The 56,643-nt window shown below is 64.0% G+C and carries 51 protein-coding genes and 1 tRNA gene (2 of these 52 running past the window's edge); 25 read left to right on the top strand and 27 right to left on the bottom strand.

All coding sequences use genetic code 11. From position 1 onward, the window contains the following. From lnt to ACTJK6_RS06545, 18 genes are all read right to left on the bottom strand, one after another. A protein-coding gene (gene lnt, locus ACTJK6_RS06630; RefSeq protein WP_440838796.1) for an apolipoprotein N-acyltransferase crosses the window boundary here: on the bottom strand, positions 1-376 show its start. The gene continues 1,136 nt to the left of window position 1, outside the view; the window shows 376 of its 1,512 coding nt (coding positions 1-376); its start codon is at positions 374-376; the stop codon falls past the left edge of the window. A gap of 64 nt (positions 377-440) precedes the next feature. Next, positions 441-1,334, bottom strand: coding sequence for an HlyC/CorC family transporter (locus tag ACTJK6_RS06625; protein WP_232041983.1), 894 nt, complete (start codon positions 1,332-1,334; stop codon positions 441-443). Between the two features lie 163 nt (positions 1,335-1,497). Then, a complete protein-coding gene (locus ACTJK6_RS06620) occupies positions 1,498-2,754 on the bottom strand; it encodes a hypothetical protein (RefSeq protein ID WP_440838581.1) in 1,257 nt (418 codons plus the stop codon). 371 nt (positions 2,755-3,125) lie between these two features. Beyond that, complete coding sequence (ybeY, locus tag ACTJK6_RS06615; protein ID WP_322017724.1) at positions 3,126-3,911, bottom strand: rRNA maturation RNase YbeY; 786 nt, start codon at positions 3,909-3,911, stop codon at positions 3,126-3,128. Between the two features lie 2 nt (positions 3,912-3,913). After that, entirely contained in the window at positions 3,914-4,906 is a 993-nt protein-coding gene (locus tag ACTJK6_RS06610; protein WP_232041986.1) for a PhoH family protein, read from the bottom strand. Between the two features lie 21 nt (positions 4,907-4,927). Further along, positions 4,928-6,298: a tRNA (N6-isopentenyl adenosine(37)-C2)-methylthiotransferase MiaB gene (gene miaB, locus ACTJK6_RS06605; protein WP_322017722.1), complete on the bottom strand. Its 1,371-nt coding sequence runs from the start codon at positions 6,296-6,298 to the stop codon at positions 4,928-4,930. Between the two features lie 52 nt (positions 6,299-6,350). Further along, positions 6,351-6,764 carry a hypothetical protein gene (locus ACTJK6_RS06600; RefSeq protein ID WP_440838580.1) on the bottom strand — a complete coding sequence of 138 codons (414 nt, stop codon included), beginning with the start codon at positions 6,762-6,764 and terminating at the stop codon, positions 6,351-6,353. 90 nt (positions 6,765-6,854) lie between these two features. Then, on the bottom strand, positions 6,855-7,853 hold the full coding sequence (locus ACTJK6_RS06595; protein ID WP_440838579.1) for an NAD(P)/FAD-dependent oxidoreductase: 999 nt from the start codon (positions 7,851-7,853) through the stop codon (positions 6,855-6,857). Between the two features lie 139 nt (positions 7,854-7,992). Continuing rightward, positions 7,993-8,922 carry an OmpW/AlkL family protein gene (locus ACTJK6_RS06590; protein WP_440838578.1) on the bottom strand — a complete coding sequence of 310 codons (930 nt, stop codon included), beginning with the start codon at positions 8,920-8,922 and terminating at the stop codon, positions 7,993-7,995. 211 nt (positions 8,923-9,133) lie between these two features. Further along, positions 9,134-10,039 (bottom strand): DUF1571 domain-containing protein, encoded by a 906-nt coding sequence (locus ACTJK6_RS06585; protein WP_440838577.1) that lies wholly within the window; start codon positions 10,037-10,039, stop codon positions 9,134-9,136. A gap of 20 nt (positions 10,040-10,059) precedes the next feature. After that, positions 10,060-11,799: an AMP-binding protein gene (locus ACTJK6_RS06580; protein WP_440838576.1), complete on the bottom strand. Its 1,740-nt coding sequence runs from the start codon at positions 11,797-11,799 to the stop codon at positions 10,060-10,062. 103 nt (positions 11,800-11,902) lie between these two features. Continuing rightward, positions 11,903-13,222, bottom strand: coding sequence for an acetyl-CoA C-acetyltransferase (locus ACTJK6_RS06575; RefSeq protein ID WP_440838575.1), 1,320 nt, complete (start codon positions 13,220-13,222; stop codon positions 11,903-11,905). A 4-nt stretch (positions 13,223-13,226) separates the two neighbouring features. Beyond that, the gene (locus tag ACTJK6_RS06570) at positions 13,227-14,147 is read right to left on the bottom strand and encodes a MaoC/PaaZ C-terminal domain-containing protein (RefSeq protein ID WP_260780196.1); all 921 of its coding nucleotides are present in this window, start codon (positions 14,145-14,147) and stop codon (positions 13,227-13,229) included. Positions 14,148-14,154: 7 nt separating this feature from the next. Then, positions 14,155-15,567, bottom strand: coding sequence for a 3-oxoacyl-ACP reductase (locus ACTJK6_RS06565; protein ID WP_440838574.1), 1,413 nt, complete (start codon positions 15,565-15,567; stop codon positions 14,155-14,157). A gap of 32 nt (positions 15,568-15,599) precedes the next feature. Continuing rightward, positions 15,600-18,110 carry an acyl-CoA dehydrogenase gene (locus ACTJK6_RS06560; RefSeq protein WP_440838573.1) on the bottom strand — a complete coding sequence of 837 codons (2,511 nt, stop codon included), beginning with the start codon at positions 18,108-18,110 and terminating at the stop codon, positions 15,600-15,602. A gap of 116 nt (positions 18,111-18,226) precedes the next feature. After that, positions 18,227-19,291, bottom strand: a complete 1,065-nt coding sequence (locus ACTJK6_RS06555; RefSeq protein WP_343620799.1) for a TetR/AcrR family transcriptional regulator — start codon at positions 19,289-19,291, stop codon at positions 18,227-18,229. Between the two features lie 268 nt (positions 19,292-19,559). Next, a complete protein-coding gene (locus tag ACTJK6_RS06550; RefSeq protein WP_440838572.1) occupies positions 19,560-20,594 on the bottom strand; it encodes a histone deacetylase family protein in 1,035 nt (344 codons plus the stop codon). A 25-nt stretch (positions 20,595-20,619) separates the two neighbouring features. Beyond that, positions 20,620-21,927, bottom strand: a complete 1,308-nt coding sequence (locus ACTJK6_RS06545) for an MFS transporter (protein WP_260803039.1) — start codon at positions 21,925-21,927, stop codon at positions 20,620-20,622. A 129-nt stretch (positions 21,928-22,056) separates the two neighbouring features. Here ACTJK6_RS06545 and ACTJK6_RS06540 point away from each other — a divergent pair, with 129 nt between their 5' ends. The 3 genes from ACTJK6_RS06540 (at position 22,057) to ACTJK6_RS06530 (ending at position 25,897) form a co-directional block, all read left to right on the top strand. Beyond that, the gene (locus ACTJK6_RS06540) at positions 22,057-23,061 is read left to right on the top strand and encodes a LysR family transcriptional regulator (protein WP_440838571.1); all 1,005 of its coding nucleotides are present in this window, start codon (positions 22,057-22,059) and stop codon (positions 23,059-23,061) included. 131 nt (positions 23,062-23,192) lie between these two features. Then, positions 23,193-24,857 (top strand): DEAD/DEAH box helicase, encoded by a 1,665-nt coding sequence (locus ACTJK6_RS06535; protein WP_440838570.1) that lies wholly within the window; start codon positions 23,193-23,195, stop codon positions 24,855-24,857. Positions 24,858-24,862: 5 nt separating this feature from the next. Then, a complete protein-coding gene (locus ACTJK6_RS06530; protein ID WP_232042002.1) occupies positions 24,863-25,897 on the top strand; it encodes a serine/threonine protein kinase in 1,035 nt (344 codons plus the stop codon). A 33-nt stretch (positions 25,898-25,930) separates the two neighbouring features. Here the strand turns inward: ACTJK6_RS06530 and ACTJK6_RS06525 are convergent, their stop codons facing one another. Next, positions 25,931-26,827: a pirin family protein gene (locus ACTJK6_RS06525; protein WP_440838569.1), complete on the bottom strand. Its 897-nt coding sequence runs from the start codon at positions 26,825-26,827 to the stop codon at positions 25,931-25,933. A gap of 150 nt (positions 26,828-26,977) precedes the next feature. Between ACTJK6_RS06525 and ACTJK6_RS06520 the strand changes: the two genes are divergently transcribed. The 3 genes from ACTJK6_RS06520 to ACTJK6_RS06510 all read left to right on the top strand — a co-directional run bounded on the left by ACTJK6_RS06520 (position 26,978) and on the right by ACTJK6_RS06510 (position 29,508). Continuing rightward, complete coding sequence (locus tag ACTJK6_RS06520; protein ID WP_260803034.1) at positions 26,978-27,895, top strand: LysR family transcriptional regulator; 918 nt, start codon at positions 26,978-26,980, stop codon at positions 27,893-27,895. A gap of 460 nt (positions 27,896-28,355) precedes the next feature. After that, entirely contained in the window at positions 28,356-29,096 is a 741-nt protein-coding gene (locus ACTJK6_RS06515; protein WP_232042005.1) for a response regulator transcription factor, read from the top strand. Positions 29,097-29,175: 79 nt separating this feature from the next. Then, a complete protein-coding gene (locus ACTJK6_RS06510; protein WP_316878386.1) occupies positions 29,176-29,508 on the top strand; it encodes a cupin domain-containing protein in 333 nt (110 codons plus the stop codon). Here the strand turns inward: ACTJK6_RS06510 and ACTJK6_RS06505 are convergent. Both ACTJK6_RS06505 and ACTJK6_RS06500 read right to left on the bottom strand, forming a co-directional pair. After that, the gene (locus tag ACTJK6_RS06505) at positions 29,492-30,067 is read right to left on the bottom strand and encodes a hypothetical protein (protein ID WP_414560199.1); all 576 of its coding nucleotides are present in this window, start codon (positions 30,065-30,067) and stop codon (positions 29,492-29,494) included. The genes ACTJK6_RS06510 and ACTJK6_RS06505 overlap by 17 nt on opposite strands. A 19-nt stretch (positions 30,068-30,086) precedes the next feature. Continuing rightward, positions 30,087-31,295, bottom strand: coding sequence for an FAD-dependent oxidoreductase (locus tag ACTJK6_RS06500; RefSeq protein ID WP_440838568.1), 1,209 nt, complete (start codon positions 31,293-31,295; stop codon positions 30,087-30,089). Between the two features lie 119 nt (positions 31,296-31,414). Here ACTJK6_RS06500 and ACTJK6_RS06495 point away from each other — a divergent pair, with 119 nt between their 5' ends. The 3 genes from ACTJK6_RS06495 (at position 31,415) to ACTJK6_RS06485 (ending at position 34,830) form a co-directional block, all read left to right on the top strand. Then, positions 31,415-32,338 carry a LysR family transcriptional regulator gene (locus tag ACTJK6_RS06495; protein WP_440838567.1) on the top strand — a complete coding sequence of 308 codons (924 nt, stop codon included), beginning with the start codon at positions 31,415-31,417 and terminating at the stop codon, positions 32,336-32,338. Positions 32,339-32,477: 139 nt separating this feature from the next. Continuing rightward, positions 32,478-33,812, top strand: a complete 1,335-nt coding sequence (locus ACTJK6_RS06490; RefSeq protein ID WP_440838566.1) for an MFS transporter — start codon at positions 32,478-32,480, stop codon at positions 33,810-33,812. 31 nt (positions 33,813-33,843) lie between these two features. Then, positions 33,844-34,830, top strand: a complete 987-nt coding sequence (locus ACTJK6_RS06485; RefSeq protein WP_440838565.1) for a M14 family metallopeptidase — start codon at positions 33,844-33,846, stop codon at positions 34,828-34,830. Here the strand turns inward: ACTJK6_RS06485 and ACTJK6_RS06480 are convergent. Further along, complete coding sequence (locus tag ACTJK6_RS06480; protein WP_440838564.1) at positions 34,827-35,495, bottom strand: TetR/AcrR family transcriptional regulator; 669 nt, start codon at positions 35,493-35,495, stop codon at positions 34,827-34,829. The genes ACTJK6_RS06485 and ACTJK6_RS06480 overlap by 4 nt on opposite strands. Positions 35,496-35,614: 119 nt before the next feature. On the opposite strand from ACTJK6_RS06480, the gene ACTJK6_RS06475 reads away from it, so the two are divergent. Then, complete coding sequence (locus ACTJK6_RS06475; RefSeq protein WP_440838795.1) at positions 35,615-37,153, top strand: flavin-containing monooxygenase; 1,539 nt, start codon at positions 35,615-35,617, stop codon at positions 37,151-37,153. 23 nt (positions 37,154-37,176) lie between these two features. Next, positions 37,177-38,133: an alpha/beta fold hydrolase gene (locus ACTJK6_RS06470; protein ID WP_440838563.1), complete on the top strand. Its 957-nt coding sequence runs from the start codon at positions 37,177-37,179 to the stop codon at positions 38,131-38,133. A gap of 81 nt (positions 38,134-38,214) precedes the next feature. Here the strand turns inward: ACTJK6_RS06470 and ACTJK6_RS06465 are convergent. Both ACTJK6_RS06465 and ACTJK6_RS06460 read right to left on the bottom strand, forming a co-directional pair. Continuing rightward, positions 38,215-38,291 (bottom strand) — tRNA-Met (locus ACTJK6_RS06465). Positions 38,292-38,339: 48 nt separating this feature from the next. Next, positions 38,340-40,043: an MFS transporter gene (locus tag ACTJK6_RS06460; protein ID WP_322017706.1), complete on the bottom strand. Its 1,704-nt coding sequence runs from the start codon at positions 40,041-40,043 to the stop codon at positions 38,340-38,342. A 502-nt stretch (positions 40,044-40,545) separates the two neighbouring features. On the opposite strand from ACTJK6_RS06460, the gene ACTJK6_RS06455 reads away from it, so the two are divergent. The 4 genes from ACTJK6_RS06455 to ACTJK6_RS06440 all read left to right on the top strand — a co-directional run bounded on the left by ACTJK6_RS06455 (position 40,546) and on the right by ACTJK6_RS06440 (position 45,140). Next, on the top strand, positions 40,546-40,854 hold the full coding sequence (locus ACTJK6_RS06455) for a DUF485 domain-containing protein (RefSeq protein WP_232042039.1): 309 nt from the start codon (positions 40,546-40,548) through the stop codon (positions 40,852-40,854). Beyond that, positions 40,851-42,581, top strand: a complete 1,731-nt coding sequence (locus ACTJK6_RS06450; protein ID WP_316868369.1) for a cation acetate symporter — start codon at positions 40,851-40,853, stop codon at positions 42,579-42,581. Before ACTJK6_RS06455 ends, ACTJK6_RS06450 begins: the two co-directional genes overlap by 4 nt. A 65-nt stretch (positions 42,582-42,646) precedes the next feature. Then, positions 42,647-44,473: a DUF294 nucleotidyltransferase-like domain-containing protein gene (locus tag ACTJK6_RS06445; RefSeq protein WP_440838562.1), complete on the top strand. Its 1,827-nt coding sequence runs from the start codon at positions 42,647-42,649 to the stop codon at positions 44,471-44,473. 16 nt (positions 44,474-44,489) lie between these two features. Then, a complete protein-coding gene (locus ACTJK6_RS06440; protein WP_260803024.1) occupies positions 44,490-45,140 on the top strand; it encodes a 3'-5' exonuclease in 651 nt (216 codons plus the stop codon). 8 nt (positions 45,141-45,148) lie between these two features. Here ACTJK6_RS06440 and ACTJK6_RS06435 read toward each other — a convergent pair whose 3' ends face one another. Genes ACTJK6_RS06435 through ACTJK6_RS06425 form a run of 3 tightly spaced genes read right to left on the bottom strand, consistent with a single transcriptional unit; the run spans position 45,149 to position 47,731 of the window. Beyond that, entirely contained in the window at positions 45,149-45,460 is a 312-nt protein-coding gene (locus ACTJK6_RS06435; RefSeq protein ID WP_232042043.1) for a sodium/substrate symporter small subunit, read from the bottom strand. Next, positions 45,457-47,025 carry a sensor histidine kinase gene (locus ACTJK6_RS06430; RefSeq protein WP_232042044.1) on the bottom strand — a complete coding sequence of 523 codons (1,569 nt, stop codon included), beginning with the start codon at positions 47,023-47,025 and terminating at the stop codon, positions 45,457-45,459. The genes ACTJK6_RS06435 and ACTJK6_RS06430 overlap by 4 nt, the downstream gene beginning before the upstream one ends. Beyond that, positions 47,018-47,731: a response regulator gene (locus tag ACTJK6_RS06425; protein WP_232042045.1), complete on the bottom strand. Its 714-nt coding sequence runs from the start codon at positions 47,729-47,731 to the stop codon at positions 47,018-47,020. The genes ACTJK6_RS06430 and ACTJK6_RS06425 overlap by 8 nt, the downstream gene beginning before the upstream one ends. 265 nt (positions 47,732-47,996) lie before the next feature. On the opposite strand from ACTJK6_RS06425, the gene recA reads away from it, so the two are divergent. The 10 genes from recA to ACTJK6_RS06375 all read left to right on the top strand — a co-directional run. After that, complete coding sequence (gene recA, locus ACTJK6_RS06420) at positions 47,997-49,055, top strand: recombinase RecA (protein WP_232042046.1); 1,059 nt, start codon at positions 47,997-47,999, stop codon at positions 49,053-49,055. A gap of 96 nt (positions 49,056-49,151) precedes the next feature. Further along, on the top strand, positions 49,152-49,631 hold the full coding sequence (recX, locus tag ACTJK6_RS06415) for a recombination regulator RecX (protein ID WP_260803021.1): 480 nt from the start codon (positions 49,152-49,154) through the stop codon (positions 49,629-49,631). Positions 49,632-49,917: 286 nt separating this feature from the next. Further along, positions 49,918-50,544, top strand: coding sequence for a DUF2889 domain-containing protein (locus tag ACTJK6_RS06410; protein WP_232042048.1), 627 nt, complete (start codon positions 49,918-49,920; stop codon positions 50,542-50,544). Positions 50,545-50,610: 66 nt separating this feature from the next. Further along, positions 50,611-51,777 carry an ADP-forming succinate--CoA ligase subunit beta gene (gene sucC, locus ACTJK6_RS06405; protein WP_092973140.1) on the top strand — a complete coding sequence of 389 codons (1,167 nt, stop codon included), beginning with the start codon at positions 50,611-50,613 and terminating at the stop codon, positions 51,775-51,777. An 88-nt stretch (positions 51,778-51,865) separates the two neighbouring features. Then, a complete protein-coding gene (gene sucD / locus ACTJK6_RS06400; protein ID WP_116575903.1) occupies positions 51,866-52,747 on the top strand; it encodes a succinate--CoA ligase subunit alpha in 882 nt (293 codons plus the stop codon). A gap of 160 nt (positions 52,748-52,907) precedes the next feature. Then, on the top strand, positions 52,908-53,603 hold the full coding sequence (locus ACTJK6_RS06395; RefSeq protein ID WP_440838794.1) for a TerC family protein: 696 nt from the start codon (positions 52,908-52,910) through the stop codon (positions 53,601-53,603). Between the two features lie 184 nt (positions 53,604-53,787). After that, the gene (locus ACTJK6_RS06390) at positions 53,788-54,306 is read left to right on the top strand and encodes a pilin (RefSeq protein ID WP_440838561.1); all 519 of its coding nucleotides are present in this window, start codon (positions 53,788-53,790) and stop codon (positions 54,304-54,306) included. Positions 54,307-54,569: 263 nt separating this feature from the next. Beyond that, a complete protein-coding gene (locus tag ACTJK6_RS06385; RefSeq protein WP_440838793.1) occupies positions 54,570-55,145 on the top strand; it encodes a pilin in 576 nt (191 codons plus the stop codon). Between the two features lie 115 nt (positions 55,146-55,260). Then, the gene (gene tfpZ / locus ACTJK6_RS06380) at positions 55,261-56,037 is read left to right on the top strand and encodes a TfpX/TfpZ family type IV pilin accessory protein (protein WP_440838560.1); all 777 of its coding nucleotides are present in this window, start codon (positions 55,261-55,263) and stop codon (positions 56,035-56,037) included. Positions 56,038-56,156: 119 nt separating this feature from the next. After that, positions 56,157-56,643: the start of a Wzy polymerase domain-containing protein gene (locus ACTJK6_RS06375; protein WP_440838559.1), read on the top strand. It continues 1,250 nt past the right edge of the window; the window shows 487 of its 1,737 coding nt (coding positions 1-487); the start codon lies at positions 56,157-56,159; its stop codon lies off the right edge, out of view.

Raw genomic sequence — 56,643 nt, 5'->3', positions numbered from 1 at the left:
CCAGCGCGGATGCGGCGCCGGACCACCGCCCGCGTCGCGTCATCCACTGCCATGCCCACACCGCCAGCGCCGGATGCAGCGCCAGATAGCCAGCAAACAGCAGCACGGCCAGCGCGGCCATCCATGCCGGCATGTCGCCGTAGACATGCATGCTGATATAGAGCCACCACACGCCCGACAGGAACCAGCCGAGCCCGAATGCGTAGCCAACGTACGCCGCATCACGCAGGCGCGGCGCGCGCTGCACCAGCGCGGCAAGCCCCGTCAGCGAGAGGATCTGCAGCCACCACCAGTGGTTCGGCGCGAACGACAGCGTATGCATGACGCCAAGCAGCGCTGCCATTGGCATCGCAAAACGTAGCCGCGCGAGCGGCACAGCTGGGGCGTCCTGCCGACGGGACGGTGCGGCAGGGGAAGAGAACTGAGCGGGCACGGAGGGATCAGGCGGGGTGGGAACCAGAGGTGTCGGCCGTGGCATTGCCGCCGGCCGGCGCGGTGAGGCGGCGCACGAGCAGCACCTGCACTTGGCGCGCATCGGCGCGCAGCACGTCGAACTGCAGCGTGCCCATGACGATCTTCTCGCCGCGGTGTGGCACGCGGCCCAGGTGATTGGACAGCAGCCCGCCCACGGTATCGACGTCTTCGTCGGAGAAATGCGTGCCGAAGGCTTCGTTGAACTGGCTGATTTCGGTCAGCCCGCGCACCCGCATGTGGCCATCGGCGGTCGGCAGGATGTTGTCTTCTTCCTGGTCGAAGTCGTATTCGTCTTCGATGTCGCCGACGATCTGCTCGAGCACATCTTCGATGGTGATGAGGCCGGCCACGCCGCCGTATTCATCGACGACGATGGCGATGTGGTTACGGTTGACGCGGAAGTCGCGCAACAGCACGTTCAATCGCTTGGATTCAGGGATGAACACGGCCGGGCGCAGCATGTCGCGCACATCGAAGCCTTCGTCCGTATAGAAGCGCAGCAGGTCTTTGGCGAGCAGGATGCCGATGATGTTGTCGCGGCTGCCCTCGTATACGGGGAAGCGCGAATGCGCGGCTTCCTGCACGAACGGGATGAATTCGGACGGCGCGTCGGCAATGTTCAGCGCGTCCATCTGTGCGCGCGGAATCATGATGTCGCGCGCGCACAGGTCTGAGACCTGGAAGACGCCTTCGATCATCGACAGGGAGTCGGCGTCGATCAGGCTGCGCGCATGGGCGTCTTGGAGGATTTCGAGCAGCTCGGCCCGCGATTCGGGCTCGGGCGAGATGAGGTCGGTCAGGCGTTCCAGCAGCGTACGGGGTTTGTCGGCTGGCTTCGGACTGGGATACGGATCATTCATGGCGCGGTCGCGCGTCGTTAAACATCGGCCCAGCATACACCAAAAGCCCTGCCGTCCCGATGACGCGGGGTGGCCGCCCGACCTCCGGAAGTGCCTTTTATTTCACATCCGGAGGCCGGGTTCGGGCGCGTTAAGGACGGACCTTCTGCCGAAGGGGGAGCGGTCAGTCGCGTCCGCCGTCGCCGCCGCGTTGCTGGCCGTTGCCGTTCGTGTTGCTGCCATCGTTGCCTTGATGATTGTCGTTCTGGCCCGGGCCGCCGTCGCCCTGACCATGATGCTGGCTGTGCCCGCCGGAGTCGTCGCGTTCGCCGCCGCGATCGTGGTCACCGCTGCGGTTGCCGTCGCCGCCATGATCGTGGTCACCGCCGTGGTTGCCGTCGCCGCCATGGTCGTGATCGCCACCACGGTTGCCGTTGCCGCCATGGTCGTGATCGCCACCGTGGTTGCCGTTGCCGCCATGGTCGTGATCGCCACCGTGGTGTCCGTCGCCGCCATGGTCGTGGCTGCCACCGTGATTGCCATCGCCGCCATGGTCGTGATCGCCGCCGTGATGACCGCCGTGGTCATGATCGTGGTCGTGATCATGGTGGTGCCCGGGATGGTGATCGCCTCCGTGGCAGCTTCCGCACGGCGATGGGACTGGCGATGGGCTCGGCGTTGGCGTTGGGACTGGCGTCGGCGTCGGCGTCGGCGTTGGTGCAGGTGTGGGCGTCGGTGTCGGTGTCGGTGTCGGTGTGGGACTCGGTGTCGGCGACGGTGTCGGTGTGGGACTCGGTGTCGGCGACGGACTCGGCCCGGGGCTGGGTGTTGGGGCCGGAGTGGGGCTGGGGCTGGGCGATGCGCCAGGTGCCGGTGCCGGTGCCGGTGTGGGACTGGGCTTGGACGGCGGCGTGTTGTTGCCGTTGGGTGGTGGCGCGTCGTTGTTGCTCGTCGGCGCGGTTGCGGCAGGTGCCGGGTCCGCAGGATGCGAATTGCTGTGATACCGGCCCAGGGTGCTCGCGCCGCCGTAGGCCGTCCAGCGTCCGGCGATTTCCATGTCGACGCCCGCGAGCCAATGGTCGCCTGTGGCACCGACGCCCACCAGTGCCTTGCTGCTCGCAAAGTCGTAGCCGCCGCCAATGAGCGCCTGCACGCTCGTGCTGCCCACCACCGCCTGCACGCGCGGCCGGATGGTGCCTTGCGCGACCATCAGGTTCACCTCTGCGCCGACCACGTTGTTGCTGTCCGAAATGTTGACCGTACGGCAGCCGACCACCGCGCCCGGATGCCACGCGCCGTCAAAGACGACGACGATGCCCGCATAGCACGATTGCTTGTGATCAGCGTGTGCGATGCGCGGCGTGACCGCGAGCGCCGTGCCGACACCCACGCCAACCAGCAGCGTGGCCCACGGAATGCTGTCCATGAAGCGTTGACGCATGATGACCTCCCCGCGTGGCCTTGCCCGTCTGTGCGCGGGCTGGCCGATGGCGCTCGTTTGCGCCGAATTCGTGAAGCGCGCTCGAGCGGCGGCTTATGCGTGGAGGATAGAAATCGCTACGGCAAAACCCATGCGCCATACGGAGAGCGGCGAGGGTCCCGGATGGCCGACGGCCTGTGCGATGTGTATGCGCGATTCGAACGGCGCAAGCCTGCGCCGAATGGCGGAGGAAAACCCGTAAACCGTTGTCAGGACTGGTTTTTTCTTAATGCGGGTTGATTCAGTGTTGAAACGGCATGCTGCAAGAAAGGAACATCCAAAAGCAAAACGCCGGCGCGAGGCCGGCGTCTGAACATCAAGCGTGTGGCGCTTTAACGATCTGCGTACGGATCGGCAAAACCCAGGTCGCGGAGGATCTGCGTTTCGATGCCTTCCATTTCCTTTGCATCGGCGGCGTCTTCGTGGTCGTAGCCCTGGGCGTGCAGCGCACCGTGCACGATCAGATGCGCGTAATGCGCGAGCAGCGGCTTCTTCTGTTCCTTCGCTTCCTTTTCCACCACCGTGCAGCACAGCACGATGTCGGCGGAGACCGGGTCTTCGGCGCTCTCTGCGTAAGAGAAGGTCAGTACGTTGGTGGCGTAGTCCTTGCCACGGTAGGTGCGGTTGAGCGTGCGGCCTTCTTCTTCGCCGACAAAGCGCACGTTGAGCTGCGCATCGGCAAACAGGGCGGGGGCGATCCACGCCTCGATGTCCTGCTCTTTGGGCAGCGCCTTGCGTGCGGCGGCCTTGAGTTCGTCGCCGTACTGCACGGTCAGGTCGAGCGTGAGCATTTGAGCACCGTCGAACGTGTCGTCGAGGTCTTCGGTTCGCTCGGTTTGTACCGGTTCTGCTTCAACGCGAAGCGTGATGCTGTCATGGTGCTCGGGACGCAGCGACAGCATGGCATTCGTGTTGGTGTCCGAATGCTCCGCGACGAGCGTGATGGCGCCATCGGCAGTGTCGGGCACGCTGATGATCAGGCTGCGGCCGTCGGCGAAGGCGATGCGCAGGGCGCTGGCATCCAACGTCTTTGGTTTGCCCTTGGCGTCGAACACGTCGACACGCGGGCCGGTGGCTTCGGGTTGGGTCTTCTTGGTTTTGGTTTTAGCTTTGGCCACGGTCAGGCGTCCTTGTGCTGTGCATGGAATTCGTCATAGGCCTCGACGATGCGGGCCACCAGCGGGTGCCGCACTACGTCGACGCTGGTAAAGCGCGTCATCGCCACGCCGCGCACGTCACGTAGCACGTGCTGCGCTTCGATCAGGCCGCTCTTCTGGCCGCGCGGCAGATCGATCTGCGTGGTGTCGCCGGTGATCACCGCCTTGGAGCCGAAGCCGATCCGCGTGAGGAACATCTTCATCTGTTCCGGCGTGGTGTTCTGGGCTTCGTCCAGGATGATGAAGGCATGATTGAGCGTGCGCCCGCGCATGTAGGCCAGCGGTGCGATCTCGATCATCTGGCGCTCGAACATCTTCTGCGTCTTGTCGAAGCCGAGCAGGTCATACAGCGCGTCGTATAGCGGGCGCAGGTACGGGTCCACCTTTTGCGCGAGATCGCCCGGCAGGAAGCCCAGGCGTTCGCCGGCTTCCACCGCCGGGCGCGTCAGCACGATGCGCTTGATGGCGTCGCGCTCCAGCGCATCCACCGCGCAGGCCACGGCCAGATACGTCTTGCCCGTACCTGCCGGGCCGATGCCGAACGACAGGTCGTGCGAGAGGATGCTGCGCAGGTACGCACGCTGCATCGGGGTACGGCCATGCAGATCGGTGCGCCGCGTGTGCAGCACCGGCGACAGATCATTGCCGTCCGGCTCGTCGGCGCTCGATTCCGGCAGGTAAGCACCATGTGCGGCGACCTGGCGGGTTTCCACCAGGCCCAGCTGGATGTCGTCCACCGACAGCGGTTCGCGCGCGGCGTTGTAGAACGTCTCCAGCGCGTTGGCCGCGCCTTGTGCGTTGGCGCCGCGCACCGTGAACTTGCTGCCGCGCCTGTTGATGGTCACATCCAGCGCCTGCTCGATCTGACGCAGGTTTTCGTCCAGCGGCCCGCACAGGTTCTGCAGGCGCGTGTTGTCGTTCTTGGGCGCTGTGAATTCTGCGATGGTGGGTTTCATCAAGTCGGGTCGTGTTGATGATCAGTGGGTTGCGCTGGCCATACGCTGTTCCGCCACTTCGCCACGCAGCGAATGCGGGAAGGCGTGCACGATGCGTACGTCGAGCATCTGGCCGATCAGCTGCTCGCGGCGCGCCTGCGGCAGGTCGGGCAGCGCAAAGTTGACGACGCGGTTGTTCTCGGTGCGGCCGTGCAGTTCGGTCGGATCCTTGCGCGACGGGCCTTCCACCAGAATGCGCTGCACGCTGCCGACCATGCCCTGGCTGATGCGCGCTACGTTTGCTTCGATGGTCGCCTGCAGATGTTTCAGGCGTTCGAGCTTGACGGCCTGCGGCGTATCGTCGGGCAGGTTGGCGGCCGGCGTGCCGGGGCGCGGGCTGTAGATAAAGCTGAACGACGTGTCGTAGCCGATCTCGTGAATCAGGTCCATCGTCTTGGCGAAATCCGCATCCGTCTCGCCCGGAAAGCCGACGATGAAGTCGGTGGCGATCGAGATGTTCGGCCGGATCGCGCGCAGCTTGCGGATGCTGCTCTTGTATTCGAGCACCGTGTAGCCGCGCTTCATCGCCATCAGGATGCGGTCGGAACCGTGCTGCACGGGCAGGTGCAGGTGGTCGACAAGCTTCGGGTTGGTGGCATAGGCCTCGATCAGGCGGGAGCTGAATTCCTTCGGGTGGCTGGTCGTGTAGCGGATGCGCTCGATGCCCGGAATCTCGGCCACGTATTCGAGCAGCAGCGCAAAATCCGCCCGCTCGCTCGTGTCGCCCATCTTGCCGATGTACGCGTTCACGTTCTGGCCGAGCAGCGTGACTTCGCGCACGCCCTGTTCGGCCAGGCCGGCCACTTCGGCCAGCACATCATCGAACGGGCGCGAGACTTCTTCGCCGCGCGTGTACGGCACCACGCAGTAGCTGCAGTATTTCGAGCAGCCTTCCATGATCGACACGAAGGCGCTGGCGCCATCCACGCGCGCGGGCGGTAGGTGGTCGAACTTTTCGATTTCGGGGAACGACACATCGACCTGCGACCGGCCCGTGCGGCGGCGCGCTGCGATCAGGTCGGGCAGGCGGTGCAGCGTCTGCGGACCGAACACCACGTCTACGTAAGGAGCGCGCGCCACGATGGACGCGCCTTCCTGGCTGGCCACGCAGCCGCCCACGCCGACCACGAGGTCCGGCTTGAGCGCCTTGAGCGCCTTGACGCGGCCGAGTTCGGAGAACACCTTCTCCTGCGCCTTTTCGCGCACGGAGCAGGTGTTGAAGAGGATCACGTCCGCATCTTCGGGCGTGTCGGTGGGGACGAGACCTTCAGCCGCGTTGAGCACGTCGGACATCTTGTCCGAGTCGTACTCGTTCATCTGGCAGCCGTAGGTTTTGATGAAGACTTTTTTCATGTGCCGTTCACAGTGGTTGACCTGGGGGCACGTGCTTCGTGGGGTGTTCTGACTACTGGGACTGCGTTTGCGCCTGACTTTGCGCAGCCACCGCAGCCTTGTAATCGTCATCGCTGACAACCCAGGCGGTCAGCAACTGCTGATACAGGTCGAGCTGATAGCGCACCTTGAACGTCTGGCCGACCACCGAACCCGGCGGCAGCAGGCGCCCATCCAACGACAGAATCCGCACGCCCGGGGCGAAGCGGACGTCGGCGCTGCTACTCCCAAAGCCCAACAGCAGGATGCGGACGATGCCGGTGCTGCCGGTACTCAGCGTGCCGGCGTTGGCCGAATTGACGGTCAACTGGGCCGCCGGAGCCGTCGCCGGAACGTTGCGCAGCACCTGCGCATGAGACAGCAACGGCGCCGATGCCGCAGCAACGGCAGCAAAGGCGAGGGCGAGGACTTGGCGTCGGGTGCGCATGGCGTCATCAGGAGAAAGCCACCGCCGGGTGAGCGACCCGGCACACGAAACACGAGACAACCCGATATTGTAGCGTTCCGGGCAGAACTCTTATAGCGCTTCGGCAATCTTGGCGGCCAGCGCGACACCGCTCAGGAACGCGGCCTCCACGCGTGGGCCTTCGCACCAGTCACCGCAGGCACCGAGGCGCGCGGCCGCGTCCCAGTGGCAGGGCATGCCGGCAGACTCCTCGACCAGCGCGTGCGGCCACATGTGCGCGGCCATCAGATCGGGCTCCGGCGTACCCGGGAAGGCTTCGGCAAAGCGGGCGTGCATGGCGTGCAGCACCTGCTCCGGTGTGTCCATAGCATGCGCAGCCGACCAGCCCGGCGACGCATGCACCACCCAGGATTCATCGACCATGACGCGCCCCGGCTTGGTGTTGTCGCGGGCGGCCCAGGCCAGCATGTCGTCGTCGATGCGGATGCCGTCATATGGCAAATCCAGCGGTTGCGCAAAGCCCATCATCAGCGCCCAGCATGGGGCGTAGTGCACCGGGGCGATGGCTTCCTGCAGCGACGCCGGCGTGGCGCCATGAAACAGCGCCGGTAGTTCGGGCGCGGGCAGGGCCAGCGCGATGATGTCGGCGTGGGTGGCGTCCGTGCCATTGCGCTCAATCGTCCAGCGCCGGCCATCGTGCGTCACACGCGTGACGGCGTGGCCGAAGCGCACATCCAGCGGCGCGGCCAGGCTGCGCACCAGCGCGCCCATGCCGGGCAAGCCGACGTAGCGGGCTTCGTCGCGTGAATCGGCTTGCAGGGCGTCGGCCGTGCGATGGCCCCAGCGCGCGGGCCAAGGCAGCACCGAGCCCTGACGGCCAGCGGCATCCACCGCGCGGCGGAAGGCCTCGCTGCGCACGTTGAACGACTGCGCTCCGTGATCGAACGCATACGCGGGGGCGGACTCGGGCAGCACCGTGGTGGCCAGCCGGCCCCCGACCCCGCCCGAGCGCTCATAAACCGTGGTGGCAATGCCTTCCGCGGCAAGCGCGTTGGCACAGGCAACACCGGCAATGCCGGCTCCGACGATGGCGATGGAAGGCTGGCTCATGGATGTGACGTAGGTGCGGAGCGGAGAATCCGGGAATCGGCGCGCAAATCGGCGCGTAACAGTCCGCCATGATATCGGGTGTCGCCCCAATGAAAAACGCCACCCGGAGGTGGCGCTTGCGATGTAGCAATTCTGCGGCTTAGAACTTGTAACCCACCGCCAGCCCGAACACGATCGGGTCGACCTTGATGTCGGTCTTGTTGACCGCCAGCACCTGGCCTTGCTGGCTGCGGATCGTGATGGTGGAGGTCGTCTTCAGCGGCAGGTACGACACCGTGCCGATGGCGGTCCAGTTCTTGGCGAACTCATACGACACGCCCACGTTGGCGACCGGCGTCCAGGAGCTGGACGTTTCTGCCGTCACCTTGGCCGGGCCCGTCGGAACCTGGCCCATGCCAAGCTGCAGCACCTGCCCCAGGTTCTGCAGGCCGTTGACGAAGTTCTGGTTCAGCCTCAGGTTGGTGAAGAAGTTGTAGCTGACACCCGCGCCGACGAAGGGGCGCAGCTTGCTTTCCTTGGTGCCGAAGTAGTACTGCGCGACGATCGCCGGGCTCCATTCGCGCACGGTGGCGACCGGGTTGTTCTGCGGCAGGCCCAGGTTGATCAGCGTCAGCGGCCCCACCACCGGCACCGGCGCGATCACATTGCCGCTGCCATACAGGTTGAACTTGGGCGGCACGCCACCCACGAACGTACCGGCGATGTTGTCGGTAAAGAAGTGCGTGAACGTGAGCGACAGCGTATTGGCGTTACTGACTTTCACGTCAGTTCCTGGCGACTGGTAGGTGCCGAGACCCAGCGCGCTGGTGGTGGTGGTCAGGGGCGTGGCCGAATCCATCGGACGGATGTAGAACCAGCCCAGTGCCATGACGTTGCGGCCCCAGACGTAGTTGTCCATGAAACCGCTGAAGCCGCCACCACCGCTGCTGATGCCACTGCCGCTACCGCTGCTGGCGCTTGCAGCCACGTTGGCCTCTGCGGTGGATTGGGCGTGAGCCAGGGGGGCGGCAAGGGTGCTGGCGGCAGCGCAGGCAAGGGCTGCAGCAAGGCGACGGGCGGTGCGGTTCATGTGGTTGTCTCTCTGGATTGGATTGTTATCACGCCTTGGTGTGGCGATTTGTGTTTCCGCAGCATAACGCAGCGCTTTTGTTCGGTTGCGCTGCGATGATCGAAGTTTTCCTCTAGCGTGTACGCACGCAACAAGGGGTTTCCCCTAGTCTCGTTTCATACTCTCCACCGGTCGGCGGAGCCTTGGCCCACAACGGTCTCCGGGCTGCTGTCTAAAATTTGTATTCCGGATTTTTAGGGTTGAAAGTCTGGTCGTTCCAGGTCTTGCGCGTCACGCTCTCAATGACGATTTTCTCGACCTGATTGCCCGATTCATCCCACGCTTCTTCAATGCGCACCCACGGGTTTTTGAGGTCGAAGTACAGGCGCACGCGCTTGGCGTAGAACGTGGGCGGTCCGCTTGGCGCATCCCAGGTCAGCCGCAGCATGCGCTCACCGTCTTCGGTCACCATTTTGGCTTCACTGAACTTGCCGCTGCCGCCGGCTGCCACGTGGGCACGTCCGTCGCGTTCGAGCGTATCGACGATGAACTGCAGCCCAAGCTCCCGCGCCGTGTGGTTCGACTGTGATCTGGCCAGCGAGCCATCCAGCGCACTCCAGATCGACACGAAACCGACGAGCCCGCCCAGGTGGCCGTACATCTCGTCCTTGCGCACGGTTTCGTCGTAGATGATCTCCTGACCGGCGTGCGCCCCGCCCTTGAGCCAGCGCGCGTAGACCTGGCGCGGTGCGTTGCGGTAACGGATGAGCATGAGTGCCGGCTGGCTCTGCCACTGGTCTTTCACGCGTTCCTGGCGGCGCATGCGGTATTCATATTCGGGCAGCTTGGCCACTTCGCCCTTGAGCCAGCGCACCAGCGTTTCGGGCTTCATGGCTTGCGCCATGGCGAGGACATCTTCGTCAGACCAGCCCGCGAACGCGTTGGCGTGGACCTGGCTGCCGAGCCAAGCCGTCTGCCTGGCGATGTCCATGGCGGCAAAGCTGCCAATGGCCGCCGATTGCGATGTAGCCGTTGGTGCGGCTGCCGCAGGTGGGGAAGCATCCGACGTGGCAGGCTGGGCCCAGGCGTGTGCGGAGCCTGCCAGCACCGTGGCCAGGGCGAGGGTACGCAAGCGCATATGAGTCTCCGGTGTTGTTGTTATTGCTGCGCGTGCGCGCGGGCGCGCTTGATGTCCGGATCGGCATCGCGCAGCTCGCGGCGCAGGATCTTGCCTACCGTCGACTTGGGCAACTCTTCGTGGCGGAACTCGACGATGCGCGGCATCTTGTAGCCGGTCAGATGGGCGCGGCAGTGTTCGAGCAGCGCGGGCTCGGTCAGTGCGCCGGTGCGCGGCACCACGATGATCTTCACGCGTTCGCCGGCCACCGGGTCGGGCACGCCAATCGCCGCCACCTCCAGTACTTCGGGGTGCAGCGCCACCACGTCTTCGATCTCGTTCGGGTACACGTTGAAACCCGAGACCAGGATCATGTCCTTCTTGCGGTCGATCAGGCGGATGTAGCCGTTGGCGTCCATCACGCCGATGTCGCCGGTCGAGAACCAGCCTTCAGCGTCGATGGACTTGGCGGTTTCTTCCGGGCGTTGCCAGTAGCCGCGCATGACTTGGGGCCCACGCACCTGCAGTTCGCCGGGCTCACCCAGCGGCGCGATCGTGCCGTCGTCGCGCTTGAAGCGCACTTCGGTGGATGGCGCGGGCAGCCCGATCGTGCCGCTGAATTCGGTCACGTGCGGTGGGTTCATCGACACGACCGGCGAGCACTCCGTCAGCCCGTAGCCTTCAACGATGGTATGGCCTGTCACCTCTTTCCAGCGCTGCGCAATCGCGCGCTGCACTGCCATGCCACCACCGATGGTGATCTTCATGGCCGAGAAATCGCGCTTGGCGAAGTCGGGGTCTTCCAGCAGCGCATTGAACAGCGTATTCACACCGGCAATGCCCGAGAAGCGCTCGTTGCGCAGGATGAAGATCACGCGCTTGGTGTCACGCGGATTGGCGATCAGGATATTGCGCCCGCCCAGCGTCATGAACATCAGCAGGTTCACCGTGAGCGAGAAGATGTGATACAGCGGCAGCAGCGTGACGTTGGTTTCCACGCCGCCGTTGAGCATGCTCTTGGACCACTCCTCCGCCTGCAGCAGGTTGGCGATGATGTTGCGGTGCGTGAGCATCGCGCCCTTGGCCACGCCCGTGGTGCCGCCGGTGTATTGCAGGAAGGCGATGTCTTCCGGCGCCAGTTGCACCGGTTGCATCGCGCGTGAGGCGCCTCCGGCCAGCGCATCGCGCAGCCAGACCGGCGAGGGCAGCTTGTACGGCGGAACCTGCTTCTGCACGTGGCGCATCACGAAGTTCAGCGCGCGGCCCTTGAGGTTGAGCCCACCGCCCATCAGGTCGCCAATGCCGGTGATGACGATGTTGCGGATCTGGCTGCCGGGCAGCGCCTGCTCCAGCGTGCGCGCGAAGTTCTCCAGCACGACGATTGTCTGCGCGCCGGAATCGCGCAACTGGTGCGCCAGCTCCGGCACCGTGTACAGCGGGTTGACGTTGACGACGATGGCGCCGGCCAGCAGCGTGCCGAACAGGCACACGGGGTACTGCAGGCTGTTGGGTAGCATGATCGCCACGCGGTCGCCCTTCTTCACGCCGCGCGATTGCAGCCATGCCGCAAACTGCTTGGCCTGGCGTTCGCATTCGTCGTAGGTCATCTCGGTGCCGACACTCACGTAGGCGACGCGCGTGCGGTACTTCTCCACCGATTCACGAAACACCTCGGCCAGCGAGTGATAGCGATCAGGGTTGATTTCGGCGGGCACGCCCTCGGGGTACGACTTCAGCCAGATGCGGTCGGTAAGGCTGTTGCGGTCGGCAACGGTGTTCATGGTGTCTCCGTCCATGAAAGACGCGGCGTGGTTTTGTTATGTGCCGCGCGGGTTTTTGAATCTTGATAGACCCAGGCCGTTCCCGTTATTCGGCCCGAGCGGTTTAGTGCGAGATCGTTTCGGGGCGCTCCAGAATGGCAACGACGCCTTGTCCGCCCGCAGCGCAGATCGACACCAGCCCGCGTCCGCTGCCGCGCTGCGCCAGCATTTTGGCCAGCGTCGCGACAATGCGCCCGCCCGTGGCGGCAAAGGGATGGCCCGTGCCGAGCGAGCTGCCATTCACGTTCAGCTTGCTGCGGTCGATGCTGCCCATCGGGGCGCTGCGGCCCAGTTTTTCGCGGCAGTATTCGGGCGATTCCCAGGCCGCAAGCGTGCACAGGACTTGCGCGGCAAAGGCTTCGTGGATCTCGTAGTAATCGAAATCCTGCAGCGTGAGCCCCGCGCGTTGCAGCATGCGCGAGACGGCATAGGCAGGCGCCATCAAGAGCCCTTCGTTCTGCTCCGGCGTGCCGCTGAAGAAATCGACGGCAGCCGTATCCGCGCAGGTCATGTAGGCGAGCACGGGCAGGTTGTGCGCGCGTGCCCAGTCTTCGCTGGCAAGCAGCACGCACGATGCGCCATCGGTGAGCGGCGTGGAATTGCCGGCGGTCATGGTGCCGGCCGCGCTGCGGTCAAACACCGGCTGCAGCTTCGCCAGTTGCTCGAGGGTCAGGTTGCTGCGCAGGTTGTTGTCGCGATCAAGCCCCAGGTGCGCGGTCATCAGGTCGGTGAAGAAACCGCGCTCGTAGGCGGCCGTGAGGTTGTGGTGGCTGCGCAGGGCCAGCGCATCCTGGTCTTCGCGGCGGATGCCCCAGCGCTTGGCCATCAGTTCGCAATGTTCGCCCATCGACAGGCCGGTGCGCGGCTCGCTGTTGCGCGGCAGCAGCGGACGCACGAACATTGATGGCCGCAGGCCGGCCAGCGCTTTGACGCGCGCGCCGGTGGACTTGGCGCGATTGGCCTCCAGCAGAATCTTGCGCATCTTCTCGTTGAGCCCAACAGGCGCATCGGAGGTGGTATCCGTGCCGCCGGCAATACCCACGTCGATCTGCCCCAGCGCGATCTTGTTGGCGACGAGGATGGCGGCTTCCAGCCCCGTGCCGCATGCCTGCTGGATGTCGTACGCGGGTGTCTGCTTGGCAAGCGTGGTTGAGAGCACCGTTTCACGCGTCAGGTTGAAATCGCGCGCGTGCTTGATGACGGCGCCGGCCACGACTTCATCCAGGCGCTGGCCGTGGAGGTTGAAGCGGTCGATCAGGCCCTGCAGTGCGGCGGTCAGCATCTGCTGGTTCGATGCCGTGGCGTAGGCCGTGTTCGAGCGCGCGAACGGAATGCGGTTACCCCCGAGGATGGCGACGCGGCGCACCTGCGCGTTGACGAGCATGAATTCAGTCTCCCGTGTTTTCTTGTGGTGCTTGCGGCAGCGTCAGCATGCCGCGCAGATAAGGTTTGTCGCCCGTGGCGTTGCGCACTTCAAACGCGCGGCCGGGAGCGGCTTCGTTGCCTTGCCACAGCGTCGCTGCGCCTGGCAGGGATAGCGGCGTTTTGAACTCGGCTACCACTTCGCCCTGGGTGAGCGGTGCCGCCGGCAGCAGGGCGGCCAGCGCACGCGCCTTCGTCCACATGCCGTGGGCAATGGGGTGCGCGAAGCCGAACAGCTTCGCGCCGATGTTGGATACGTGGATGGGGTTCCAGTCGCCCGACACACCGGCGTAGCGTCGGCCGGTATCGGCAGGCACATCCCAGTGGCCGATGGGCGACAACTCCTGCGCATTTGGCAGCGCGATCAACGGTGCGCCCTGCGGAGAAGACACCCCTACGCGCAGGTAGGTGGAAAGCGATTCCCATATCACCGCACGGCCCCTGATGACGGCCGTCTCAATAGCGAACGCCTGCCCCCGTGCATGGTGGAACAACCGGCGGGGGCGTACTTCCACGCGCACGCGCTCGCCAGCCTGCAGAGGCTGGTGCTGGCGGATCGTGTTGCACAGGTGCACCAGGCCAATCACCGGATAGGGAAACGCCGATTCCGTCATCAGCATGAGTTGCAGCGGAAAGCCCAGAAGATGCGGATACGTCATCGGCACGCCATGCGCGGGCGAGAATCCGCACACCGTTGCGTACTGGGCGATGTGTTCCGCTTCGAGCGGCACTTCCTGCCGTACCAGGGTGTGGCGCGGCAGCGGGCCGCCGCGCTTGCCTTTGCGTTGCGACAGCAGCGCGCGCCAGGCCAGTGCACCCGGCGACGGCGGCTCGGTCACCAGCGTCTGGGTGGCGATCATCGGAAGGGGCAGGGCGAGCGAGCGCATGGTCGCCTCAGGCTCCGAGCAGGCTTTGCCCGCACACGCGCACGATGTTGCCTGTTACGCCGTTCGACGCGGGGTTGGCGAACCACGCAATCGTCTCGGCCACGTCGACCGGCTGACCGCCTTGGCTCATCGCGTTCATGCGGCGGCCGGCTTCACGGATGGCAAACGGCACGGCCGCTGTCATCTGCGTCTCGATAAAGCCCGGCGCAACGGCGTTGATGGTGATCCCGCGTTCTGCCAGCAACGGTGCGCCAGCCTGCACGAGGCCGATCACGCCAGCCTTGGACGTCGCATAGTTGGTCTGCCCCAGGTTGCCCGCAATGCCGCTGATGGACGACACACACACGATGGCGCCCCCCGCAAGCAGCGCATTGGCCGCAAGCAGCGCGTCGTTGATGTGCAACTGCGCGGTGAGGTTGATATCCAGCACACTGCGCCAAGCGGGTTCGGTCATGCGGGCGATGGTCTTGTCGCGCGTGATGCCGGCGTTGTGCACGAGGATGTCGATGCCGCCCAATGCAGCAAGTTGCTGCGCGAGCAGGGCGGGCGTTTCCGGTGCGGCAATGTCGTAGGTCATTGCTTCACCGCCGATTTCCTGGGCGACGGCGTTCAGTGCTTCCTGTGCGGCGGGCACGTCCAGGCATAGCACGCGTGCGCCATCTCGTGCCAGCACGTGCGCAATGGCTGCACCGATGCCGCGCGAGGCGCCTGTCACCAGCGCGGTGCGCCCGGCCAACGGTTTCTGCCAATCCACCGGCACCGCTGCGGCGCGATGCACGCGCACCACTTGCCCCGATACATACGCCGAGCGCGCCGACAGCAGAAAACGCAGCGTCGACGCGGCTACGTTTTCCGCACCCTCTGCCACGTAGACGAGCTGCGCTGTGCAGCCGCGCCTGACTTCCTTGCCCAGCGAGCGCGTGAGCCCTTCCAGTGCGCGCTGCGCGATCGCTGCCTCCGGCGTCTTGCAGTCTTCCGGCGGACGGCCGATCACGACCACGCGCCCACAACGGCCGATGGCCCGGACGCCATCGTGGAACACGTGATACAGCGCATCGAGCCCGTCGACCGTCGCAATGCCCGTGGCATCGAAGACGATGCCGCCAATGCGGTCAAACGCGTCGCCGTCCTTGCCCGTGGGCGCGACAAAGCGGCCCGTGATCTGCCCGTGCCGGTTGGCGGCGCCGAGCCATTCCGGATCGCTTTCATGAAAACGCGTGGGTACGCCGGTCTCGGCAAACAGCGCGGCGAGCGTCTCGCGCATGGAGCCGCCCGGCGCCGCGCCCATCAGGAACGGCCCGACAAATTCCGGTTCCCCCGGCACATAACGGCGCAACGGCACCGGCTGCGGCAGGCCAAGGTTGGCCGACAGCCACTTGCCGAAACCGGAACCGACGAAATCGAGGTACTTGTCTTGCATCGTTGTTGTTGTCGTTGATCAGGCCCGGGCCATCAGGCTGCGCGGCGCTCGGCGGCCTGCAGCGCATCGAGCGCATCCTTGCGGCGCTGCAGGTCGGCCATCAGGTTGAAGTCGGGCGGGAAGTCGTCCACGGCGACTGCGTGCTCACCGTAGCGCGCGTAGTCGCACAATTGCTTGCGTTCGTCCTCGTCGATGAGGTTCTGTGCGACGGCTTGCGCGGTCCAGGCTTCGAAGTCGGGCAGGCTTTGTGGCACCGGCGGCAGCTTGCCAGCGCGGATGGCCGGCTTCAAGCGTTGCTCGATCGCGTCCACCGCGGGTTGCAGGCGGAACGCCGCTTCGCCATAGGCGATCGGGTCGACTTCGGGCGTTGGGCAGTACGAGTCGGCCAACAGGCGATCGCGCACGGCGCCCGGCGTTTGCATCAACTCGGCGACCTGCGCGGCCAGCGCATCCGACGGCTTCCGATACGGCGTCCCGAACGGGAAGATCAGCGCACGCAGCAGCGCTGCGATGCCCGCGTTCGGAAAGTTGGCCAGCACGCCGTCCAGCGCATCGTGCGCCTTCACCAGCGCGTCCTGCACCGACCAATGCACGAGCGGCGCGTCCTCGGAGGGGCGGCCCTCATCCTCAAAGCGCTTGAGCGTGGAAGAGATCAGGTACATCTGCGAGAGGATGTCGCCCAACCGCCCCGTGATGCTCTCGCGGCGCTTGAGCGTGCCGCCCAGCGTGAACATCGACACATCGGAGAGCAGCGCCAACGCAGTCGAGAAGCGGTTGACGGCGCGGTAATAGCGCTGCATTTCCGGCGCCGCATTGTCCGGCGCGCTTGCCACGCGGCCGCCCGTGAGCGCATGCAGCAGCGAGCGCACCAGGTTGCCCGCGATGAACGCACCATGGCCGAACAGCGCCGTGTCGAACGCACGCAGGGTCTCGGGGGAATCGCTGCCTTGCGCGGCCGTCATCTCGCGCAGCACATACGGGTGGCAGCGAATCACGCCCTGCCCGAAGATGATCAGGCAGCGCGTCATGATGTTCGCGCCTTCCACCGTGATGGCGATCGGCACCTGCTGATACGCACGCGCCAGGAAGTTGTTCGGCCCCATGCAGATGCCTTTGCCGCCGACGATATCCATCGCATCGGTCACCACATCGCGCGCACGTTCGGTGACGTGGTATTTGGCAATGGCGGAGATGACCGAAGGCTTCTCGCCCAGGTCTACGGCCAGCGCGGACAGGCGCCGAGCCGCATCCATCATGTACAGGTTGCCGCCCATGCGGCCGAGCGCTTCCTGGATGCCCTCGAACTTCCCGATAGGCGTACGGAACTGGCGGCGCACAGCGGCATACGCGCCGGTGCTGCGCACAGCCAGCTTGGCCATGCCCACGTTGGACGACGGCAGCGAGATCGCACGGCCCGCTGCCAGGCACTCCATCAGCATGCGCCAGCCGCGGCCGACCTGCGCCTGGCCGCCGATCACCCAGTCGATGGGAATGAACACGTCCTTGCCCCAGTTGGGGCCGTTCTGGAACACGGCGTTGAGCGGCCAATGGCGACGCCCGGTGTTCACGCCCGGATGCTTCGTCGGAATGAGCGCGCAGGTAATGCCGGGCTCCTTGTCGCTACCGAGCAAGCCATCCGGATCGACCGCGCGGAAGGCCAGCCCCAACACCGTAGCGATGGGGCCGAGCGTGATGTAGCGCTTGCTCCATGTCACGCGAAAGCCCAGCGTTTCGCGGCCTTCGTGCACGCCGCGGCAGACCACGCCCACGTCGGGAATGGCCGCGGCATCGGAGCCGGCATACGCGTTGGTCAACGCAAAGCAGGGAATTTCTTCGCCGCGTGCGAGGCGCGGCAGGTAGTGGTTTTTCTGCGCTTCGGTGCCGTAGTGCAGAAGCAGCTCAGCGGGGCCCAGCGAGTTCGGCACCATGACCGACACGGCTGCGGCAGAGCAGCGCGTCGACAGCTTCATGATGACCTGTGAATGCGCGTATGCCGAGAAGCCTTTGCCGCCGTATTCCTTCGGGATGATCATGCCGAGGAAGCCGGCACGCTTCGCGTAGGCCCACGCCTCGGGCGACAGGTCCTGCCAGATCTGCGTGCTTTCCCAATCGTTGGCCAAGTCGCAGAGCTTTTCGGTCTCGACGTCGAGGAAAGATTGCTCTTCCGCCGACAGGCCCGGCGGCGGCGAATACAGCAATCGCGACCAGTTGGGCCGGCCGGAAAACAGTTCGGCATCCCACCAGACGGTGCCCGCTTCAATGGCGTCGCGCTCCGTTTGCGACATCTCCGGCATGATCTTGCGGAACATCGCCAGCACGGGACGTGTGATGAGCGCGCGGCGAAGCGGCTTGAGCGCGAGCACCAGCGCCGGCAGCACAAAGACGATGGCGAGTACCGTGGTCATCACGGGGCCGACCAGGCCCAGCCAGGCTCCCGCCACCAGCCACACAGCGGTTGCGACCAGCCAGGCGAATGCCGAGGCTTCGATGCTGGCGAGCCCGAGCACGCCGATGCAAAGCAGGACGATCCAGATCGTCGTCATGAGGGTCTCCATTCGATGCGTCTATGTGCCGGATGTCTTGAACATGGGCGGCACCTGCCGAATGCCCGAGCGACTCCCGTGCCCGCACACGGGAGATCGGGGCCGGGCCTGGGTTGTCAGGCGTTAGGGCTGCGCCAAGGGCGCATCGGATTGGCCGGGAAGATTGCGCGAGCCGCATTGCTGCGGCGAACGGCCAATGCCCGGGTGCGCGCGGAGGGCGCGGGGCCATCGCCATCGCTGTCATCGCTGTGATGATCGTCGTGTGCATCGGCGCCGAGATCGTCGTGGTCGTCTGCGGCGTCCTCGGCGCTTGCGCGAGCGGCGGGTGTGCGGCCGAACAGGTCACCGGCAAAGGGTGAGGCAGTGGTGTGCGTCGGGCTGCGTTCTGCGCTGCGGCCGTTGCCGTGCCCGGCGTGGCGCCCTGAACCGCCGTTGCCGCTGTCGTTGCCATTGGCGGCATCGTCCGCTTGCGCGACGGGCGTGGGCACCTGGGCTTCGGCCAGTTCGACCACCTGATCGAGCGCACCGGCCTCGCCGGGCAGGGGAGCGTTGAGCGTGGCCACCACCAGCGCCGTCAGGCGTGCCAGCAGCGAGGCATCGTTCATCGTTTTGCCCTGCGTGAACAGCGGAAGCAGGTTGTTGAGGTCGTCGCCGGCCAGCACCCCGGCAAGCGCCTTGAGCGCAAAGTGCAGGCGCCAGCCCAGTTCTGCGCGCGGCAGGTGCGGCAGCGCACGCGAAAAGGCTTCGAAGAAGCGATCGAACACCAGCGCGTAGTGACCGAGCAGGTAGTTCTGCACGAACGGTGAGGTGTCGGAATACACGCGCCCCATCAGGCGCAGGAACGCAGGGCCGCCGGTGTCGGGGTTGCGCGCCATCTGCAGCGCCGGCACAAACAGCGCGCCGAGCACGTGGTCGCACGTCAGTTGTTCCTTGGTCCAGCGTTCTTCGCACGCGGTCAGCAGCGCTAGCCGGCGCGTATTGAGCGGGTCAAGCCGGCGCCCCAGCACCGACTGCATCAACGCTTCCTTGCTGCCGAAGTGATAGTTGACCGCGGCCAGATTGACCTTGGCGCGCGCCGTGATCTGCCGCAACGACATCGCCTCGTAGCCGAACTCGATGAACAGCAGTTCGGTGGCTTCCAGAATGCGGCCCTTGGTGTCTCCTGCTCCAGGACGTCCCATGTCTCCTACCTCGTTTTTTTAGGCCTGATATCGGGCTCGATTGCTGCAGTGCAGCGCTCGAACGTACGATTCAAACATGTGTATGGGGTTGCCCGGGCATGTTAGGAACAGACGTTTGAAAACGCCAAGCGCCCAATTCGAGCGGGCACTCTAGAGAGGAGACGGTGGCCAAGCCAACGTATGAAACACGTGGCTTTAAAAGTGAGTGGGCGCAAACATCGAAAAACTGGAGCGAGGTTTGCGCCTCCCCTGTGGTGACCTGGGCGGGTCAGCCGGCTGGCCGATGGAGCGATGTCAGGCCGCCGAAGAATGCGGCGGCGTTCTGTGCAAGGGTAGGCAGGTGATAGCCGCCTTCCTGGACGACCAGCGTCGGCAGCCCGATCGCGCCAACGGCCTGGCCAAGCCGGCCGAACCCCTGCGTCGAAACATCCACCTGCGATTGCGGGTCTTCGCGATAGATGTCGAAGCCGAGCGAGAGCACCAGCGCATCGGGCTGGAAGCGCTCGAGTGCGGCAATCGCATCGCCGAGCTTGTCGAAGAACACCGATTCCGGCGAGCGATGCGGCATCGGCAGGTTCACGTTCAGGCCCACCCCGTCGCCCGTGCCGCGCTCGTCATCAAAGCCGGCAACCACCGGATAGAAGTTGGTCGGATCGCCATGAATGGAGACGTACAGCACGTCGGCACGGTCGTAGAAAATCTCCTGGATGCCCTGGCCGTGATGCATGTCGGTGTCGAGGATGGCGACGCGTTTGAATTTGCCCCGCAGCGCCTGTGCGGCAATTGCGGCGTTGTTCAGGTAGCAGAAGCCGCCGGCTGCCTCGCGGCGCGCATGGTGGCCGGGCGGGCGGCACAGCGCGTAGGCCGTGCGCTCGCCATGGAGGATGGCTTGCGCGCCGGCTGCTGCGCTCTGTGCCGACCAATACGCCGATCGCCATGTGTTCTTGCCGACTGGGCAACTGCCGTCTGCCAGATAGCGCGCGGCCTGGGCCAGCACGCCGCGCAGCGCATTGGGTTCGCGCACGAAGATGTTGGACATGACCTCGTCGCCCCAGTCTTCGGGCAGGCGCTGCCAGTCGGCATGGGCGTCCTGCAGGAAGCGCAGATAGGGCTCGCCATGCACGGCGGTGAGCGGCGCGATGCCGTGGTCTTCGGGGCGGGCAATGGTAAAGCCGAGGTCGCGCGCCGCCTGCAGCAGATTCAGCGCGCGCTCCGGCACTTCCTGCGGCGTGCGCATCTTGCCGCGCGAGTAGTAGCTCTGCGGATGGTGCAGAAGCTGTTCAGGGTGAAAGAACGTCAGCATGGGTGAAACAAGGGTGGGGAGACTGTTATGCGCCGACTGCCTCGCCGGCAGTTGCACGACCGCGCTGGCGCACATCGATGGCGGCAATGCACACCAGCGAGATGCCGGCGAGCAGCGTGTAGAACACCGCCAGCGGCCACCATTCGCCATGGAAGCGCTGCGCGAGGATGGTGCCGACCAGCGGCGTGAGCCCGCCCGCCACCGCGCCGCACACCTGGTATGACAGCGATATCGCGGAATACCGCACGCGCGTTTCGAAGACGCCGGACACGAAGCCTGCAATGACCGAGTAGAAGCTCGCCATGCACACCACGGCCAGCGCAATGCCCAGCACCATCAGCGGCGCCTGGCGCGTCTGCACCAGCAGGAACATTGGATACGGCGATGCCATTGCCAGCAGTGCCATCAGCTTGAGGAAGCGTGCGCCGCCAAGTTTCTCCGCCAGCCATGCCGCCAGCGGCTGCGCGAGAAACTGGATGAACGCCACCACAAAGAGGCAATCGAGAATCAGCGTTTTCGACAGCGACAGATACTGCGTCGTGTACGCGATCATGAACGTGTTGGTGAAGTACACACCCGCAATGCCGATGGTGTTGGCGCCAATGCACAGCAGCACCGGCACGCGAGCTGTGCGCCAGACTTCGGCGATTGGCAGCTTGGCCGTCTTGCGCTGCGCCTGCACCTGCGCAAACTCGGGCGACTCGTTCACGCCCAGGCGGATCGCCACGCCCACGAGCAGCAGCACCGCGCTGGCGAGGAATGGCAGACGCCAGCCCCAGTCCATGAACGCTTCCTTGTCCATCGACGTGACAAGGCGGAAAGCCAGCAGCGAAAGAATCAACCCGGCCGGGCTGCCGAGTTGCGCAAACGATGCGAAGAACGTGCGGCGGCCCTTGGGCGCGTGTTCGCCCGCCATCAGCACCGCGCCGCCCCATTCTCCACCGACCGCAATGCCCTGCACCACGCGCAGCAGCACCAGCAGCACCGGCGCAAGTGCGCCAGCGGTGGCATGTGTCGGCAGCAGCCCGATACCGATGGTCGCCAGGCCCATCATCGTGAGCGTGATCATCAGGGCTTTCTTGCGGCCGATGCGGTCGCCCCAGTGGCCGAACACGATGCCGCCAAGGGGCCGTGCGAAAAAGCCCACGGCAAACGTGCCGAACGAAGCGAGCGTGCTCAGGAACGGATCGCCACCCGGAAAGAACAGCGGCCCAAACACGAGCGCAGCAGCGGTGGCGTAGATGTAGAAGTCGTACCACTCGATCATGGTGCCGACAAAGGCGGCGGTGGCCGCGCGCGCAGGCTGGCGCCCGCCGGGTTGAGACGGTTGCATGGTGTAGCTCCTCACAGATTTTTTAGCCCGCCGCTTCAAGGCGACGATGCGTGTTTATTGCCGCTTGACGGGTATTAGTCAAATTCTGAATACTTATTGTTCGCATAAATTCAACTCATATTCGCCGCCATGGATCCGTCCGCCCTTGATCCCGCGCTGGTCAGCGACCGGCTTGACTGGAACCTGCTGCGCACTTTTCTCACCATCGTCCACGAGCGGAGCATCAGTCGCGCGGCGGTGCGGCTGCACATCACGCAGCCGGCCGTGAGCCTTGCGCTGCGGCGGCTCGAAGATCAGCTCGGCCACACGTTGATTGAGCGGCGCGGCTCGCACTTTCGCCTCACGCGCGTTGGCGAAGACGTGTTGCGCATCGCCACCGATGTCTACGGCAATGTGTCGCGGCTGGGCTCAGAGCTGGGTGAACCGCAAGACGATGTGAGCGGCGTGCTGCATCTGCTGACGGTCAGCCGCATCCAGTCGGGCGTGTACGACGAATGCCTGGCGGCGTTCCATCGCCATCACCCGCGCGTGGATCTGCAGGTGGAAGTGATGCGCAGTACGGACATCCTCGATGCGCTTGCGCAGAAGCGCGCGGGCATTGGGCTGAGCCTGTGCCGCACGCCCGTCGAAAAGCTCGAGCGGCAACTGTTCCTGCGCCAGCGCTATGCCGTGTTCTGCGGGCGGCATCACCGGTTGTTCGGGCGGACGGGCTTGTCGATCAGCGATCTGCTCGGCGAAAACTTTGTCTCGTTCATGAGCGACCAATTGGGCGATGCGCTATCGCCGCTGGCGGTGTTTCGGGATCAGCAGGGATTCACCGGCCGCATCGTCGCCACGTCACCGAGCCTGGACGAGATCAAGCGGCTGGTGTTTGCGGGGTATGGGATCGGCTGCCTGCCCGAGCACATCGTGGCGGACGATGTGGCGCAGCAGCGTTTGTGGCGGCTGCCGCCTGAAGAGGGCGTTGCCGACATCGATCTGTACCTGATGTGGCACAAGGAGCGGCGTCTGGCGCCAGCCGAAAACGCGTTCCTAGCGCATTTCCGGCGGTATATGGCGCGGTATTCGTTGGCCGAGCGGCTCGGGGATGTGGTGAATGCGCCGTTGGCGGCATTGCGGGCGCCGGTGGGGTAAACACCATCACCTGTTAAACTAGCGCCCTTCATGCAGTCCCCGGGGTCCAGTCGCCCCGTCACCTACCCAGGCTTTGTCCACGATTGGCGCACGAACGAATGCGCGGGACACGCCGGTCCAATCGCTTTTCCATGTCGTTTTCCGAACTCGGCTTGTCAGACAAGCTGGTACGCGCCGTGGCCGAACTCGGCTACGCAGAACCCACTCCGATTCAACGCCAGGCCATCCCCGCTATTCTCAAGGGCGGTGACCTGCTCGCCGGTGCACAGACCGGCACCGGCAAGACCGCCGGTTTCACGCTGCCGCTGCTGCACCGCCTGTCTGCCTCGCAGCCCAACAAGGTGCAGACGCCGCAGGGCATGCGCTTTCCGATCCGCGCGCTGGTGCTGACGCCCACGCGTGAGCTTGCCGCGCAGGTCGAAGAAAGCGTGCGCGCCTATGGCAAATACCTGCCGCTGAAGTCGATGGTGATGTTCGGCGGCGTCGGCATCAACCCGCAAATCGATGCGCTCAAGCGCGGTGTCGATATCGTCGTGGCCACGCCGGGCCGCCTGCTGGACCACGTCGGCCAGCGCACCATCGATCTGTCGCACATTGAACTGCTGGTGCTGGACGAAGCCGATCGCATGCTCGACATGGGCTTCATCCACGACATCCGCAAGATCCTCAACATCCTGCCGCCCAAGCGCCAGAACCTGCTGTTCTCGGCCACGTTCTCCGACGACATCCGCGAATTGGCCGATCGCCTGCTCGACAAGCCGGCGCTGATCGAAGTCGCGCGCCGCAACACGACAGCCGAAACAGTCGAACAACGCATCTACCCGGTCGACCGCGAGCGCAAGCGCGAATTGCTGGCCAAGCTTGTGCGCGACAACGACTGGCACCAGGTGCTCGTCTTCACGCGCACCAAGCACGGCGCCAACCGCCTGGCCGAGCAGCTCACGCGCGACGGCATTCCGGCGCTGGCGATCCACGGCAACAAGAGCCAGGCGGCACGCACGCGTGCGCTGTCGGAGTTCAAGGCCGGGACGCTGCGCGTGCTGGTTGCCACCGATATCGCCGCGCGCGGTATCGACATCGACCAACTGCCGCACGTGGTGAACTTCGACTTGCCGAACGTGCCCGAGGACTACGTACACCGTATCGGCCGCACCGGACGCGCGGGTGCACAAGGCGAGGCGATCTCGTTGGTCTGCGTGGACGAGCACGGCTTGCTGCGCGACATTGAGCGCCTCATCAAGCGCGAACTGCCGCGCACGGTGCTGGAAGGTTTCGAGCCGGACCCGACCATCGCGGCGGAGCCGATTCCGAACGGGCGCAACTCGGCGGGCCGTGGCGGCAACGCGCGCGGTGGCCGCCCCGGCGGTGGGCGCAGCCAGCAGCCTCGCCAGGCCAGCGGCAACGCTGCGCCACGCGAGCCGCGGGCTCCGCGTGAGCCTCGCGAACCGCGTCGCGAGTCGAGCGGTAACAGCCAGGGCCAGGGCCAGAATCAAGGCCAAGGCCAGGGTCGCAATGGTGCCGGCAGCCGCCAGCGTCAGGCGCAAGGTCAGCAAGGTCAACGTGACGGCCAAGCTGCGCCGAAGCCGCGCAATGGTCAATCGCAAGCACGCGGCCAACGTCAGGGTAATGGCCAAGGCCAAGGCCAGGGCGGTGGGCAAGGCGGGCAGGGTGGACAACAACGCCGGGCATCGAACACGCAAGCCGCGCAGCCAGCCCACAAGGGACAGCCGGCCAAGCAGCCGTTCAACGGTTTGTTTGCCAAGGCGGCTGCGTTGCTCGGCGGCCGTAAAGCCTGACGTTCATGCACGACGACGGCCAACCGGCATCCGCTGAAGCGCCCTACGATGGCCTGACGCCCGACAGCATCCTCGATGCGTTGGCGCAGGTCGGGCTGATGCCGGACGGCCGCATGTTCGCGCTCAACAGTTACGAAAACCGCGTCTACCAGGCCGGCGTGGAAGACAGCGCGCCAGTGGTGGTCAAGTTCTACCGCCCGGGCCGCTGGACCGAGGCGCAGATCGTCGAAGAGCATGCCTTCACGGCAGAACTCGCGGCGGCGGAAATCCCCGTGATCGCGCCGCTGGAAATCGACGGCCGCACGCTGCACACGTTCGAGCGCTGGCACTTCGCCGTCTTCCCGCGCTGTGCCGGACGCGTGCCGGCCATCGACCGCGACGACACGCTGGAATGGATGGGCCGTTTCCTCGGTCGCATTCACGCCATCGGCGCGCAGCGGCCGTTCCTGGCCCGGCCCGCACTCGACATCGACACCTTCGGCGTGCAATCGCGCGACTGGCTGCTCAAACACGATTTCATCCCGCCCGATTTGTTGCCGGCCTGGCGCAGCGTGGCCGACGCTGCCCTCGACGGCGTGCGCCGCTGCTACGACCGCGCGGGCGACGTTTCGCTGCTGCGCCTGCACGGCGATTGCCACGCTTCAAACGTCCTCTGGATCGAAGAAGCCGACGCCAAGCAGGGTGATCCGCTGCGCAGCGCGGGCCCGCATTTCGTCGACTTTGACGACAGCCGCACCGGCCCCGCCGTGCAGGACTTGTGGATGCTGCTCTCGGGCGATCGCGCGTCGATGCAATCGCAGCTCGCCAGCCTGCTTGCCGGCTATGAAGACTTCTGCGAATTCGACACGCGCGAGCTGTATCTGGTGGAAGCGCTGCGCACGCTGCGCTTGCTGCACTACAGCGCATGGCTGGCGCGTCGCTGGAATGATCCGGCGTTTCCTGCCGCGTTTCCGTGGTTCAACACGCAACGCTATTGGCAGGACCGGGTATTGGAATTGCGCGAGCAGATCGCGCTATTGGATGAACCGCCGCTCTGGTGAAACCGAGCGGCGGTTTTTCTTTGAGGCTTGGGCTTAGGCGAACTTGCCGGCCTGGAAGTCTCGAACAGCCTGGAAGATCTCTTCCTGCGTGTTCATCACGAACGGGCCGTACTGCGCGATCGACTCGTTCAGCGGCTTGCCAGCCACCAGCAGTACGCGCGCCTCAGCATCTCCCGCACGGATGACCACGCCATCGGCGCCTTCCGTGTTGGCGAGGATGGCCATCTGCTTGTCTTCCACGCGCTGCAGCCCAGCGTTGCCAGATGCTTCTGCATCGCCTACCAGCGCGCTGCCACGGAACACGTAGACGAACGCGTTGTGCCCGGCCGGCAGCGGCTGCGCAAACGACGCACCCGCCGGCAGCGTGATGTCGAGGTACAGCGGCTGCGTCGCTTCACGCGTCATCGCACCTTGCACGCCTCGCGATTCGCCAGCGATGACACGCACGGCCACGCCGTCTTCCGTCGTGAACTCGGGAATCTCGTTCGACGGAATGTCCCGGTACCACGGCGTCGTCATCTTGTCGCGGGCAGGCAGGTTCAGCCACAACTGGAAGCCTTCCATCACGCCATCTTCCTGTTCCGGCATTTCAGAGTGCACGACACCGCTGCCGGCGGTCATCCATTGCACGCCGCCGTGTTGCAGCAGGCCTTCGTGGCCGGCGCTGTCGCGGTGGCGCATGCGGCCCGCGATCATGTACGTCACCGTTTCAAAGCCACGGTGCGGGTGGTCGGGAAAGCCGGCCAGATAGTCGTTCGGGTCGTCACTGCGAAACGCGTCCAGCATCAGGAACGGGTCCAGCCGGCGTTGCAGGTTGTTCGTCAGCACGCGTGTGAGCTTGACGCCCGCGCCATCGGAGGTGGGGCGGCCCGTGATGATCCGCTCCACGCGGCGGCCACGTTGCACTTGCGGTTGCACGAGGGTTTCCATGTTGTTCTCCTGAAATCGGGCATTTGTCATATGCCAAATGTAGGGTGGTTGCCCGGTTTGCACTAGTCGGTTATTGTGGGAAAAAATGTTGCTCCCGGCGAGACAATCACAATCCCAGGCCGGCGCGCATCACGATAAGAGGAGGAAACCATGGATCTGAACCAATTGGCGCTATTCGTGCGCGTGGTTGAAGCGGGGAGCTTCACGGCAGCGGCAACGCGGCTCGATTTGCCCAAATCGTCCGTCAGCCGGGGCATCGCGGCGCTTGAACAGGATTTGAACGTACGACTGTTACAGCGCACCACGCGCACGCTGCATTTGACCGACGCTGGCCAGAGTTTGTATCAGGTGGCGTCGCATGCACTGGAAGACATCGAACGCGCCACGACCTGCGCCGGCGAACTGCAAGACCTGCCGCGCGGCAAGGTGCGGATCACGTCTTCGGAAGACGTCGGCCGCCTGCTGGTGGCGCCCGTGGCGGCGCGCTTCATGCAGCAGTATCCGGACATCGATCTGGACGTGGTGCTGACGCCGCGCAATGTCGATCTCGTGCAGGAAGGGTTTGACCTTGCCGTCCGCGTCGGGCGCTTGGCCGACAGTTCGCTCGTGGCGCGGTCGCTTGGCGTATTGCGCATCGGCTTGTTCGCCTCGCCCGATTACCTGCAGCGTCGCGGGGCTCCGGACACCGTGCAAGGGCTGGCCGACCATTGCTGCCTGGATTTTCGCGGCACGGGCCGCGGCGAAACGCAATGGCGCCTCGTCGGCCCCGATGGCCTGAAAACCGTGGCCGTGCGTGCGCGTCTGAATTCAGACAGCCTCATCTATCTGGAAACGTTGATTGCGTCGGGCGCCGGCATTGGCCCCCTGCCGCTGTACGCGAGTGCCGTGGCGCGCGCCAACGCGCCGCTGCCGCGCCTCGTGCGCGTGCTGCCCGACTACGCAACCAGCGGCGAGCCGATCAACCTCGTCACGCCATCCGCGCGGTTCGTTCCCAAACGCGTTCGGTTGCTGATCGACATGCTGACCGAGTCGATTCGGCAAGAGCTGGAAAACGCTGATCCCACCTGAGGTGTCGCGGCCCGGAAGCCGGGCGCGTCAAATGTTGTCACGAGTGCTCCGCATACGCATATCGCACGGCATCATGCGCTTCGCATGTGCGGACCAGTACGTCGGACCCTCCTTGACGTCACCCCCCGTAAGCGTCCCAGTGTTTCCCCCCGGTGCACTGCGATGTGTCCGGCACATGCGACCCTTGGGTGTTTCCGATCCCGTCACGTCGTGGGAAGCACCGCCGCCCGGACCTCGTCGTCCGGGCTTTTTTTTGTCCACATTCCGCGGAGTGGATACGGCATTGCGTGGCTCCAGGGGTCTTCACAAATTAGGACTCTTCTCATGGTTCGTAGCAAACCTCGCCATGAAAATTGCAGACACGTAACACATGCAACGGATCGTGCTGAACGCGACTGTTTGGGCGCAATCACGCCCGCACCCTCCAGCGCGCATGTGCGTCATTTCCACGGAGCAGAACATGCGTATCGCCTTGCTTGAAGACGATCCCTTCCAAAGCGAAGTCATCGTCCAGATCCTGTCCCAGTCGGGCCACGACGTGGTGACCTACAGCGATGGCGCGACGTTGCTGCGCATGCTGGGCCGATCGTCGTACGACATGCTGATCCTCGACTGGCACACGCCGGGCATGCTCGGTATCGATGTGCTGAGCGTGGTGCGCAGCCGTCACAGGGAGGTCCTGCCGATCCTGTTCGTCACGGCCGAAGAAGGTGAAAAGAGCCTCGTGCGCGCACTCACGCACGGCGCCGACGACTACATCGCCAAGCCGTTCCGTATTGCCGAGCTGCGTGCGCGTGTCGATGCGCTACTGCGCCGTGCGTATCCGATTCCGTATGGCCGCCTGCCGTTCGCGGTGGGGCCATACCACTTCAATCCACAGCGCCAGCAGGTCACGCTGCACGGCGAGCGCGTTGCGCTGACGGCGATTGAGTTTCAGTTGGCATTGCTGCTGTTCTCCAACGTGGGCCGCACGCTGTCGCGCGACCACATTTTTGGGCAGGTGTGGGGCCGCAACTCGTCGGAGTACACGCGCACGATCGATAGCCATGTGTCGCGCATCCGTATGAAGCTGAATATCGAACCGGAAAACGAGGTGCGCTTGGTGGCGGTGTACAAGCACGGTTATCGGGTGGATCACCTGAAGCCGGCGGACGACATGAATGGGCTGTCGGACATGGAGGTCGCGTCGTACGGCGTCTAAGCGCAGGCCGATCGCGCAACCCAGGATGGGCGCCACCGCTGAAACGCGGCGGCGCCCAATTTGTTTTCTATCGGCTGGTATGCTCGATGCCTCTCATTATTTGAGCGAGGCCAGTGTGCCGCTTGTGAATCTCAATGCAGAGGCCGACGCGCTGCCGCGCGCATGGTCCTCTCGCGTGCTGGAGCGCTTTGGCGGTGGCAATTTCAAGGTGCTGCGCATGGACGGCACGCCGTATCCCGACGAAGTGCACGAGTATGCCGAAGGTCTGCTGGTGATCGATGGCGAGCTGCGCCTGCGCATCGACGGCGATGCGGTGACGGTCTCTCGCGGCGAGCTGTACGTCGTGCCCGCCGGCGTGCCGCACAGCGTGGACCCTGGCAGCGCGGGTACGTTGGTCATTCTGGACGTATAAGCGGGGCGTCGCGTGCCTCCGCGAGTTGCTTGATCCGCTGCAGCATCATCCGGCGGATCAGCCCGCTCGGGATGCGGATCAGTACCCAGTAAGGCGTGAAGCGGCGGCGTGCCGGTGTGTCCGAGCAATGCACGCACGTGCGCGTGGTCAGCAGCGTGCCGGCGCCGTCGGGTTCGGCGACGAACGTCATGACCAGCTTGGCGATGTTTGGCTCCGAGAACGCGCGAAATGCGCTGGCTTCAACGCGGATGAGCCCTCCGGCAGCTTCCCAGAAGCGACCGACCAGGCCCAGCGCGAATTCGCGATCTCCATCGCGGCCAAGTACCGTGAAATCGTGCAGGCCGAATCCAGCATCGATACGTCGCGCATTGGGCCTGCCCATCGCGGCGGCGATGCGCGCCGGGATGGCGCGCAAGTGCAGGAACATTCGGGCCAGCGGGAAATCGGTAACGTCAAGTTGCGAAACCATGTCGAGCACGCGCCCCGGTGCTGCATTGACGCGTATGCGGTGTTGCTCGCTGAACTGATGCTCTGGAAGGAAGGTGTGCAGCAGGCTCATGGTGATCGACGGCGTGGTGTCATGCCTGTGATTTTTCGCTGGCAGTCGTGGAAGCGGCGGCCGGGGCGAATGCGGCGTCGCGAGCGGGCGGTTCGGCCAGGCTGCGTTTCATCAGCCATGCAACACCCGGGATGCGCAAACCGGTGGCAAACACCACGTCTCGCATCCAGCCTCCATATTGAGACTGGAAGCATGGCGTAAGCGCACGGCTCAGCGTCTGATAGGCCTGCACGGTACGCAGACGACGGGCGTGATAGGCGAGGGCGCCATCGGTGGCGCCATGCGCGTGCACGCACGCTGCGATTGCCAGGGCATCTTGCGCGGCTAGCGTGGTTCCCAGACCGAGCTGCGGGCTCATGGCATGCGCGGCATCGCCGATCACGCAGTAGGGCGGTTTGGCCAGCGCGCGCGGCCATGTGTGGCGATAGACGGCAAAAGGCATGTCGTCGTGTGAGCCGATCTGCTCGACCATGGGCGCAGCTTGCGGCCACAGGCTCAACACATGCGCCTTCCACTGCGTGATGTCGGTCTGGCGCCAGGCGTTGACGGCATCGCTGGGCAGGCTCCAGAACATCGACAGGCGCGTGCGGCTGCCATCCACGTCAGTGGGCAGCAGGCCCATCATCTCGCGCGTGCCGCGAAAGCGCTGCTGCAGCACGCGCGGGTTCCAGCCATCTACCCATCCTTGGAACCACAGCGTGCCCCATCGGTAGGTGCTCGACGGGCCGGCCAGGCCTGCAGGTTCACGCAGCGCAGACGCCGCGCCATCGGCAATCACAAACAGGTCGAAGACCGATTCGCCCTGTTCGTGCATGACCCGCGCCCGTGGGCCATCAAGAAGCAACTGCTGGATCGCGCAACCAAAGTGGAATGATGCGCCCGCGTGCACGGCGGCGTCGTACAGCATGGATGACAGCGCGTGCCGCGTGACGGCGCGGCCGGGTGCATCGGCGTAGTCAATGTCGAGCAGCCGCCAGCCGCGATGGCTCAGACCGATCAGTCGGTCGACCGGCGCGCCGATACCCTCAAGCTCGCGGCCCACGCCGAGCGCCTCCAGCGCGCGGATGCCCTGCGGCTGGATCAGCAGGCCCGCGCCCATGGCGGTCAACTGCGGATGCTTTTCAAAGACGTGCACGTCGTGCCCATGACGGGCAAACGCGATGGCGGCGGCGAGGCCGGCGTTACCGGCGCCGGCAATGCCGATGGTCAGCGGGCGGGGTGCGGTCATGAAGCGTGGCAGATCGTTTGCTCAGGATGATAACGATACGGCACGCACGTTAAGGCTGTTCGTGCACGCTGCGGAGATAATGCGCAGACCTCACGCCCACCACACAAACCGGACGCGCCATGCAGATCAAATGGCTGGAAGACTTCAAGGAACTGGCCAAGACCCGCAGCTTCAGCCGCGCGGCCGAGAACCGCAACGTCACGCACCCCGCATTCGGCCGACGGATCAAGGCGCTGGAAGAATGGGTGGGCACCGCGCTGGTCGAGCGCAGCGAGCATCCGGTCACGCTCACAGCGGCGGGGCGCTTGTTTCTGGATGCGGCGGCCAATGCCGTCGACGGCCTGAACGATGCGCGCTTGCTGCTGCGCGAGGCGCAATTGCCCGTGGCGCTCAAGATCGGCACAGGGCGTACGCTGGCGCGCACCTTCGTCCCGGGCTGGTATGAAACGCTGGCACGCCAACGCGGCGTGTTTCCGCTTAGCGTGACGACGGGCGGCACGCAGGAGGGCGTCCTGGCACTTGCCGATGGCACCGTCGACCTGCTCATCGCCTACGCCAGCCCGCAGGCCGATGCGCTGCTCGATCCGCGCAAGTACGACCATTGCTTGCTGGGCAGCGAGACGCTCGTGCCGGTGAGCGCGCCCGACAAGCGCGGTCGCCCGCGCTTCACGCTGCCCGGTTCGGCCGCCGCGCCGCTGCCGTGGCTGGCCTTTGCGCGGGGGCTGACGTTGCGGCAGATGCTTGACAGCCATTTGGCTGCCGCCGATCGCAAGGCGCATCTGCAGCCCGTGTTTCAGGCCGATTTTTACGAGGCCGTGGAAGAGATGGCCCTGCGTGGATTCGGCATGGCTTGGCTGCCGTATCGCCTGGCCAAGCCGCACCTGAATGCGGGTGAACTCCGCCCCGCCGGCGATGATGCCTGGCACATCCACGTCAACATCCGCATGATGCGCGTGCGCAGCAACCAGAGCGCGCTGCTTGACGAGGTATGGCAACTGGCCGTTGACAAGGCCAACAACAACGCCCGCACCGACCTCGCCTGAGGCGCATCGCAAAAAGCCCAACCTTGTGCCGAAACGGCACAAGCCGCATCGGCGCGGCACCTAGACTCCTCCGCAACCTTCGCCCGCCAGCGCAATCCAGCAAAACAGGCGGACCGGCACAGACCACGGGGAGACAACCATGCCAGCGCACACCCTCAATGCGAGCGGCGCATCCACACGCGCCACCGACACCCATCGACATCCCGCGCCCTGGCGTGCCGTACTGGCAGCCAGCGTTGGCAACGCGCTCGAATACTACGATCTGCTGATCTATGGCTATTTCGCCATCACCATCGGCAAGCTGTTTTTCCCGACGGGCGATGCGTGGAGCTCGCTGATGCTCTCGGTCGGCACGTTTGGCGTGTCGTTCATCATGCGGCCGCTCGGTTCGATGGTGCTTGGCAGCTATGCAGACCGCGTGGGCCGCAAGGCCGCGCTGACGTGGTCGATCCTGCTGATGATGCTGGGCACGGCGATGATCGCGTTTGCACCGACGTATGCGTCGATCGGGCTGTGGTCGCCGGCCATCGTGATCGTGGCGCGCCTGCTGCAGGGTTTTTCGGCCGGCGGAGAATTCGGTTCGGCCACGGCGTTCATGATCGAGCACGCCGACGGCAAGCGCATGGGCTACAACGCGAGCTGGCAGGCCGCCACGCAGGGCCTTGCCACATTGCTGGCGGCAGGCTTGAGCGCATGGCTGACTTATGCGCTGACCACCGCCCAGGTGGAGTCATGGGGCTGGCGCGTGGCGTTTCTGTTCGGCTTGCTGATCGGCCCCATTGGCGTCTACATCCGCCGTCATACGCCGGAAACGCCGGAGTTCATGGCCATGCAGGCGGAAGCGCCAGCTGCGCTGCAGGAGCGCTCGCCGCTGCGCGACACGCTCACGCAGGGTCTGCCCGGACTGCTGCTGGGCGCGGGCGTGGTGGTGGCCGTCACCGCATTCAATTACGTGCAGAAGGTCTACATGCCGACCTATGCCATCAATCAACTCCACATTGCGACCAGTGCGTCGCTGGTCTGCACGATGATCACCGGCGCGATGCTGATGGTGATGGCGCCGGCGTTCGGGTTGCTGGCGGATCGTTTCGGCAGCATCCGCGTGGTGTCGATTGCGATGGTGGTGATTGCGCTGTCGACGTATCCCATGTTCGCCACGCTGGTCGCGCAACCGACGTTCTGGACGCTGCTGATCATGCAGGCGATTGTGGGCGTGCTGTTGGCCGCCATCCTGGCGCCGCTGCCGGCGCTCCTTGCCGACATCTTCCCGACGCGTACGCGCGGCACGGGGCTGGCGCTGAGCTACAACCTGTCGGTAACGATCTTCGGCGGGTTCTCACCGCTGATCGTTACGTGGCTGATTGGTGTTACGCACATCAAGACGTCGCCAAGTTTTTATGTGTTTGCGACCACGCTGATCAGCCTGGCTTCGCTGTGGATGCTGCGCGGGCGCGCTCGTGCGGACCGAACCTGAACAGACTTCTCGTCACACCGAAGGATTTCGCATGCTGACCCTGGAGGCGCTGCGCGCCACGCTGCCGGTCTACCCGATCGAGTTGCACAAGCCTGATATCCGCCGTTGGAAAGCCGGCACGCACGGCATTGATTACGTACATACGTTCGACAGCGGGATGCCTGGCCCGCACGTGATGATCAACGCGCTCACGCATGGCAATGAGCTGTGCGGGGCGATTGCGGTAGATGCGCTGCTGACGGCCGGCGTGCGGCCGGCGCGTGGCCGCCTCACGCTGTCCTTCGCCAATGTGGAGGCGTACGAGCGTTTCGATATCAACGATCCGGATGCCACGCGATTTATCGACGAAGACCTGAACCGCGTGTGGTCTGCCGACAAGCTCGACGGCCCCGGCAACACGCTGGAACTGCGTCGCGCGCGTGAGTTGCGCCCGGTGATCGACACGGTCGACTACCTGCTCGATATTCACTCGATGCACGAAAAGGCCGAACCGCTGATGCTGACTGGTCCGCATGCGAAAGGCGTCGCGTTGGGCCGGCAGGTCGGTGCGCCTTCGCACCTGATGATCGATGCCGGCCATGTTGCGGGCCGACGCCTGCGCGATTACGGCGGCTTTGGGGATGCCGCCAGCCCGAAGAACGCGCTGCTGATCGAATGCGGCCAGCACTTTGAATGCGCGAGCCGCGATGTGGCGCTAGACGCGTGCGCGCGTTTCCTGGTAGCGCTCGGCACCGTCGACCCATCGACGGTATCGGATTGGCTGGGGATTGCGCCCGCGCTGGATGTGCGATGTATTCGAGTGACGGATCCGGTGGTCGCCAAATCCACGGCGTTCCGCTTTGCCGACGACTATCGCGGTATGGAAACCGTTGAGCGCGCGGGCACCGTCATCGCCACCGATGGAGAACTGCAGATCATCACGCCGTACGATAACTGCGTGCTGCTGCAGCCGTCGCTGCGGCATCTGGCGCCCGGCGTCACCGTGGTCCGGCTGGGCAAGCCGGAAGGCACGGCTTAAGCGCCCAGCATGGCGCGCAACGTGCCGAGCACAACCTGCCGGCAGTTGCGCACCATCTTGTCTTCGGGATCGCGATAGCCTGTCAGAAGCCATGCTGCACCGACGTTGGTCAGGGCACCCACGAGCGCTAGACCGATGATGCGTTGATCGGCGCGCAGCCCGGCATCGTCGTCATTGTGGGTGCCGGGCAGTTGGGCATTCGCCATGATTTGCTTGCCGAACTCCAGCAGGTTGCGCTGGTAGGTCGCGTCCGTTTCCGGGCTTACGCCCATCACTTCCAGCAGCAGCACGCGCGCCGCGCAAGGGTCACGCAAGAAGGCGAAAAACGCGTGCAGGCCGGCGTCGATACGAGCTTCCAGCGTGCCTTGCGCAGCGGCGGTGGCTTCTGACACCTGGGCGCGCAGGTCTTCGGCATGTTGCTGGTAGGTCGCGCGCAGCAGCGCTTCGGTGCTGTCGAATGCGGCGTAAAAGTACCGGTCATTGAGCCTCGCTTCCTGGCAGATCGCCCGCACGGTGGCCTTCCGAAAACCCGCCGTGCCGAAGACGCGCGTGCCGGCGCGGATCAACGCATCCCGGCGTTCTGCAGCACGTGCTTCTGGCGCCACACCACCATACGGGCGGCCTTTCTTGGCGGGTGCGTCGGCCGTTTCAAGTGTTTTCTCCATTTCGCTATTTGACGTCAGGACGGCCAAAAATTAAAGTGGTGACGAATCACACCACATTTAGTGCGAAATTTGCCACGCCTGCCCCACGGCTGCAAACAGGAGACCGCATGGATACGACGATGGAGCGAAGCGCCAGCCCGGGCGCGCCCCGCAATCGGGCAACCGCACCCGATACAGACCTCGACGTGCTCATCGTCGGCGCGGGCCTCTCGGGCATCGGCGCGGCGTATCACCTGCGCGAGCGCTGCCCGTCGGCACGCTTCGCCATCCTTGAAGGGCGCGAAACCATCGGTGGCACGTGGGATCTGTTCCGCTATCCCGGCATCCGATCCGACTCCGACATGTTCACGCTCGGCTACAGCTTCCGGCCGTGGCATAGCAGCAAAGCCATTTCCGACGGCCAGACGATCCTCGATTACATCCGCGACACCGCACGCGTGTTCGGCATCGACAAATCGATCCGCTTCCGCCACAAGGTGACGGGCGCGAGTTGGGATTCCACCGCCGCGCGCTGGACCGTGCAAGCCCAGCGCAGCGATGGCGCCCGCGAGGAACCGGTGCAGTTCACCTGCAAGTTCCTCTACATGTGCAGCGGCTACTACGACTATGAAGAGGGTTACGCCCCGACGTGGCCCGAGATGGACGCGTTTCAGGGCCGAATTGTCCATCCGCAGCATTGGCCGAACGATCTGTCGTATGCCGGCAAGCGTGTGGTGGTGATCGGCAGCGGCGCCACGGCCGTCACGCTGGTGCCTGCGATGGCCGGCACCGCGCAGCAGGTGACGATGCTGCAGCGCTCGCCCACGTACATCGTCTCGCGGCCGGAGCAGGATGCCGTGGCCAACACATTGCGCCGCTGGTTGCCGTCCGGCCTCGCTCACCGGCTGGTGCGCACCAAGAACGTGCTGCTGACGATGTACTTCTACAGCCTCGCGCGTCGCAAGCCGAAGGCATTCAAAGACTTCATCATCCGCATGGCCGGCAAGCAGATCGGTCCTGGGTTCGACGTGCGCAAACACCTCACGCCGCGCTACAACCCGTGGGACCAGCGCTTGTGCCTCGTGCCGGACGGCGATCTGTTCAAGACGATCCGCGCGGGCAAGGCGTCGATTGCGACCGACGAGATTGCATGCTTCACGCCGACCGGCCTGCAGCTCAAGGGCGGAGAGCATCTGGATGCCGACGTGATCGTCACGGCCACGGGGCTCAAGCTGAAGGTGCTGGGCGGTGCGGCCATCACCGTCGACGGGCGTGCCGTGAACCTGGCCGAGACGGTGTCGTACAAGGGCATGATGTACAGCGGCGTACCGAACCTCGCGTCGTCGTTCGGCTATACGAATGCCTCGTGGACGTTGAAGGCCGAGCTGATTGCGCAGTACGTTTGCAGGCTGCTCAACCACATGCAGTCCAACGGGTTTGATACCTGCGTGCCGCGTCTGGACGACGAAGCCATGAGCCGCGAGCCCGCCGTCGATCTGACGTCCGGCTACATTCAGCGTGCCGCCGGCATCCTGCCCAAGCAGGGCGACAAGCAGCCGTGGAAGTCGTATCAGAACTACGCACGCGATCTGATGATGCTCAAGTTCGGCACACTCGCCGACAGCGCCATGCAGTTTGAACGCCGCGCCCAGCCGATCGGCGCGGCACAGCCCGCTTAACCGCCTGCCGCATCGGGGACACAATGACCAGCACCATTCTTGGCGTCATCGCATTTGCACTCCTGGCGCCTATTGCGTTCACTTTCTTTATCGCGCGCCGCGTCACAAAAGGGTTTCCGCCTGAAGGCAGGTTCATTGATGTCGGGGCAGACCGCGTGCATTACACCGATCGTGGCCAAGGCCCCGCCATCGTGTTCGTGCATGGCTTGTGCGGCAACCTGCGCAACTTTGCGTATCTGGATATGGATCGGCTGGCGCGCTCGCATCGCGTGATCGTGATCGATCGGCCGGGGGCAGGGCGGTCCGTGCGCGGGGCGGATTCGCCTGCCAACATCTACGCGCAGGCGCGCGTGGTCGCGCAGTGCATCGAGAAGCTTGGACTCGACAAGCCCGTGCTGGTGGGGCATTCGCTTGGTGGGGCGATTTCACTGGCGGTGGGGTTGAACCATCCGCACGTCGTTCGCCGGCTCGCGTTGATCGCGCCTCTCACGCACGCTGAGAGCGCACCGCCCGGTGCGTTCGGGGGCTTGGTGTTGCCGTCGCCGCTGGTGCGCAGGCTGGTGTCATGGACGCTTGCGATTCCCCTGTCGATCATCAATTCTCGCAAGGCGATCGCCGCGGTGTTCGCGCCTGAAACCATGCCGAGGGATTTCCCGTTCAAGGGCGGCGGCTTGCTGGGGCTGCGTCCGCACGTGTTCTATGCGGCATCGTCGGATCTCGTTTCTGCGCCGGAAGATCTGCCCGACATGGAACGCCGCTATGCCTCGATGACCGTGCCGGTTGACGTGCTGTACGGTCGCGGTGATCGCATCCTCAACGTCAAACGCCAGGGCGAAGCGCTCAAGCAGAAGCTCGATCGCGTGAACCTGCGCATCATTGACGGCGGCCATATGCTGCCCGTGACGCAGCCGGCGTTGACGACGGATTGGGTGTTGGCGGTTGCCGCTGCGGCGCCTGCGTACGCCGAGGCGCTTGCGTAGCCTGGGCCCTATGCGGGGCTAGGGACGCGCGGAAGCAGCAGAAAAGCAAAAAGCCCTGCCGAAGCAGGGCTTTTTGGTATTTGGTGGCGAATCAGGGACTCGAACCCCGGACCTGCGGATTATGATTCCGTCGCTCTAACCGACTGAGCTAATTCGCCGAAGAAGCGGGATTCTACCGTCTTCGGCGAATATGTCAACCCCCTGCGTCAGTCGTTGCGATAAATATCCACATCCTTGGTTTCACGCACGAACAGCACACCAATCACGAAGGTGATGGCCGCGATCCAGATCGGGTACCACAAACCGTGATAGATATTGCCGTTCTGGGCCACCAGGGCGAACGAGATGGTCGGCAGCAGGCCCCCGAACCAGCCGTTGCCGATGTGATACGGCAGCGACATCGACGAGTACCGGATGCGTGTCGGGAACATCTCCACCAGCATCGCCGCGATCGGGCCATAGACCATGGTCACGTAGATCACCAGGATCACCAGGATCACCAGCACCATGATCGTGTTCATCTGGGCGGGATCGGCCTTGGCCGGATAGTTGGCCGCCTTGAGCGACTCGCTCACCTGCTTCTTGAAGTCGGCGATCTTGGCCTTGCTCTCGGCGTCGAAGTTCTGGCCGTCTGCCGTGCGCGTGGCGTTGAGCGAGGTGATCTGCTTACCCGCGATCGACACCGAAGCGACCGTGCCGGCCGGGCCTTCCACCGTCTCGTAGCTGGCCGACGACTGCGCCAGCGTGCGCTTGGCGATGTCGCACGACGAGCGGAAGTCCACCTCGCGGGCGATCGGGCTGCCCTGGAACGAGCACTCCTTCGGGTCGACCGTGATGGTGATCTGCGCGGTCTGCTGGGCACGCTCCAGCGCCGGGTTGGCGTAGTGCGTGAGCGCCTTGAACAGCGGGAAGTAGGTCAGCACCGCCAGCAGGCAGCCGGCCATGATGATCTTCTTGCGGCCGATGCGGTCCGACAGCGAGCCGAAGAACACGAAGAACGGCGTGCCGATGGCAAGCGCCACGGCAATCAGCACGTTGGCCGTGAAGGCGTCGACCTTCAACACCTGCGTGAGGAAGAACAGCGCGTAGAACTGGCCCGTGTACCACACCACCGCCTGGCCGGCGGTCAGGCCGAGCAGCGCCAGGATCACGATCTTCAGGTTGCGCCATTGGCCGAAAGCTTCCGTCAGCGGGGCTTTGGAGGTCTTGCCCTCGGCCTTCATCTTCTGGAACGCGGGCGACTCGCTCATCGACAGACGGATGTACACCGACGTTGCCAGCAGCAGGATCGAAACCAGGAACGGGATGCGCCAGCCCCAGTCGTCGAACGCCTTGCCGGTCAGTTCACGCACGGCCAGGATGACGACCAGCGAGAGGAACAGGCCCAGCGTAGCCGTCGTCTGGATCCACGACGTGTAGGCACCGCGACGCCCGTGCGGCGCATGCTCGGCGACATACGTGGCAGCGCCACCGTACTCACCGCCCAGCGCCAGACCTTGCAGCATGCGCAGCGCGATCAGAATGACCGGTGCGGCAACGCCAATCGTGCCGTACGACGGAAGCAGACCGACGACGAATGTCGACGTACCCATGATGACGATGGTCACCAGGAACGTGTACTTGCGCCCGATCATGTCGCCCAGGCGGCCGAACACCAGCGCGCCGAACGGGCGCACCAGGAAGCCGGCGGCAAACGCCAGCAGTGCAAAGATGAAGCCCGCCGTGGGGTCCAGGCCCGAGAAGAACTGCTTGGCGATGATGGCCGCCAACGAGCCGTAGAGATAAAAGTCGTACCACTCGAACACCGTCCCCAGCGACGAAGCGAAGATGACCTTCTTCTCCTCCTTTGTCATGGGCGCGGGCTGTACACGCCCAGCGGGCGCGTTCGGTGCACTTTGCACGGTTGCCATGTTGTCTCCTGTTTTTTTCGTAGGTCGTCCCGCTGGGCACGGACATGACAACGCAAACGCTTTTCGCCCGCGGAAGTGTCAACGATTGTGGTAGCCGAAACTTACGGCGTTCTGACAGGCATGTGCTTTTCAATGCACGCGATCGGTGGCCGAGATTTCAAGAAAATCAAGCACTTGGACTCGCCTCGATCGTTCAGTGGGATGCGTGCGCTGCATCATCCGGGAGCCGCCTTGTGCCCGCAGTGCCAGCCGGTATGTGCGCCTCCTGCGAATGTGCATACGCACAAGATGCACGCGCGTTGCCACCGTCGTTTGGGGCGAAGGGACCCGGCCCGCGGCCCATTTGCCGCTGGACGTTGCGCACTGTTTCTTACGTTGTTTTGCGGCGCTAGGGAAAACCACTATCGCAGTAAACCGCCACCGGCGGCGTGAGTAAGAGTTCAGTCAGTTTCGCTATCCAGAATCGCCGCACACATTCCAAAAGCAAACCAGGAGACAGGCGATGCAGGATGGATTGGTAGGAAAAATCGAGGCGCATCCGAAATACGCGCAGCTCAAACAGCGGCGCAACAAGCTCGGAATCGTTCTGACAGTGCTGATGCTGGCTGTGTACTACGGCTACATCGCGCTGATCGCGTTCGATAAGGCGTTTCTCGCCAAGCCCGTGGGTACAGGCGTGATGAGCGTGGGCGTGCCCGTCGGTATGGCGGTCATCGTCTTCACCATCGTCATTACCGGCATCTACGTGCGCCGGGCCAACAGCGAATACGACCAACTGACGCAGGACATCTTGAAGGACGTCGCCAAATGAAGAAGATGCTTTCGATTCTGCTGGTGGCGCTGCTGGCCGCTGGCGCCTGCGGAGCGGCTCTGGCTGCCGGCGGCGATGTCGGACAGACCGCCAAGCAGGAAACCAACACCACGGCCATCGTGCTGTTTGCTGTGTTCGTGGCCGGCACGCTGTGGATCACGAAGTGGGCAGCCAAGCGTACGCGCTCCGCGGCAGATTTCTATACGGCGGGCGGTGGTATCACCGGTTTCCAGAATGGCCTGGCCATCTCGGGCGACTACATGTCGGCAGCGTCCTTCCTGGGCATTTCGGCGGCCGTGATGACCTCCGGCTACGATGGCCTGATCTATTCCATCGGTTTTCTGGTCGGCTGGCCGATCATCACGTTCCTGATGGCCGAGCGGCTGCGCAACCTCGGCAAGTTCACCTTTGCGGACGTGGCGGGCTACCGGTTTGAGCAAGGCCCCATCCGCAGCTTTGCCGCAGTTGGCACGCTGGTGGTGGTGGCGTTCTATCTGATCGCGCAGATGGTCGGTGCAGGCCAGCTCATCAAGCTGCTGTTTGGGCTGGATTACTGGATCGCGGTGGTCATCGTGGGCGCGTTGATGATGGTCTACGTGCTTTTTGGCGGTATGACCGCAACCACCTGGGTGCAGATCATCAAGGCGTGCATGCTGCTGGCCGGCGTGACCTTCATGGCGATCATGGTGATGGCGCAGTACGGCTTCAGCCTGGAAGCGCTGTTCGCCAAGGCCGTGCAGGTCAAGACGGCCATTGCAGCCAATGCCGGCAAATCGCCCGATGAGGCAGCCAAGATCGGTCTGTCTGTGATGGCGCCGGGCGGCTTCATCAAGGATCCGATCTCGGCCATCTCGTTCGGCATGGCGCTGATGTTTGGCACCGCTGGTCTGCCGCACATCCTGATGCGTTTCTTCACGGTGCCCGATGCCAAGGAAGCACGCAAATCGGTCTTCTGGGCAACCACCTGGATCGGCTACTTCTACATCCTGATCTTCATCATCGGCTTTGGTGCGATCACGCTGGTCTTGACGAACCCGGAACTGTCTGACGTGGCCAAGGGCGTCATCAAGGGCGGCGCGGGCACGGCCAACATGGCAGCGGTGCTGGTGGCCAAGACGGTCGGCGGCGATGTGTTCTACGGCTTCATTTCGGCCGTGGCATTTGCAACGATCCTTGCGGTGGTGGCGGGTCTCACGCTGTCGGGCGCTTCGGCGGTGTCGCATGATCTCTACGCTACGGTCTTCAAGCACGGCAAGGCCAACAGCGCAGATGAACTGAGGGTGTCGCGCATCACCACGCTGGTGCTCGGCGTGATTGCCGTGTTGCTCGGGATCGCTTTCGAGAAACAGAACATCGCGTTCATGGTGTCGCTGGCGTTTGCGGTGGCGGCGTCGGCCAACTTCCCGGTGTTGTTCCTCTCGATGCTGTGGAAGGGCTGCACCACGCGCGGTGCGGTCATTGGCGGGTTCCTCGGGCTGATCTCGTCGGTGGGTTTGACGATCGTTTCGCCGTCGGTGTGGGAAGCCACGCTCGGTTATCCGAAGGGCTCGGCGTGGTTCCCGTACACGTCGCCCGCGCTGTTCTCGATGACGATCGGCTTCGTGGGCGTGTGGCTGTTCTCGGTGCTCGATAGCAGCGTTCGCGCCAAGAACGAGAAGGCGTCGTTCGCCGCGCAGCAGGTTCGCTCTGAAACGGGCCTCGGTGCGGCTGGCGCATCGGGCCACTGATCGGCGATTCGCCACGCTGACGGGAGGCGGGTGACGCGATTGCATCGCCCGCCTTCAAGGCAACCATGCCCAGCGCTTTCAACTTCACCGTCTGGCCGTTCGACTGCCTCAACCAGGACGAGCAGCGCCTGGTGCGCGATGCCGTCGACATCGGCTACTACCCGCAAGGGCAAATCATCCTCGATACGGGTGCCGCACCGCTGCACCTGTTCTTGATCATCAAAGGCCGCGTCGCCCAGTACGACGGCGACGAGCTGATCGCTACCTATGGACCCGACGATTGCTTTGACGGCCGGGCGCTGGTAGCCGGCAAGGCGAGCAGCCGCTTCGTCGCGGCTGAAGAAGTCGTCGTCTATCAGGTTGCGCGCCAGGCGGTGCGTGACCTCATTGCGGCCAACGCCACCTTTGGCGCGCTGCTGTTCTCGGACCTTGGCAGTAAGCTGAGCGCCATTGCACAGCGGCAGAGCATGGAGACGATGCAGTCGCTGGCCGTCTCGCATGTGAGCGATGCCTTCATCCGGCCCGCCCATTTTGTGGATGCCGCCACCGACGTAGTCTCCGTGGTCAAGCTGTTCCAGGCACACAACACTTCCAACGTGCTCGTGCGTGATGGCACGAGCAGCCCGCCGCGCGTGGGGATCTTCACACGCAGTTCCTTGCAGCGCGCCGTCCTGCAGGCCGTACCGCTGGATCGGCTGCCGGTCGGGCAGATGAGCCAGTTCTCGCTCATTACCGTGCCGGCCTCCGCGCAGATCGGCGACGCCCTGACACTGATGCTGCGCCATCGCGTTCACCGGCTCGTCGTCACGCAGGGGGACGACATTCTCGGTTTGCTCGAATCGCTGGATGTATTCAGCTTCCTGGCCAATCACTCGTATCTGCTGACGGTGCAGATCAACCTCGCCCAGGACTTGGCCGCGCTCGCGCAGGTGGCCGCGCAGATCACGCGGATGGTCGCGCTGCTCACCCGTGGCGGCTCGCGCATTGACCACGTTGCCAGCCTCGTGCGCGAAATCAACGCCCGCCTGTTTGAACGCGCCTGGCAGATGATCGCCCCCCGGGAACTGGTGGAAAACAGTTGCCTGTTCGTCATGGGCAGCGAGGGGCGCGGGGAGCAACTGCTCAAGACCGATCAGGACAATGCGCTGGTGCTGCGCGATGGCTACGTGCCTCCCGCTGATCTGCAGCGCATCGTCACGCGCTTCTCCGATGCGCTGGCCGCGTTCGGCTATCCGCCTTGCCCGGGCGGCATCATGCTCAGCCGGCCCGAGTGGTGCATGAGCGCGAGCGACTTTGCGCGACGCATTCGCGAATGGCTGATCCTGCCGAGCCCCGAGGGCTTGATGCATCTGGCCATCTTTTTCGATGCGCATGCGGTGTGCGGCGATGCCGCCTTGCTCAAACAACTGCGGCGGACGCTGCTGGAACTGACGATCGACAATGACGCGGTACTTGGCCGCTTTGCCGCTGCCATTGAAGCCTTCAGTGCCGCGCCAGGTTGGCGGGATCGCCTGCTCGGGTTTGGCGATTCCGACCCAGTGCTCGACGTAAAGAAGGAGGGCATCTTCCCAATCGTCCACGGGGTGCGCAGCCTTGCGCTGGCCCACCGCATACTCGACGAGACCGGCACTGTGCCGCGCCTGGATGCATTGGTGCGCGCCGAGGCCATCGACGCGCACATGGCTGCCGAGTTGAGCGAGAGCCTGCATTTCCTGATGACGCTGCGGCTCAAGGCCGGGCTGGCGGAAATCGATACGAATCAACCGGTGTCGTGCGACGTGCACCTGTCGCGCCTGTCGTCGTTGGAGCGCGATCTGCTCAAGGATGCGCTGAGCACCGTCAAACGCTTCAAGGCGCTGCTGCGGCAGCGCTGGCGGACCGAGTGGATGTGAAGATGGACGGGCAGTCATGAATGGACGGCTCTCCGACTGGCTGCAGGCACTGCAACGGCGGCGCCAGTTGCGCAGGTTGCGCGATCCGGCGTTTCGCTTCCTGTTCGAGGCCCCGCCACCAGACGAGTGGGTCGCGCTCGATTGCGAGACCACTGGCCTGAACGTGCGCACCGACGAGATCATCTCCATCGGCGCCGTCCGTATCGTCGGCAATCGCATTCTGACCAGCCAGCGCCTGGAATTGCTGATCAGGCCGCGCGGGGAGATGCGCGCAGATAGCATCTGCGTGCATCGTCTGCGCAACCGCGACCTGGACAGCGGTGTATCGATCGAGCAGGCCGTTCATGCACTGCTGCACTTCATCGGCAGCCGGCCATTGGTGGGTTACTACCTTGAGTTCGACGTGGCAATGCTCAATCGGGTGGTGGCGCCCATGCTTGGCATCGGCTTGCCGCAGCCCAAGATTGAAGTCTCTGCCCTGTATTACGACTATCAGTTCCGGCAGCTGCCGCCGTATCGGCAACAGGGCGACCCCGATCTGGATCTGCGCTTCGCCACTGTCATGAAGGGATTGGACTTGCCGACCTGGGACGCGCACGACGCGCTTAACGACGCGGTGATGGCGGCGTTGGCCTTTGTGAAGCTCCGCCATCTGGGTGCCGCGTAACGTCCGGGTCAGATGGACGGCGGATGGGATGACTTAGATGCCTCGCCTTGCGCCGTTTCGTCGTCTTGTGTGGCTGCATCCGCAGCGCGGTTGGTGCGCCACGCATAGAGGACTGTAATCAGCACATACACGATGGGCGCACCCTGTGCGCCGACCCAGTAGGCGAACGTCCAGTCCGAGTTGAAGAAGTGCGTCGACAGGTCGCGCGCAAAGAACGCGACCACGAACGTCACCACAAACCACACCGCGAGCAGCGCCGCGATCCAGCGCATGTTGGTAATCCACCGGCGGCGCGCCGGGGTTCCGGGCGTAATGCTCATGCGTTGGTTTCCTCGCCCCGCGAGCAGAGGTGCAACGTAATGCGAAAGCGCGCCCCCGCCAGCCGCGGTGACGCCTGGTACACGTTGTCGAGCACCTCGATGTCGCCGCCATGCTGCTGCACGATCTCGCGCACGATGGCCAGGCCGAGCCCGCTGCCCTCGGCTTGTGTGCCGAGAATGCGGTAGAAGCGCTGCATCACGCGTTCGCGCTCGGCCACCGGGATGCCGGGGCCGGTGTCGTCCACGTCGATGAAGACAAACGGCTCGAATGGCGCCGTAGTCACGCGCACGGTGACATGTCCGCCGTCGGGCGTGTAGCGGATCGCGTTGTCGAGGAGGTTGTTGAGCATCTCGGCGAGCATCGTCGCATTGCCCGAAATCATGACCGGCGGCCCCGGCTCCTCAAAACCGAGATCGATCTGCTTGGCCCACGCCTTGGGCAGCCAGTCGGCCACCACCTGGCGCGACAGCGCGCAGATATCCAGCGGCACCAGACCGTCGGTCGCGCCCATGTTCTCCATGCGTGCCAGCGAGAGCAACTGCTTGACGAGGTGCGCCGTGCGATCCGAACTGTCGGCGATATGCGCGAGCGTGCGGCGCAGTTCATCGGGCGATTGTTCGCGCTGGGCCAGCTCGGCCTGCATGCGCAGCCCGGCCAGCGGCGTCTTCATCTGATGCGCGGCATCCGCAATGAAGCGCTTCTGCGTATGCACCGATTGCTCCAGCCGCCCCAGCAGATCATTGAACGACGCTACCAGCGGCGTCAGCTCCTGGGGCGCGGCGCCTTCATCGATGGGGCTGGTGTCGCCCGGGTTGCGCGCGCGAATGCGTTCCTGAATCGCATTGAGCGGCGCCAGCCCGCGCGTGAGGCCGAACCACACCAGTATCACCGCCAACGGCAGGATCACGAACTGCGGCAGGATCACGCCCTTGATGATTTCGTTGGCGAGTTGCGCGCGCTTGTCGAGCGTCTCCGCCACCTGCACCAGCGCGGGCTTGCCGTCGGAGCCCGGCCGCTGCACGAAGGTATATGCAACACGAATCTCTGCGCCGTGGATGTGGTCGTCGCGCAGTTGCACGAGGCCACCGGCGTTGGCGTCTTCTTCGGGCGGCAGCGGGAGGTCGCGATCACCCGAGACAAACTCACCGTTGGTGCCGAGCACCTGGTAGTAGATGTTGTCGGTTTCGTCGGCACGCAAAATTTCGCGCGCCGAGATCGGCAGTTGCAGCGTCACGCGTCCATTCACCTCGCGCAGTTGCTGGCTGAGCACGATCGCGCTCGATTCCAGCGCGCGGTCATATGGCGCATTCGCAATCGACTTGGCCACCAGGTACGTCACCGCAATGCTCATCGGCCACAGCAACAGCAGCGGCGCGAGCATCCAGTCGAGAATTTCGCCGAAGAGGGATCGGGCGACGGGCCGCGTGGCGTCGTCTTCGAGGTGGGGGAGGGTGTCGGCGAGGTCGCTGTCCTCGTCACGGCCATTGGGCCCGGGCGCCGCATCGCCGCGCTCGCGCAGCGACGCGCGATGCCGACGCCACGGCCAGGCCAGCCGATCACCCATGGGCAGCTGTCGCGGTGGTGGTCGTTGGGGTGGCCATGCGTTCCAGGCAATAGCCCAGCCCGCGCACGGTCGCGATGCGGATGCCTTCCACCTCGATCTTCTTGCGCAGCCGGTGGATGTAGACCTCAATGGCGTTGTTGCTGACTTCCTCGCCCCAGCCGCACAGGTGGTCGACCAGTTGCTCTTTCGACACCAGGCGGCCGACGCGCGCCAGCAGAATCTCCAGCAGCCCGATCTCGCGCGCCGACAGTTCCACCACCTGATCGTGGATATAGGCGATGCGCCCGACCTGGTCGAACGCCAGCGGCCCATGGCGCACGAGCGTGGCGCCGCCGCCGGTGCCGCGCCGCACCAGCGCACGCACGCGCGCTTCCAGCTCGGATAGCGCGAACGGCTTGGCCATGTAATCGTCGGCGCCCAGGTCCAGGCCCTTGACGCGTTCTTCCACACTGTCGGCGGCGGTCAGGATCAGCACCGGCAGCATGGCCCCGCGCGAGCGCAGGCGTTTGAGGACCTCCAGCCCCGACATGCGCGGCAGGCCCACGTCGAGAATCAGCAGATCATAGGTCTGTGCCGTCTGCGCGGACAGAGCCGCGTCGGCAGTCGCCCCATCGGAGGCTTGGTCGACGGCGTAACCCGCCTGGCGTAGCGAGCGTGTGAGCCCGTCAGCCAGCGTGGCGTCGTCTTCGGCAATCAGGATGCGCATGCGTGTCTCCCCGCGATGCCGGGCAAGATGTCTTGCCCATCCCGCCCGCTACATTGTTTTCGCGCGACATATGTTCTGGAGACTTGTCAAAACCACTGGTTTTTTATACAGTACTCCGAATTCGCGGTGCTGTAGTCTTGGCGGCGCTAAAGTCATGGAATGGGTCGCGTCGGGGCAATCAGCCAGCGGCCCGTTGTTGCAGGCAACCGCTGGAATCGCAAGCCCTTGCGGCCCATTTATACACCAATTTGCACGAAGGACGACCATGGAAGACGGTAAGAAGGCAGCCGCGATGAGCGCGGAAAAGCAGAAGGCGCTGGCTGCCGCGCTCGCGCAGATCGAAAAGCAGTTCGGCAAGGGCTCCATCATGAAGATGGGCGACGCCGAGGTCGAGCCGGTCCAGGTCGTGTCGACGGGTTCGCTGGGGCTGGACGTGGCGCTGGGCGTTGGCGGCCTGCCGCGCGGCCGCGTCATTGAAATCTACGGTCCGGAATCGTCGGGCAAGACCACGCTGACACTGCAAGTGGTTGCCGAGATGCAGAAGCTGGGCGGTACTTGCGCCTTCATCGACGCAGAACATGCGCTTGACGTCACTTATGCTGACAAGATTGGCGTCAGCGTGCCGGACTTGCTGATCTCCCAGCCGGACACGGGTGAACAGGCCCTGGAAATCGCCGATGCGCTGGTGCGTTCGGGCTCGGTCGACCTGATCGTCATTGACTCGGTGGCCGCGCTGGTGCCGAAGGCTGAAATTGAAGGCGAAATGGGCGACGCGTTGCCTGGCCTGCAGGCCCGTCTGATGAGCCAGGCGCTGCGCAAGCTGACCGGCACCATCAAGAAGACCAATTGCATGGTCATCTTCATCAACCAGATCCGCATGAAGATCGGCGTGATGTTCGGCTCGCCGGAAACGACCACGGGTGGTAACGCGCTCAAGTTCTACGCTTCGGTGCGTCTGGACATCCGCCGCATCGGCTCGATCAAGAAGGGCGACGACGTGGTCGGCAACGAGACCAAGGTCAAGGTCGTCAAGAACAAGGTGGCGCCGCCGTTCCGCGAGGCCATCTTCGACATCCTGTATGGCCAGGGCGTGTCGCGCGAGGGCGAAATCATCGACCTCGGTGTGGAAGCCAAGATTGTTGAAAAGTCCGGCGCCTGGTACAGCTACGGCGGCGAGCGCATCGGCCAAGGCCGCGACAACTGCCGTGAATACCTGCGTGAGAACCCCGACCTTGCCCGCGACATCGAAAACAAGGTTCGCGAAGCACTGGGCGTGACGCCGATGGGCGCCATCGCAGTGGCCGAGGAAGTCGGAGAAGAGTAATTGGGTTGGCCGTCGACGCAGATCGACGGCTCTATCGAGCTTCATACGCCTGCCGTCCCCCAACGGTGGGCGTTTTCTTTTTGAGCCTGGAACCGTATGCCGTTGCCGCGCCCACCGTTATCGCTCAAGGCTCGTGCGCTGGGCTATCTGTCTCGGCGCGAGCACAGCCGCATCGAATTGCGCCGTAAGCTGGCTCCGCACGCCGCATCCGCCGAGGAGGTCGACGCGCTGCTGGATTGGCTGGAAGGCGAGAACTGGCTCTCCAACACACGGTTTGCCGAAAGCATGGTGCACCGCCGCGCAGGTCGCTACGGTACAGCGCGCTTGATGCAGGAGCTGAAAACGCATCAGCTGGGCGCAGAGACGCTCGGCGAGGTCAAGGCCCAACTGCAAAGCACGGAAGCGGCACGGGCGAAAGCCCTGTGGGAAAAGCGCTTCGGCCGCCCACCGGCCGACTTGGCCGAACGGGCCAAGCAGGTGCGATACATGATGGCGCGTGGATTCTCCAGGGCCGTAGTCTCGCGCATCATTGCAGGCGCCGATGAACTGCTCGAAGATGGGGACGGGGCGGACTGAATACTGTCGATCTTGCAACAATTCGTCCGGACAATTCATTTGTGTGCGGATCGCGCGAGTTGCACCTCTCGGGGTTGTTGCAATCACTTTCACACTGCATTGCAGCACGCGACCTGCCTGGTCGTGGCGACGTGTTAAAATCCAAGTCTTTGATATCGCCCTCAATTCCGGTTGCCGGGCGGTAGTGTTCGTGTGTGGCGGCTGATGCGCTGCTACATACGTCCTGCAGGCGATGCGCGAGATCCGCGTGCGCCGCCTCCATCGGTCCTATCGGTCTGTCTGGTCCATGCCTCTGTCTGCCCCCGTCCCGCGCGTCATGCGCCACCGCCGTGCCATCACGGTGGAGGCCTATTTGCGGGAAGACGGCTTGTGGGACATCGAAGCGCGCCTGACCGACACCAAACCACGCGACATCCCCCTGGCCAGCGGCGGCGTGCGCCCCGAGGGCCAGCCGCTGCATGACCTGTGGCTGCGCGTGACGATCGATACCCGCATGAACGTCGTGGATGCCGAAGCGTGTTCCGACTGGGTGCCGTACCCCACACATTGCGACACGATTGGCCCCGCCTACCGAAAGCTCATCGGCCTGAACCTGATGAAGGGATTTCGAAAGGCCTCGCGTGAGAGACTTGGCGGCGTGGCGGGTTGTACGCACCTGACTGAGCTGTGTGGCGTGCTGCCGACCGCCGCCATCCAGGCCTTCGCGGGCGACGTCTTCCCGGTGCGCGACAACTCGAACGACCTCCGGCCTGTGGAGCCCGGTGAAAAGCCGCCTTATCAACTCCACGGCTGCCATGCCCTGCACCTTGAGGGCGAGGTGGTCCGCAAGCATTACCCGCGCTGGTTTGCATATCAGCCCGAAGCCAAGATCCAACCGCCACCCACCGAACTGTCGCCTGAGCCCTCGTCCTGAAGGGCACCGCGCTGTTCGCGTTTTCAATACTCATCACACTCACTCTGCCTAGCAAAGGAAACACGCATGAATATCCATGAGTACCAAGGCAAGGAAATCCTGCGCAAATACAATGTGCCGGTTCCGCGCGGCATTCCGGCCTTCTCGGTCGACGAGGCTATCAAGGCCGCAGAAACCCTGGGCGGCCCGGTGTGGGTCGTGAAGGCGCAGATTCATGCGGGCGGCCGTGGCAAGGGCGGCGGCGTGAAGGTGGCCAAGAGCATGGAGCAGGTCAAGGAATACGCCAGCAGCATCCTGGGCATGACGCTGGTGACGCACCAGACCGGTCCGGAAGGCAAGCTGGTCAAGCGTCTGCTGATCGAAGAAGGCGCGGACATCAAGAAGGAACTGTACGTGTCGCTGGTGGTGGACCGTGTGTCGCAGCAGGTCGCGCTGATGGCCTCGAGCGAAGGCGGCATGGACATCGAAGAAGTCGCAGAATCGCACCCGGAAAAAATCCACACGCTTCTGATCGATCCGCAAGCCGGCCTGCAAGACGCCCAGGCTGACGACATCGCCCGCAAGATCGGCGTGCCCGACGCGAGCGTGCCGCAAGCCCGTCAAGCCCTGCAGGGCCTGTACAAGGCATTCTGGGAAACCGACGCTTCGCAAGCTGAAATCAACCCGCTGATCCTGACCGGCGACGGCAAGGTCATCGCGCTGGACGCCAAGTTCAACTTCGATTCGAACGCGCTGTTCCGTCACCCGGAAATCGTTGCCTACCGCGATCTGGATGAAGAAGACCCGGCTGAAATCGAAGCCTCGAAGTTCGACCTGGCCTACATCTCGCTCGACGGCAACATCGGTTGCCTGGTGAACGGCGCCGGCCTGGCCATGGCCACGATGGACACCATCAAGCTGTTCGGTGGCGAGCCGGCCAACTTCCTCGATGTGGGCGGCGGTGCCACCACTGAGAAGGTGACCGAAGCCTTCAAGCTGATGCTGAAGAACCCGGACGTGAAGGCCATTCTGGTCAACATTTTCGGCGGCATCATGCGTTGCGACGTGATCGCCGAAGGCGTGATCGCGGCGGCGAAGGCTGTGTCGCTGTCGGTGCCGCTGGTCGTGCGCATGAAGGGCACCAACGAAGACCTCGGCAAGAAGATGCTGGCTGACTCGGGTCTGCCCATCATTGCCGCAGACACGATGGCAGAGGCCGCCGAGAAGGTCGTGGCCGCAGCCGCCGGCAAGTAAGCCGCCCGCTGACCCAACCATACGCGAACGCGAGTTGCGCCCGCTGCTGAGTACGTCGGCGCGGCTCGCTGCATAAAAGGATTACAGCATGTCGATTCTGATCAACAAAGATACCAAGGTCATCACCCAGGGGATTACCGGCAAGACCGGCCAGTTCCACACCCGCGGCTGCCGCGATTACGCCAACGGCAAGAACTGCTTCGTCGCAGGCGTGAACCCGAAGAAGGCCGGCGAAGACTTCGAAGGCATTCCCATCTACGCAACCGTCAAGGACGCCAAGGCCCAGACCGGCGCGACCGTGTCGGTGATCTACGTGCCGCCCGCAGGCGCCGCTGACGCCATCTGGGAAGCTGTCGAAGCCGAACTTGACCTGGTGGTTTGCATCACCGAAGGCATCCCCGTGCGCGACATGATGATGGTCAAGGACAAGATGCGTAAGGCCGGCAGCAAGACGCTGCTCCTGGGCCCGAACTGCCCGGGCCTGATCACGCCGGACGAAATCAAGATCGGCATCATGCCGGGCCACATCCACCGCAAGGGCCGCATCGGCGTGGTGTCGCGCTCGGGCACGCTGACGTACGAAGCCGTGGGTCAGCTGACCGCGCTGGGCCTGGGCCAATCGTCGGCAGTCGGTATCGGCGGCGACCCGATCAACGGTCTGAAGCACATCGACGTGATGAAGATGTTCAACGACGATCCGGAAACGGACGCCGTGGTCATGATCGGTGAGATCGGCGGTCCGGACGAAGCCAACGCGGCTTACTGGATCAAGGACAATATGAAGAAACCGGTGGTTGGCTTCATCGCTGGCGTGACCGCGCCTCCGGGCAAGCGCATGGGCCACGCCGGCGCGCTGATCTCGGGCGGTGCCGACACCGCGCAAGCGAAGCTCGACATCATGGAAGCCTGCGGCATCAAGACCACCAAGAACCCGTCGGAAATGGCACGTCTGCTCAAGGCGATGCTGTAATCGGCAAGGTTTGAGGTTATGCGAGAACGGGAGGCCTGGCCTCCCGTTTTTGTTTGGTCGCGACGCAGCATGCGATCCAGGCACGACATGTGTATAAGCAAACAAGATGCTGCAAGCGGGCCCACCGCAAGCCCACCCCAAGGACATCTACGAGAACACTATGGCGCTCACCTCAAGCGCATTCTGGTTCGCACTCGGCTCCATCATCCTGACCAACATCGTGCTGTCGGGCGACAACGCGGTCGTCATCGCGCTGGCCGCGCGCAACCTGCCCAAGCGCCAGCAGAAACAGGCCATTTTCTGGGGCAGCGCCGGCGCGATTGTGCTGCGCGTGGTGTTGACCGTGCTGGCCGTCAAGCTGCTTGCGCTGCCGTATCTGAAAACGATTGGCGCGCTGCTGCTCGCCTACATCGGCGTGAAGCTGCTCACGGAAGCCGAAGATGAAGCCGCCGATCGCCATCAGCGTGCCGGCCTGTGGCCAGCCATCCAGACCATCCTGATCGCAGACTTTGTGATGTCGCTCGATAACGTGGTCGCCGTGGCTGCCGCTGCGGAGAAAGGGCCGCCGGGAACGACGTTTCTGCTGCTGGTGCTGGGGCTTGGCTTCTCGGTGCCGTTGATCGTGTTCGGCAGCACGCTGCTGGTGGGGATCATGGCGCGCTTCCCGGTCATCATCACGCTCGGGGCGGCGTTGCTTGGGTACCTTGCTGGCGACATGCTGGTCACCGATCCGATTGATGCGGCTTGGTTTGAGCGTGCGGTGCCGCATCCGGATGTGGTGGTGGGGCTGCTTGGCGCGCTCCTTGTAGTGGCGCTAGGCCGATGGCTGAGCCAGCGAACGTTGCGTCAGGCCTAATCCGAAGGATTCCCCCCGAAAGTGGGTGATGACGGGCTCTGTCGAGAATTCTGTCAAGAACAGTCAGATTTGGCCCCAAATTCCGGCCAAAGTGCGCCAGCTTTTGCGCGGATACACAATGTGTGCCTTGGCATGGTCCCTGCAAGGTGGCCTCCCAACAACAAAATGCCTTTTGGGGAGAGTCATGGGCTTCAAGTACAGCAAGGGAACAAGGCGTCGGGCGCGCGGCTTTACGCTGATCGAACTGATGATCGTCGTGGCGATCGTTGGGATTATAGCGGCGTTGGCGATTCCGGCGTATCAGGACTATACGATTCGGTCCCGCGTGGCGGAGGGCCTAGTGATGGCCGAGCAAGCCAAGGCGCTGGTCGTTGATAACGTCGCGAACTCACAGGCCCCTCTGTCAATGGGCTTCAACCCCATTTCGCCCACCAAGAATGTGAACAGTCTGGGCGTCAACGCAAACAACGGCGAGATCATCATTACGTACTCGCCCGTGGTGAGCGGCCCCAACGCCTATACATTGGTGTTGACCCCGTATTCAGGAGGCGGTGCGTCGGTTGCCAATCTTCAGGCGGGCATGGCTCCGCCCAGCCTAGTCATGTGGGAATGTTCGGCTGTAGGTAAGGCGCCACCTGCCCCTACCGTGACGGTTACGGCAGCTACGCTGCCCGCCCAGTACGCTCCCGCAGAGTGTCGCTAGAGACGAGGTGGATGATTTATGAGCGAAGGCGCCCTAGGGCGTCTTTGTTGTTTGTGGACCACCAGCATAGAGTGTGCTTCTAGCAACACTTATTGGACCAAAATCGTCATACGGTGTCAAAAACTGTCATGGGTTGGGCTTCGGTGGCGGCGGATCACGTCAGTTTTCCACGTAGCTACGCCGGGTTTCTCCCTGGCACGGTCCATGCTGTATTTCCTCTGCATCATCTTTAACCAAACAATCCGGGGGATCCTAAGATGTCGATGCGTCGTATTAACAAGCATGCCCAGAAGGGCTTCACGCTGATCGAACTGATGATCGTGGTCGCGATCATCGGTATTCTGGCTGCCATCGCGCTGCCGGCTTATCAGGACTACACGATTCGTACGAAAGTGACGGAAGGTCTGGTTCTGGCTTCTGGCCAAAAGGCGCTCGTGGCAGAGAATGCAGCGAACGGCAGTGCTGCTGCTACCGGTGGTCTCTTCACCGGTATGCCGACGGCTGCTAACGGCACTGCACCTTGCAACACGGCCGCTCCGAGCCTTTGTTCGTTGAATGGTGGCGTTGCAGGTACGCCGCTTACGAAGAATGTGACCGCTGTTAATGGGCAGACTGCTGATGGCCACATGGAGATCACCTACGAACCTTCACTGGTGCCCGCTGCTAACAATCTGTTGGTTCTGTATCCGCAATCCAACAACGCGCTGCTTGTTGCCGGTACGCCGCCGACCAGCGCCATCACGTGGACTTGCTACGCTCAAGGTAAGGCCGTAGTTGGTGCTGCTCCGAACAATGCAACGCTGCTGCAGAAGTATGCTCCGGCAGAGTGTCGCGCTTAAGCGTTAGATGAATGGTCGGCAGACAATAGTCTGTCGGCACAGAAAAAAAAGGATTTCGGTCACACGAAATCCTTTTTTTCTTGCAACTTGCAAAACTCAATTTTCGCAATCCACGATGATTGGTCGGTCAAGAATTCGCTCAGCCGCCAAAGCGGCCAGCATTCACTTGGGCTTGAGTGCCCTGGTGGCAGTAGGGGTGGCAGCAGTCGTTTTTGGGATGTGGTTTCCATACCCGTTTCGGGCGTTGTCGGGTGGTCAGCATCTCTTCTGGATAGTGATCGGGGTTGATGTTATCTGCGGCCCGCTGCTGACATGTGTGCTGTTCAATCCCGCAAAATCTCGCCGTGAACTGACACTCGATCTGTCACTGATTGCCTTGGTGCAACTGGCCGCTTTGCTGTATGGCCTGCACAGTGTCAGCTTGGCACGTCCCGTGGTTATGGCGTTTGAAACGGATCGACTTGTCGCAGTCTCTGCCGCGGAAATCAACGTTGGTGATTTGCATCAGGCGTCACCTGAGTTTCGCGCACTTTCATGGACGGGGCCAGTGCTGGTCGGCACCCGTGCTCCCAAAGATGGTGACGAAACCTTGAAAAGCATCGACATGTCGATCCAAGGTGTCGGACCCAGCGCCCGACCCGGCTGGTGGCAAAACTACGAAAAAAGCCGTCCGCTTGTACAGCAACATATGAAGAAACTCGCCGCTCGGCGAGCCAAATTGCCGGTGGACAAACAAGCCTTTGTCGACGAAGCGGCCAGGAAAACAGGCCTGTCAGTCGACCGACTTTACTACCTTCCACTGGTCAGCCAGAAGCAATTGGACACGTGGATCGCGCTGCTTGACGCCGAAGGCACGATCAAAGGCTACGCACCAATCGACGGGTTCGAGTAAGCGGTTTTCGCCCGCAAACTCTGGTGTGGCGAACGGCCCCTAAGCTAAACTAGCTCGCCTAGCAGAAGCGCCTTCGGGCGCTTTTTCTGTTTCAAGCATCTCCGCAGTCCTATTCACCGATGCGCCGATTCTCCGTTTTGCTCTTGCCAGTCTGGCTAGCCCTGGGGGCGTGCTGGGCGATCCCGTTCCTGGTCGCGCCACATACCTATCCAATCCCTACGTTCTATTCCGAGTGGGTGGCAGCCGCGTGCTGGATCGCGCTGGGGGTGGCGGTATTGGGCGCCACGTGGGGGCAAGCCGTTGGTCTGCCGAGAGTCGCGCTCGCGCCACTGGCATTGATTGCAGTGCTGATCCTGCAATTGGCGATTGCGCCACCGCTTAATCCGTTTTTCTCTGCCGGAGCCATAGCGGCATTGTTAGCGGCGGCAGTCATCTGCGGCTTAGGCGCACAGTGCCGCGACCTGCCTGGCGTGCTGGACGCCATCGCAGTTGCCGTCACCATTGGTGGTTTGCTTACGGTGGCAATTGAGTTGGTGCAAGTGTTCCGTGTGCCGAATCTGCCGGAGACATTCTTCTCGATGACCCCCACGGGTGGTGCGCGGCGCA

The organism is Ralstonia sp. 22086 (genome assembly GCF_052045975.1).
GTDB classification, from domain to species: Bacteria; Pseudomonadota; Gammaproteobacteria; order Burkholderiales; family Burkholderiaceae; genus Ralstonia; species Ralstonia wenshanensis.
The sequence above is the reverse complement of the archived record's forward strand: the minus strand, read 5'-3'. Positions and strand labels throughout refer to the sequence as shown.

Bases quoted from the DNA above. Each gene is read 5' to 3' on its own strand.
- ACTJK6_RS06625 (WP_232041983.1), bottom strand. From the start codon at position 1,334: ATGAATGATCCGTATCCCAGTCCGAAGCCAGCCGACAAACCCCGTACG.
- ACTJK6_RS06620 (WP_440838581.1), bottom strand. From the start codon at position 2,754: ATGCGTCAACGCTTCATGGACAGCATTCCGTGGGCCACGCTGCTGGTT.
- ACTJK6_RS06610 (WP_232041986.1), bottom strand. From the start codon at position 4,906: ATGAAACCCACCATCGCAGAATTCACAGCGCCCAAGAACGACAACACG.
- miaB (WP_322017722.1), bottom strand. From the start codon at position 6,298: ATGAAAAAAGTCTTCATCAAAACCTACGGCTGCCAGATGAACGAGTAC.
- ACTJK6_RS06600 (WP_440838580.1), bottom strand. From the start codon at position 6,764: ATGCGCACCCGACGCCAAGTCCTCGCCCTCGCCTTTGCTGCCGTTGCT.
- ACTJK6_RS06595 (WP_440838579.1), bottom strand. From the start codon at position 7,853: ATGAGCCAGCCTTCCATCGCCATCGTCGGAGCCGGCATTGCCGGTGTT.
- ACTJK6_RS06590 (WP_440838578.1), bottom strand. From the start codon at position 8,922: ATGAACCGCACCGCCCGTCGCCTTGCTGCAGCCCTTGCCTGCGCTGCC.
- ACTJK6_RS06585 (WP_440838577.1), bottom strand. From the start codon at position 10,039: ATGCGCTTGCGTACCCTCGCCCTGGCCACGGTGCTGGCAGGCTCCGCA.
- ACTJK6_RS06580 (WP_440838576.1), bottom strand. From the start codon at position 11,799: ATGAACACCGTTGCCGACCGCAACAGCCTTACCGACCGCATCTGGCTG.
- ACTJK6_RS06575 (WP_440838575.1), bottom strand. From the start codon at position 13,222: ATGCTCGTCAACGCGCAGGTGCGCCGCGTCGCCATCCTCGGGGGTAAC.
- ACTJK6_RS06570 (WP_260780196.1), bottom strand. From the start codon at position 14,147: ATGCGCTCGCTCGCCCTGCCCCTTCCGATGATCGCCACCCAGACGCTG.
- ACTJK6_RS06565 (WP_440838574.1), bottom strand. From the start codon at position 15,567: ATGCAAGACAAGTACCTCGATTTCGTCGGTTCCGGTTTCGGCAAGTGG.
- ACTJK6_RS06560 (WP_440838573.1), bottom strand. From the start codon at position 18,110: ATGACGACGATCTGGATCGTCCTGCTTTGCATCGGCGTGCTCGGGCTC.
- ACTJK6_RS06555 (WP_343620799.1), bottom strand. From the start codon at position 19,291: ATGGGACGTCCTGGAGCAGGAGACACCAAGGGCCGCATTCTGGAAGCC.
- ACTJK6_RS06550 (WP_440838572.1), bottom strand. From the start codon at position 20,594: ATGCTGACGTTCTTTCACCCTGAACAGCTTCTGCACCATCCGCAGAGC.
- ACTJK6_RS06545 (WP_260803039.1), bottom strand. From the start codon at position 21,927: ATGCAACCGTCTCAACCCGGCGGGCGCCAGCCTGCGCGCGCGGCCACC.
- ACTJK6_RS06540 (WP_440838571.1), top strand. From the start codon at position 22,057: ATGGATCCGTCCGCCCTTGATCCCGCGCTGGTCAGCGACCGGCTTGAC.
- ACTJK6_RS06535 (WP_440838570.1), top strand. From the start codon at position 23,193: ATGTCGTTTTCCGAACTCGGCTTGTCAGACAAGCTGGTACGCGCCGTG.
- ACTJK6_RS06530 (WP_232042002.1), top strand. From the start codon at position 24,863: ATGCACGACGACGGCCAACCGGCATCCGCTGAAGCGCCCTACGATGGC.
- ACTJK6_RS06525 (WP_440838569.1), bottom strand. From the start codon at position 26,827: ATGGAAACCCTCGTGCAACCGCAAGTGCAACGTGGCCGCCGCGTGGAG.
- ACTJK6_RS06520 (WP_260803034.1), top strand. From the start codon at position 26,978: ATGGATCTGAACCAATTGGCGCTATTCGTGCGCGTGGTTGAAGCGGGG.
- ACTJK6_RS06515 (WP_232042005.1), top strand. From the start codon at position 28,356: ATGCGTATCGCCTTGCTTGAAGACGATCCCTTCCAAAGCGAAGTCATC.
- ACTJK6_RS06510 (WP_316878386.1), top strand. From the start codon at position 29,176: ATGCTCGATGCCTCTCATTATTTGAGCGAGGCCAGTGTGCCGCTTGTG.
- ACTJK6_RS06505 (WP_414560199.1), bottom strand. From the start codon at position 30,067: ATGAGCCTGCTGCACACCTTCCTTCCAGAGCATCAGTTCAGCGAGCAA.
- ACTJK6_RS06500 (WP_440838568.1), bottom strand. From the start codon at position 31,295: ATGACCGCACCCCGCCCGCTGACCATCGGCATTGCCGGCGCCGGTAAC.
- ACTJK6_RS06495 (WP_440838567.1), top strand. From the start codon at position 31,415: ATGCAGATCAAATGGCTGGAAGACTTCAAGGAACTGGCCAAGACCCGC.
- ACTJK6_RS06490 (WP_440838566.1), top strand. From the start codon at position 32,478: ATGCCAGCGCACACCCTCAATGCGAGCGGCGCATCCACACGCGCCACC.
- ACTJK6_RS06485 (WP_440838565.1), top strand. From the start codon at position 33,844: ATGCTGACCCTGGAGGCGCTGCGCGCCACGCTGCCGGTCTACCCGATC.
- ACTJK6_RS06480 (WP_440838564.1), bottom strand. From the start codon at position 35,495: ATGGAGAAAACACTTGAAACGGCCGACGCACCCGCCAAGAAAGGCCGC.
- ACTJK6_RS06475 (WP_440838795.1), top strand. From the start codon at position 35,615: ATGGAGCGAAGCGCCAGCCCGGGCGCGCCCCGCAATCGGGCAACCGCA.
- ACTJK6_RS06470 (WP_440838563.1), top strand. From the start codon at position 37,177: ATGACCAGCACCATTCTTGGCGTCATCGCATTTGCACTCCTGGCGCCT.
- ACTJK6_RS06460 (WP_322017706.1), bottom strand. From the start codon at position 40,043: ATGGCAACCGTGCAAAGTGCACCGAACGCGCCCGCTGGGCGTGTACAG.
- ACTJK6_RS06455 (WP_232042039.1), top strand. From the start codon at position 40,546: ATGCAGGATGGATTGGTAGGAAAAATCGAGGCGCATCCGAAATACGCG.
- ACTJK6_RS06450 (WP_316868369.1), top strand. From the start codon at position 40,851: ATGAAGAAGATGCTTTCGATTCTGCTGGTGGCGCTGCTGGCCGCTGGC.
- ACTJK6_RS06445 (WP_440838562.1), top strand. From the start codon at position 42,647: ATGCCCAGCGCTTTCAACTTCACCGTCTGGCCGTTCGACTGCCTCAAC.
- ACTJK6_RS06440 (WP_260803024.1), top strand. From the start codon at position 44,490: ATGAATGGACGGCTCTCCGACTGGCTGCAGGCACTGCAACGGCGGCGC.
- ACTJK6_RS06435 (WP_232042043.1), bottom strand. From the start codon at position 45,460: ATGAGCATTACGCCCGGAACCCCGGCGCGCCGCCGGTGGATTACCAAC.
- ACTJK6_RS06430 (WP_232042044.1), bottom strand. From the start codon at position 47,025: ATGGGTGATCGGCTGGCCTGGCCGTGGCGTCGGCATCGCGCGTCGCTG.
- ACTJK6_RS06425 (WP_232042045.1), bottom strand. From the start codon at position 47,731: ATGCGCATCCTGATTGCCGAAGACGACGCCACGCTGGCTGACGGGCTC.
- recA (WP_232042046.1), top strand. From the start codon at position 47,997: ATGGAAGACGGTAAGAAGGCAGCCGCGATGAGCGCGGAAAAGCAGAAG.
- recX (WP_260803021.1), top strand. From the start codon at position 49,152: ATGCCGTTGCCGCGCCCACCGTTATCGCTCAAGGCTCGTGCGCTGGGC.
- ACTJK6_RS06410 (WP_232042048.1), top strand. From the start codon at position 49,918: ATGCCTCTGTCTGCCCCCGTCCCGCGCGTCATGCGCCACCGCCGTGCC.
- sucC (WP_092973140.1), top strand. From the start codon at position 50,611: ATGAATATCCATGAGTACCAAGGCAAGGAAATCCTGCGCAAATACAAT.
- sucD (WP_116575903.1), top strand. From the start codon at position 51,866: ATGTCGATTCTGATCAACAAAGATACCAAGGTCATCACCCAGGGGATT.
- ACTJK6_RS06395 (WP_440838794.1), top strand. From the start codon at position 52,908: ATGGCGCTCACCTCAAGCGCATTCTGGTTCGCACTCGGCTCCATCATC.
- ACTJK6_RS06390 (WP_440838561.1), top strand. From the start codon at position 53,788: ATGGGCTTCAAGTACAGCAAGGGAACAAGGCGTCGGGCGCGCGGCTTT.
- ACTJK6_RS06385 (WP_440838793.1), top strand. From the start codon at position 54,570: ATGCGTCGTATTAACAAGCATGCCCAGAAGGGCTTCACGCTGATCGAA.
- tfpZ (WP_440838560.1), top strand. From the start codon at position 55,261: ATGATTGGTCGGTCAAGAATTCGCTCAGCCGCCAAAGCGGCCAGCATT.